Origin of the sequence: Flavobacterium sp. (assembly GCF_036759525.1) — a bacterium.
In the GTDB taxonomy this organism is placed as follows: Bacteria; Bacteroidota; Bacteroidia; order Flavobacteriales; family Flavobacteriaceae; genus Flavobacterium.
This window is the reverse complement of the sequence record NZ_DAIOUN010000021.1, coordinates 1-42,490: the sequence shown is the minus strand read 5'-3', so window position 1 is coordinate 42,490 and position 42,490 is coordinate 1. Positions and strand designations below refer to the sequence as shown.

General features: G+C 37.1%; 37 protein-coding genes, 1 tRNA gene and 1 pseudogene. 20 read left to right on the top strand and 19 right to left on the bottom strand.

Going from position 1 to position 42,490, the window contains the following annotated elements:
• The 3 genes from V7M80_RS11855 to V7M80_RS11845 form a co-directional block, all read left to right on the top strand.
• On the top strand, positions 1-234 hold a 234-nt coding region (locus V7M80_RS11855; RefSeq protein WP_333696404.1), incomplete at its 5' end, for a DUF4136 domain-containing protein.
• A gap of 50 nt (positions 235-284) precedes the next feature.
• Positions 285-2,042, top strand: coding sequence for an aromatic amino acid hydroxylase (locus V7M80_RS11850; protein WP_333696403.1), 1,758 nt, complete (start codon positions 285-287; stop codon positions 2,040-2,042).
• Between the two features lie 70 nt (positions 2,043-2,112).
• Complete coding sequence (locus tag V7M80_RS11845; protein WP_333696402.1) at positions 2,113-2,421, top strand: rhodanese-like domain-containing protein; 309 nt, start codon at positions 2,113-2,115, stop codon at positions 2,419-2,421.
• Here V7M80_RS11845 and V7M80_RS11840 read toward each other — a convergent pair whose 3' ends face one another.
• A complete protein-coding gene (locus V7M80_RS11840; protein WP_333696401.1) occupies positions 2,422-3,372 on the bottom strand; it encodes a GSCFA domain-containing protein in 951 nt (316 codons plus the stop codon).
• A gap of 80 nt (positions 3,373-3,452) precedes the next feature.
• Here V7M80_RS11840 and V7M80_RS11835 point away from each other — a divergent pair, with 80 nt between their 5' ends.
• Positions 3,453-3,824, top strand: coding sequence for a RidA family protein (locus V7M80_RS11835; protein WP_333696399.1), 372 nt, complete (start codon positions 3,453-3,455; stop codon positions 3,822-3,824).
• 122 nt (positions 3,825-3,946) lie between these two features.
• Here V7M80_RS11835 and alaS read toward each other — a convergent pair whose 3' ends face one another.
• Positions 3,947-6,595 carry an alanine--tRNA ligase gene (alaS, locus tag V7M80_RS11830; RefSeq protein WP_333696397.1) on the bottom strand — a complete coding sequence of 883 codons (2,649 nt, stop codon included), beginning with the start codon at positions 6,593-6,595 and terminating at the stop codon, positions 3,947-3,949.
• Positions 6,596-6,753: 158 nt separating this feature from the next.
• Between alaS and V7M80_RS11825 the strand changes: the two genes are divergently transcribed.
• The 5 genes from V7M80_RS11825 (at position 6,754) to V7M80_RS11805 (ending at position 9,944) form a co-directional block, all read left to right on the top strand.
• Positions 6,754-7,734, top strand: a complete 981-nt coding sequence (locus V7M80_RS11825; protein WP_333696395.1) for a M23 family metallopeptidase — start codon at positions 6,754-6,756, stop codon at positions 7,732-7,734.
• Position 7,735: 1 nt separating this feature from the next.
• On the top strand, positions 7,736-8,065 hold the full coding sequence (locus V7M80_RS11820) for a MerR family transcriptional regulator (protein WP_333696393.1): 330 nt from the start codon (positions 7,736-7,738) through the stop codon (positions 8,063-8,065).
• A gap of 63 nt (positions 8,066-8,128) precedes the next feature.
• A complete protein-coding gene (locus V7M80_RS11815; RefSeq protein WP_333696391.1) occupies positions 8,129-8,713 on the top strand; it encodes a LemA family protein in 585 nt (194 codons plus the stop codon).
• A gap of 7 nt (positions 8,714-8,720) precedes the next feature.
• Entirely contained in the window at positions 8,721-9,158 is a 438-nt protein-coding gene (locus V7M80_RS11810) for a TPM domain-containing protein (protein WP_333696389.1), read from the top strand.
• Complete coding sequence (locus V7M80_RS11805; protein WP_333696387.1) at positions 9,159-9,944, top strand: TPM domain-containing protein; 786 nt, start codon at positions 9,159-9,161, stop codon at positions 9,942-9,944. It begins immediately after the preceding gene.
• 39 nt (positions 9,945-9,983) lie between these two features.
• Here V7M80_RS11805 and V7M80_RS11800 read toward each other — a convergent pair whose 3' ends face one another.
• Both V7M80_RS11800 and der read right to left on the bottom strand, forming a co-directional pair.
• A complete protein-coding gene (locus V7M80_RS11800; protein WP_333696386.1) occupies positions 9,984-12,764 on the bottom strand; it encodes an outer membrane beta-barrel protein in 2,781 nt (926 codons plus the stop codon).
• 216 nt (positions 12,765-12,980) lie between these two features.
• The gene (der, locus tag V7M80_RS11795) at positions 12,981-14,291 is read right to left on the bottom strand and encodes a ribosome biogenesis GTPase Der (protein WP_333696385.1); all 1,311 of its coding nucleotides are present in this window, start codon (positions 14,289-14,291) and stop codon (positions 12,981-12,983) included.
• 169 nt (positions 14,292-14,460) lie between these two features.
• Between der and V7M80_RS11790 the strand changes: the two genes are divergently transcribed.
• Positions 14,461-14,958: a hypothetical protein gene (locus V7M80_RS11790; protein ID WP_333696383.1), complete on the top strand. Its 498-nt coding sequence runs from the start codon at positions 14,461-14,463 to the stop codon at positions 14,956-14,958.
• A gap of 56 nt (positions 14,959-15,014) precedes the next feature.
• Here the strand turns inward: V7M80_RS11790 and era are convergent, their stop codons facing one another.
• On the bottom strand, positions 15,015-15,899 hold the full coding sequence (gene era / locus V7M80_RS11785; RefSeq protein ID WP_333696381.1) for a GTPase Era: 885 nt from the start codon (positions 15,897-15,899) through the stop codon (positions 15,015-15,017).
• A gap of 358 nt (positions 15,900-16,257) precedes the next feature.
• Here era and V7M80_RS11780 point away from each other — a divergent pair, with 358 nt between their 5' ends.
• The 10 genes from V7M80_RS11780 (at position 16,258) to V7M80_RS11735 (ending at position 22,699) form a co-directional block, all read left to right on the top strand.
• The gene (locus V7M80_RS11780) at positions 16,258-17,694 is read left to right on the top strand and encodes an NADP-dependent isocitrate dehydrogenase (RefSeq protein ID WP_333696380.1); all 1,437 of its coding nucleotides are present in this window, start codon (positions 16,258-16,260) and stop codon (positions 17,692-17,694) included.
• 381 nt (positions 17,695-18,075) lie between these two features.
• On the top strand, positions 18,076-19,089 hold the full coding sequence (locus V7M80_RS11775) for a hypothetical protein (RefSeq protein WP_333696378.1): 1,014 nt from the start codon (positions 18,076-18,078) through the stop codon (positions 19,087-19,089).
• Positions 19,090-19,099: 10 nt separating this feature from the next.
• A complete protein-coding gene (locus V7M80_RS11770) occupies positions 19,100-19,768 on the top strand; it encodes a DNA alkylation repair protein (RefSeq protein ID WP_333696376.1) in 669 nt (222 codons plus the stop codon).
• 65 nt (positions 19,769-19,833) lie between these two features.
• Complete coding sequence (locus tag V7M80_RS11765; protein ID WP_333696375.1) at positions 19,834-20,244, top strand: hypothetical protein; 411 nt, start codon at positions 19,834-19,836, stop codon at positions 20,242-20,244.
• A gap of 41 nt (positions 20,245-20,285) precedes the next feature.
• The gene (locus V7M80_RS11760; RefSeq protein ID WP_333696374.1) at positions 20,286-20,834 is read left to right on the top strand and encodes a hypothetical protein; all 549 of its coding nucleotides are present in this window, start codon (positions 20,286-20,288) and stop codon (positions 20,832-20,834) included.
• A gap of 260 nt (positions 20,835-21,094) precedes the next feature.
• A tRNA-Met gene (locus V7M80_RS11755) sits at positions 21,095-21,167 on the top strand.
• A gap of 42 nt (positions 21,168-21,209) precedes the next feature.
• Positions 21,210-21,464 carry a GIY-YIG nuclease family protein gene (locus V7M80_RS11750; protein ID WP_333696372.1) on the top strand — a complete coding sequence of 85 codons (255 nt, stop codon included), beginning with the start codon at positions 21,210-21,212 and terminating at the stop codon, positions 21,462-21,464.
• 114 nt (positions 21,465-21,578) lie between these two features.
• On the top strand, positions 21,579-21,821 hold the full coding sequence (locus V7M80_RS11745; protein ID WP_333696371.1) for a GIY-YIG nuclease family protein: 243 nt from the start codon (positions 21,579-21,581) through the stop codon (positions 21,819-21,821).
• Positions 21,822-21,935: 114 nt separating this feature from the next.
• Positions 21,936-22,115 (top strand): GIY-YIG nuclease family protein, encoded by a 180-nt coding sequence (locus V7M80_RS11740; RefSeq protein ID WP_333696370.1) that lies wholly within the window; start codon positions 21,936-21,938, stop codon positions 22,113-22,115.
• Complete coding sequence (locus tag V7M80_RS11735; RefSeq protein ID WP_333696369.1) at positions 22,112-22,699, top strand: site-specific integrase; 588 nt, start codon at positions 22,112-22,114, stop codon at positions 22,697-22,699. The genes V7M80_RS11740 and V7M80_RS11735 overlap by 4 nt, the downstream gene beginning before the upstream one ends.
• A gap of 24 nt (positions 22,700-22,723) precedes the next feature.
• On the opposite strand, the gene V7M80_RS11730 is transcribed toward V7M80_RS11735, so the two are convergent.
• The 14 genes and pseudogenes from V7M80_RS11730 to V7M80_RS11665 all read right to left on the bottom strand — a co-directional run bounded on the left by V7M80_RS11730 (position 22,724) and on the right by V7M80_RS11665 (position 42,351).
• The gene (locus V7M80_RS11730; protein WP_333696367.1) at positions 22,724-23,749 is read right to left on the bottom strand and encodes a PorP/SprF family type IX secretion system membrane protein; all 1,026 of its coding nucleotides are present in this window, start codon (positions 23,747-23,749) and stop codon (positions 22,724-22,726) included.
• Positions 23,750-23,760: 11 nt separating this feature from the next.
• Entirely contained in the window at positions 23,761-32,370 is an 8,610-nt protein-coding gene (locus V7M80_RS11725; protein WP_333696365.1) for a PKD domain-containing protein, read from the bottom strand.
• Between the two features lie 383 nt (positions 32,371-32,753).
• Positions 32,754-33,164 carry a hypothetical protein gene (locus V7M80_RS11720; protein WP_333696363.1) on the bottom strand — a complete coding sequence of 137 codons (411 nt, stop codon included), beginning with the start codon at positions 33,162-33,164 and terminating at the stop codon, positions 32,754-32,756.
• A gap of 53 nt (positions 33,165-33,217) precedes the next feature.
• Positions 33,218-34,015, bottom strand: coding sequence for an endonuclease/exonuclease/phosphatase family protein (locus tag V7M80_RS11715; RefSeq protein WP_333696362.1), 798 nt, complete (start codon positions 34,013-34,015; stop codon positions 33,218-33,220).
• The gene (locus tag V7M80_RS11710) at positions 34,012-34,665 is read right to left on the bottom strand and encodes an ion transporter (RefSeq protein ID WP_333696360.1); all 654 of its coding nucleotides are present in this window, start codon (positions 34,663-34,665) and stop codon (positions 34,012-34,014) included. The genes V7M80_RS11715 and V7M80_RS11710 overlap by 4 nt, the downstream gene beginning before the upstream one ends.
• 121 nt (positions 34,666-34,786) lie before the next feature.
• Entirely contained in the window at positions 34,787-35,329 is a 543-nt protein-coding gene (locus tag V7M80_RS11705; protein WP_333696359.1) for a hypothetical protein, read from the bottom strand.
• Positions 35,330-35,408: 79 nt separating this feature from the next.
• A pseudogene (locus V7M80_RS11700) lies at positions 35,409-35,637 on the bottom strand (DUF6804 family protein).
• 56 nt (positions 35,638-35,693) lie between these two features.
• On the bottom strand, positions 35,694-35,876 hold the full coding sequence (locus V7M80_RS11695; protein ID WP_333696357.1) for a DUF4236 domain-containing protein: 183 nt from the start codon (positions 35,874-35,876) through the stop codon (positions 35,694-35,696).
• 2 nt (positions 35,877-35,878) lie between these two features.
• Positions 35,879-37,633, bottom strand: a complete 1,755-nt coding sequence (locus V7M80_RS11690; RefSeq protein WP_333696355.1) for a DUF4407 domain-containing protein — start codon at positions 37,631-37,633, stop codon at positions 35,879-35,881.
• On the bottom strand, positions 37,602-39,140 hold the full coding sequence (locus tag V7M80_RS11685; RefSeq protein WP_333696353.1) for a serine/threonine-protein kinase: 1,539 nt from the start codon (positions 39,138-39,140) through the stop codon (positions 37,602-37,604). Before V7M80_RS11685 ends, V7M80_RS11690 begins: the two co-directional genes overlap by 32 nt.
• On the bottom strand, positions 39,118-40,029 hold the full coding sequence (locus tag V7M80_RS11680) for a protein phosphatase 2C domain-containing protein (protein WP_333696351.1): 912 nt from the start codon (positions 40,027-40,029) through the stop codon (positions 39,118-39,120). The genes V7M80_RS11685 and V7M80_RS11680 overlap by 23 nt, the downstream gene beginning before the upstream one ends.
• Before the next feature lie 3 nt (positions 40,030-40,032).
• On the bottom strand, positions 40,033-40,695 hold the full coding sequence (locus V7M80_RS11675; protein WP_333696349.1) for a vWA domain-containing protein: 663 nt from the start codon (positions 40,693-40,695) through the stop codon (positions 40,033-40,035).
• 156 nt (positions 40,696-40,851) lie between these two features.
• Entirely contained in the window at positions 40,852-41,910 is a 1,059-nt protein-coding gene (locus V7M80_RS11670; protein WP_333696348.1) for a type I restriction endonuclease, read from the bottom strand.
• Between the two features lie 3 nt (positions 41,911-41,913).
• Positions 41,914-42,351 carry a hypothetical protein gene (locus V7M80_RS11665; protein WP_333696347.1) on the bottom strand — a complete coding sequence of 146 codons (438 nt, stop codon included), beginning with the start codon at positions 42,349-42,351 and terminating at the stop codon, positions 41,914-41,916.
• Positions 42,352-42,490 lie beyond the last annotated feature (139 nt).

The following is a 42,490-nucleotide window of genomic DNA, read 5'->3' as shown; positions in this document are numbered from 1 at the left end:
TGGTACGGTCCCGGATGGGGATGGGGATGGAATCCTTGGATGTGGGGAGGCAACACTTACGTATCCTCATATACCGAAGGAACCCTCTTTATCGACTTTATTGATGCCCGTAAAAAAGAACTCATTTGGCAAGGTGAGGGCGTTGGAATTTTAACCAAAAACACCAAAGACAAAGAAGAACGTATAACCGAGTTTGTAACAAAAATTTTAAATCAGTATCCACCCAAAAAGTAATAGGTTCTTAAAATTAGCTATCTTTGCTACTAAACTATAACGTTTGAAATATGGACGCGTCTTTTGAAAGCAACCCTTTAATTGATAGATTACCCAAACATTTAAAACAATTTATCAAACCTCAAGATTACGAGGATTATACCCCAATTAATCAAGCTGTTTGGCGGTATGTTATGCGTAAAAATGTAAGTTATCTTTCAAAAGTAGCACATGAATCCTATATCGAAGGACTGCAAAAGACCGGATTAGAAGTAGACCAAATTCCAAACATGTATGGAATGAATCGCATTCTAAAAGAAATAGGTTGGGCTGCAGTAGCTGTAGACGGATTTATTCCGCCCAATGCTTTCATGGAATTCCAAGCCTACAATGTACTGGTAATAGCCAGCGACATCAGACAATTGGAACACATTGAATATACTCCGGCACCCGATATAATTCATGAAGGAGCAGGACATGCTCCCATTATTGCCAATCCTGAATATGCTGAATACTTAAGACGATTTGGTGAAATAGGATGTAAAGCTATTTCATCCTACAGAGATTACGAGTTGTATGAAGCTATACGATTACTTTCCATCCTTAAAGAAGCTGAGGATACACCCGCTGAAGAAATTAAAAAAGCCGAAGAGCGAGTTGATTTTCTTCAAAACAATATGGGCGAATTATCCGAAATGTCTCGTATACGAAACCTGCATTGGTGGACTGTAGAATATGGCCTGATTGGCACCCCGGAAAACCCAAAAATTTACGGAGCCGGCTTACTCTCTTCTATTGGTGAAAGTGCCTGGTGTATGACTCAAAATGTCAAAAAAATACCTTATGATATTTCTGCTGCCGATCAAAATTTTGATATAACCAAGCCTCAACCTCAACTCTATGTAACACCCGATTTTGCACATTTGAGTTTGGTATTGGAAGAATTTGCCAATACTATGGCTTTACGAACCGGCGGCCCTAAAGGAGTACAAAAATTGATAGACTCCAAGGCTCTAGGCACTATCGAGCTCAGTACAGGTCTTCAAGTTTCTGGAGTATTTACCAATGTTATTGAACACAATGGCAAATCCATTTACATACAAACTTCAGGACCTACTGCCCTATCCTACCGCAATAAGGAATTAGTTGGTCATGGAACAAATTACCACAAAGAGGGTTTTGGAAGCCCAATTGGCATGCTCAAAGGGATTAATTTGGCCATTGAAGATATGAGTCCAAGAGATTTAAGAGCCTATGATATTTATGAAGGTGAAAAAGTGACTCTGGAATTTGAAGGTGGTATAATAGTTTCTGGTGAAATCATTACCGGTTCCCGAAATTTGCAAGGTGAAATTATCTTAATCAGTTTCAAAAACTGTACAGTTACCCATAACGAAACCTTTTTATTCAAACCCGAGTGGGGTGTTTACGACATGGCTGTGGGTAAAAAAGTGATATCCGCATTTTCAGGCCCGGCAGATGTTTCGAGTTTTGACATGATAAACCATGTACCAAGTTCCAAAACTATAAAAGCAAAAAAATCAAAAGAACGCGAAGAATTAGAGTCCTTGTACTTGGCTGTTAGAAAAATCAGATCTAATGAAAGCTCCGATTTAAGTCTGGAACAAGTATTTGAAATTCTCAAACAAAACCACCCTAATGATTGGTTGTTGAGTGTTGAAATGATTGAATTGACAACCCAAACCAACTCCACTCAATTGCAACAGGAATTAATAGCTTTTTTGGAAAAAGTAAAAACCAACAGACCGGAAGTTGCCCATTTAATCAACGATGGACTGGATTTGATTTTTCAAAAAGAAACGGTTTAATGGGAAGTGTAACCTTTGTTACTTCCAATTATACCTAGCTATCCTATATTTGTAGTCAAATTATAAAAATATGGGAATTTTAGACATTTTAGGATTTGGATCAAAATCTGAAAATTTTAAAGAGCTAATAGCTAAAGGTGCTGTTATTATTGATGTAAGAACAACTGGAGAGTTTCAATCCGGACATATCAAAGGGTCGAAAAATATGCCCCTAGACCAAATTTCTTCCAAAGTGAGCGAAATAAAAAAATGGAACAAACCCATTATTGTATGCTGCAAAAGCGGCATGAGAAGTTCGCAAGCCAGTTCGATTTTAAAAAGCAATGGAATTGAAGTGGTGAATGGTGGTGGATGGGAAAGTTTGGGAAGTAAATTATAATTAAAATTTGAAATTAGATTTTCTGGTTTCAAGTTTTTGAATTTTTTCATTTAAAAGCTTTTTGAACTTTAAATAGCTTTTTGAATTTGGATGAGTGGGTTTGTGTGATAAGCTTTTCTGAATGTTATCAACTTCGTCCATTGTGGATTTACAATCTTCAGAAATAGTTGAAATTACAAACTGAATCCAAATGTAATCAATAGCCGTTTGATTGGGATGCAACATGTCTTCGCCATAAAATCGATAATCACGTAACTCATCCATCATGATTTCGTAGGCAGGGAAATAGGTTGTAGGTAATGAACAAAAGGTGATTGTTTTGTGAATGGCCACAATCAAATGGGCTTTACTCAACGTATTTTCTGTAAAACCATCTTTTACATGACGCACGGGAGATACTGTAAAAATGAAGTTGCTAGTTGGATTTACCGAATGAATCAATGAAACTATATTTTGCAAACTTTCCTCTATTTGACTTATCGAAAGTAGTTCTTTTGTAAACTGCTTTTGAGGTACCTTATGGCAATTGGCAACAATTTCATGGGTTTCGGTATTGCGATACACCCAAGAAGTCCCTAAGGTGATAATACAATGGGTCAAAGTTACAATGTGCTGACGAGTCGATTCTAAAATTGAATTCAAATGACTCAGAAATTCATCTTTATCCGGATTGGATAATTCGGAATGCACATCATAGCAATGCCACAATTCATTATGATAGAAAATATCGTTTTCACTAAACGTTCTGTTTTCAACAGCTCGTCGAATTAACTTTTCTAAAGAAACCGCATTAAAAATAATTCCAAAGGGATTCGTCGTACTTTGGAATTTAAAATAAGCAAATTTATTGCCCATATTTTCCGCAAAGCAAGAACCTAATAACATGATTTTCGAATCGTAATCGATGGGAAAACAGCTTTTTTGAATGGGTATTTTAGTGGTGAATTGCAAATCTATAGGGTTTAAAGTCCAAATTTAAACTACTTTTTACATAAAACGAGTATTTTTACTCAAGATTTAATACCACACAAATGATTGAAAAAGAATACATCGAACCCAATGAAGGTTTTTCTCAAACGGTTGTAGTAAAAACCGGAACTTTTAAAACACTATACATTTCGGGGCAAATTGGATTGGGTGCTGATTTGGAAGCCCAAACTATTACCACTTTTCAAAATTTAGAAAAACAACTCACAAATTGCAATGCAACTTTTAAAGATGTAGTTAAAATGAATACCTACATTGTAAATTTTAATCCAGAAATCGATTTACCTATTTTCAGAAAAGTCAGAAAAGAATTTCTTGGAACTGAAAATTATCCAGCAAGTACTTTAGTTGGAGTGGAAAGTTTAGGAAGAAAAGAATGGCTAATTGAAATTGAAGCTATTGCGGTGGTAGAATAATTTCTCGGAAACTCGCAGAGTCGCAAAGTTTTAAAATAAATAGTATTTTTTTTCAAAAATTCACAGAGTCGCAAAATTTTGAGGTTGTTAATTCTTACTTTGCGACTCTGCGACTTTGCGTGCTATTTCAAATACTCAACCACTTTCTCCAATGCCTCCTTAATTCCATTCACATTTTTCCCTTTTCCAGATGCGAAGAACGGTTGTCCGCCACCATTCCCGTCGATTAGTTTTCCTAATTCTCTGATGACATTACTGGCGTTTAATCCTTTTTCAGCGACTAATTCTTTTGAAATATAACAGTGAATATTTGGAGCATTATTTTCAATTGAAGCTAAGAATACAAAGGCATTTGGTTTATCAGAACCTAATTTATGAGCCAAATTTTTTGTTGCTGAAAAAGGCAAATCTACTTGCATCGCGGCAAATTGAATCCCATTTATTTCTTTAAAAGTATCATCAAAATATTTTGCTATATTAGATAGTTTTTCTTCTAACAATTGCTCTAATTGTTTTTTCAATTTCGCATTATCCTCTTGTAAAGAAGCCACTGATTTTAAAACATCCTGCGGATTTTTCAATACTTCTTTGATTTCCGCCAAAGTATTTTCTTGGTTTTTGTAGAAATCTTTCACCGCATCACCGGTAATCGCTTCAACGCGACGGATTCCAGCTGCTACAGCACCTTCTGAAACAATTTTGAAATGCCAAATATCAGCGGTGTTTTTCACGTGAATGCCACCACATAATTCCTTGCTATCGCCAAATTCAATCATACGAACCGTATCGCCATATTTTTCACCAAACAAAGCCATGGCACCTTGCTCCATTGCTTGTTGGATTGGAATATTTCGGTGTTCTACCAACTGCAATTGCTCTTCAATTCGAGCATTTACATATGCTTCAACCTGACGCAATTCTTCATCCGAAACTTTAGAAAAATGCGAAAAGTCGAAACGCAAGTAATTTGGATTTACTAAGGAACCTTTTTGCTCCACATGGGTTCCTAAAATCGTTCGTAAAGCCAAATGCATCAAATGCGTAGCCGAGTGATTTTTAGAAGTCGAAGTTCTTAAATCGGTGTTGACTTTTGCTAAAAAACTCGCATTCAAATCTGAAGGAAGATTTTTAGCAAAATGAATAATTAAGTTGTTTTCCTTTTTGGTATCTATAATTTCAATAGCTCCCTCTCCTTTGGAGAGGGTTGGGGTGAGGCTTCCTTTATCTCCCACTTGTCCACCACCTTCTGGATAGAACGGCGTAGCATCTAAAACAATTTGGAATAAAACCCCATCTTTTTTAGAATCTACTTTACGAATTCTAGTGATTTTAACGTTGTTTTCCGTTTGGTCATACCCAACGAAAGTTTCCACATTCCCATCAATTAAAACGTTCCAGTCATCAGTCGTTACTTCAGAAGCGGCACGAGAACGGGCTTTTTGTTTTTGCAATTCCGTTTCGAATTCAGTTTCATTAAATGAATAACCTTTTTCTTTTAAAATCAAAGCGGTTAAGTCTTTCGGGAAACCAAACGTATCGTACAATTCGAATACTTTTTCTCCAGAAACCTCTTTTCCAGCTGTTTCTGCTACTACTTTATCTAATAATTGCAATCCCTGATCTAAAGTTCTCAAGAAAGACGCTTCTTCTTCACGAATGACATGGGTAACCAATTGTTGTTGCGATTTAATTTCAGGGAAAAATTCACCCATTTGGTTCGCTAAAACTTCCACTAATTTGTTGATGAAAGGCTCTTTCGTTCCTAAAAATGTAAATCCGTAACGAATCGAACGACGTAAAATTCTACGAATTACATAACCTGCACCAGTATTTGAAGGCAATTGTCCATCTGCAATGGCAAAAGCAACCGCACGAACATGATCTACAATGACACGAATGGCAATATTGGTTTTGTTTTGCTCTTCACTTACATTTTTTACTTCGTTAGAAGTGTATTTTAATCCTGTAATTTCTTCAACTTTCGCGATAAGCGGAGTGAAAACATCCGTATCGTAATTTGAAGTTACATTTTGCATCGCCATACACAAACGCTCAAATCCCATTCCAGTATCTACGTGTTGTGCTGGTAATTTTTCTAACGAACCATCGGCTTTACGGTTAAACTCCATAAATACGTTATTCCAAATTTCCACTACTTGAGGATGATCGGCGTTGACTAAATCTCTTCCTGAAACAGCAGCACGTTCTGCATCGGTTCTTAAATCGATATGAATTTCTGAACAAGGTCCACACGGACCTTGATCGCCCATTTCCCAGAAGTTATCTTTTTTATTCCCTAAAATGATGCGGTCTTCCGAAACGTATTGTTTCCAAATATCAAAGGCTTCTTGGTCAAACGGAACATTCTCTGCCGGATTGCCTTCAAAAACCGAAACATACAAACGGTCTTTGTCTAACTTTAAAACTTCGGTAAGAAACTCCCAAGCCCAAGCCAATGCTTCTTTCTTGAAATAATCACCAAAAGACCAGTTTCCAAGCATTTCAAACATCGTATGATGATACGTATCAAAACCTACATCTTCTAAATCATTGTGTTTTCCTGAAACACGAAGACATTTTTGCGTATCGGCAATTCTTGGACTTTTTGGCGTTCCATTGCCTAAGAAATATTCTTTGAATTGGGCCATCCCTGAGTTGTTGAACATCAAGGTTGGATCGTCTTTTAATACGATAGGTGCAGAGGGAACAATGAGATGATTTTTACTTTTAAAAAAATCCAAATAGGCCTTTCTAATGTCTTGTGATTTCATGTATTTAAATCAACGTTTATATTTTGGTAATTTATTTAGTACAAGCAAACGGAGTAAAACACATCAAAGAAGTTTCAGGTTAATTAGATTAAGAATGAAACATTTCTTAAATTTGTTCGACTCATGAATAGAAGCACAAAAATAGTATAATTTAAGAAATGTCGAAGAAAGTTAAGTATTATTACGATACCGAAAGTTTAGCCTACAAAAAAATTACTCCCAAAAAAGGGAGAAAATTTGGCTACACCCTTTTATTCTTGGTTTCATCAGCCCTTTTTGGATTTTTGTGTTTTGTAATTTTATTAAACACGCCCTATTTTGAGACGCCAAAAGATCGATTACAAGCCCGTGAAATTGACAATTTGAAATTGCGGTATTCCATTTTAAACAAAAAAATGGATCAGTTGGATGAAGTATTGGCTAGTTTGGAAGAACGGGACAACAATTTATATCGGGTTTACTTTAACTCCTCTCCTATTCCAACCGAACAACGCAAAGCCGGTTTTGGTGGAGTTAACAGATACAAAGAATTAGAAGGATATGACAACTCCGAATTGGTTATCAATACAACCAAAAGAGTGGATATTATTTCCAAACAACTTGCCATACAGTCAAAATCTTTGGATGAAATCTTAACTTTGGCAAAAGGGAAAGAAAAACTTTTAGCCGCAATTCCTGCGATACAGCCGGTTAAGAATGAAGACTTAACCCGAATGGCCTCCGGATTTGGATATCGAAATGACCCCTTTACCAAAATACGAAAAATGCATTACGGTATGGATTTTACGGCCAAGACCGGAACTCCGGTTTATGCCACCGGCGACGGGGTTGTTGAAAAAGCCGACAATTCTCTTTCCGGTTACGGAAATCTTATTGTAATCAGGCACGGTTATGGGTACACTACCTATTATGCCCATTTGAGCAAATACAAAGTAAAACCCGGACAAAAAGTAAAACGAGGAGACATTATCGGATTGGTGGGAAGTACCGGGCGTAGCGAAGCTCCGCATTTGCATTACGAAGTTCACAAAGACGGTGAACCCATAAACCCCATTAACTTTTACTACGGAAGTATTTCTGCCGAAGAATACATTGCCATTTCAAAAATTGCTAACCAAGAAAATCAAGCTCTGGATTAATATGCACATCAATTTACCTGAAAAACGCTATTACAGCATAGGAGAACTCGCCAAAGCATTTCAAGTGAATGCATCCCTTATTCGTTTTTGGGATAACGAATTTGACATTCTGAAACCCAAAAAAAATGCCAAAGGAAATCGAATGTTCACCCCCGAAGATGTAAAAAATTTACAATTGATTTATCACTTGGTTAAAGAACGTGGTTTTACACTTGAAGGGGCAAAAATTCATTTGAAAGAAGGCCAGAAAAAAACGTTAGATAAATTTGAAATTATCGCAAAACTAGAGGGAATCAAAGCCCAACTCAAACAAATTAAAGAAGGTTTATAACTTAAATCTTTTCCTTAAATCAGTTACTAATACAATTCAAAACCTTTAAAAAAAGCAAAAATTATGAGAAAATGGTTATTACCCGTCGGAATTATTGTAGGACTTATTTTAATTATAGGGTTCTACGTGGTTGGTATTCAAAACACTGCCATTACCAAAAGTCAAGCCGTAAATAGAAGTTGGGGTGATGTGCAAACCTCATACCAACGCAGAAGCGACTTAATTGGAAATCTTGTAAACACGGTAAAAGGTGCCGCCGATTTTGAAAAAAGCACTTTAGAAGCTGTAATTTCTGCAAGAGCAAGAGCTACTCAAACCACCATAGACCCAACCAATGTAACAGCTGAGCAATTGGCTCAATTTAACCAAGCACAAAGTGGGGTTTCTTCAGCTTTATCTAGACTTTTGGTAACCGTTGAGGCTTATCCGGAATTGAAAGCCAATCAAAATTTCTTAAAATTACAAGACGAATTGGCCAGTACAGAAAACACCATTCAAACAGCTCGAGTTCGTTTTAATGAAACTATAGAGTTATACAACAATTATATTTTGAAATTCCCAAATAGAATGTTCTTGGGAGAATACAAGGAAAAACCCTTTTTTGATGCAGAACCCGGCTCTGAAAAAGCTCCAGAAGTAAAATTCTAATAGAACCATGTCTGAAACAGAAGAATTTTTATCGGCAGCAGAAGAACAAGAAATTGTCAAAGCAATTGCATTGGCAGAAAAAAACACTTCTGGCGAAATTCGGGTTCACATTGAAAATCACTCCGACACCCCTCCTATAGCTCGTGCAAGAGAGGTATTTGACGCTCTGAAAATGTATAAAACCAAAGAACGAAATGGAGTTCTTTTTTATGTTGGCGTTTCAGATCACACTTTTGCTATTATTGGCGATGCCGGAATAGACGATGTGGTTGAATCCGATTTTTGGGAATGTACCAAAGATGTAGTTATCTCTTATTTTAAAAATAAGCAATATAAAGAAGGTTTGGTTCAAGGTATTTTAAGAGCCGGAGAAAAACTCAAAGTGTTTTTTCCATACGATTCAAACGACCGTAACGAACTTTCCAATGAAATATCCAAAAGTTAAATGAAGTTTACACCCAAATACCTCACGCTTTTCTTGCTTCTGCTCCTTCCATTTACAGGTTGGAGCCAATACAAAATTCCGCCCGTTCCGGCATTGCAAACCAGCGTTTACGATTATGCTGATGTATTGAATACTGACGAAGAACAAAGACTCAAGGAAAAATTAATTCGGTATTCAGATACTACAACTACTCAAATAGTTGTAATTACAATTCCCGATCTAAAAGGCGAAAACATTGGACTTCTTGCCCCAAAATGGGGACATGAATGGGGAATTGGCGGAAGTAAATCAAACGACAACGGCGTTATTATTTTAGTTGCCAAAAACGACCGACGCATTCATATCTCGCCCGGTTATGGTGTTGAAGACAAATTAACAGCCGGAATTACGGGCGAACTCATTCGCAATTATATCCTACCCGAATTTAAAGCCGGGAGTTATTATAACGGTTTAGATAAAGGTGTCGATGCTATTTTTGAAGTATTAAAAGGAAAATACAAAGGAAAACCTCAAAAGGGAAAAGGAAGTGCCATACCTCTACTCTTAGTATTTCTTTTCATTTTCATTTTTGTTATCATCGCTTCTCGCGGCAATAAAAACAACCGTAACGGAGGCTCCGGTAGATTTTCCGGACCAGACCTAGCCGATATTATCATCCTAAGCAGTTTAGGCAGAGGAGGTTTTGGTGGTGGTGGTTCTTCCGGTGGCGGTGGTTTTGGTGGCGGCTTTAGTGGTGGTTTTGGCGGTGGTGGCTTTAGTGGCGGCGGTGCCGGCGGAAGCTGGTAAAAAAAAAGGAGCGATTCAAAACATCGCTCCTTTTTTTATCTAGTCCATAAAAAATATTCCGCCTTCTTCCTTTTTCTTTCCGCCAAACTTTTCAAGTTTGTAGGTCAAAGAAAACATAACATACCTGCGAAGAACTGTATTTTCGGTATCGGTTATAGCTGTAGGGGTAATCGTTCTTCTCACTCCTAGGTTTTGATTCAACATATCGTAAACTTTCACTTTGGCCAACAACTTATCTTGAAAGAAATTATAACCTAAACTGGTATTCCACAAGTAAAAATCTTTCTGAAAACCGGAAGCAATATTGGAATTGTAAGTATACCCAAAATCGTTACCAAAAACTAAATTTTTAGGCCAATAACTGGTGAATTCCATTTTAAAATTGTGGGTAAAATTATTGGCATTTTCAATCACATAATTGGTAAAATCGGTGGTATTAAATGAATAGCGATATGAAGGAGCTACGGTTACCAAACCTTCGATACTCCAACTAAAATTTACTTTGGGCTCCATTCTCCAAGATTTAGCCTCAAACAATTCGGCATTGGTCAATCCTTGTGAAAAAGTGTAACCGCCATCTATTCCGGCAGAAAATCGAAAAGTTCGCTTTTCCTTTTTATAAGACTTACTAAAGTTAAACCCCAAATAGGACGAAATATTCCGATCTACGTTTTCATAAGTTGTTGTCGCTTTAAAATTTTCGTCATAAACTGTAGAGGCTACAATGTTATCGGTATTAAATGTAATACCCGAATATAAAAAATACCCCGATCGGCTTGCCCAATCGTAATTGTTAAAACTCAAGTAGCTCCCGTGTGATCGGGTGGGTTTTAAATTGGCATTTCCTAAAAGTGTATTAAGCGGATTAGACAAATTCTCTACGGGTAAAATTTGATTGGCCTCGGGTAAATTTACCGAATAATTGTATTGTCCGTAAATTGACTTGGTTTTAGAAAGGGTATAATTCAAATTACTCGTAACTTTTGGAAAAACATAATTGCGGTTTAGTTGTGTGGTTACACTCAAATAATCGGAAGTATTTCTAAAAGCCACAAATTCGGGCCCCACATTAAATCGAGCTCTAAAATTTTTCTTCTGTAAATTCAAGCCTGCCGATGGGAAATACGAGAGCCTTTTGGAAAAAATTTCATTAGACAAAGGAGCGTTAAAGTCGGAATACGAATTACTAACCTCGTCAAAATCGAATGTGGCCAGTTTGGTATTGGAATCTCTGTATTTGATTTCAGAAGTTAAACTCAATTTAAGTGAATCTGTAATGGGTTCTCCAAAACGAATTTCTGCACGAGCCGAATTGTAGCGTTGGGTAGTGATTTGATTTTGATTTCGAATATCATCCGGCAAAGTGCCTTGAAAAAAAGTTCCGGAGGAAATGGTTGAAACATCATCGTTTTGCGTATGCGAGTGGTCAAACGAAAACGTCATGGCTCTTCCTTTCTTCTTAAAAGAACGGTAGTAATAAATGGCATTTTCAAAATTGCGGTTTTCATTTTCGGTAAACGAAGTTGAATTGCTTTCATTCAATAAATTTTGCATTTCATCAACCGTTGTTTGATCTGATACTGCTCTATTTTTGGTTTTGGATAATGAAAATTTAGGGGTAAATGAAATGGTAGATAGAGAGTCTATTTTGATTTCAAAATCCAATCCTACATTATGAGCGTTACTCAATCGGGATGACGTAGATTCCGATTCGGTAAAAGTAGTACCGGTAGGCAATAGATTGGTTCTTTCGGTACGATTCACATTGTCGGTTTCGGCATTGTTAAAATAGTAATTGCTACTAAAATCGACTTTCTCTTTCCATTTATCTACATAGTTTATTCCAATCAAATTGGAAGCTGTAATTCCGGTACCGCCACCAAAACTCATTCCGTTAATACCAAAAGTACCGTTATCGTTGTAATAAACCGAAGTGTTCCGACCGCCACCCATATTGTCAAAAATCTCATTCATGGAAAAACCAACCGAATTGATATTATTGGAAGAAGCCAAAACGCTCAATTTTTGTTCTCCTTTGAAAGAATTGAGCAATAAACTCGATTCATACCGTTCGTCTGAACCGTAACCGCCCATAACTTTCCCAAAAAACCCTTTGTTTTTATCTTCTTGAATGGTAAGATTTATCGTTTTATTTTCAGAAGTAGCAGAGTCTCCCGAAAGTTCTTCTTCTTTTGTTTTGGTATCTACAACTTGAATTTTTTCTATGATTTCGGCCGGGAGATTTTGAGTAGCAATTTTACCGTCTTTACCAAAGAACGGTTTCCCGTTAACCAATATTTGATTGACTTCTTTTCCGTTTACGGTAATCTTTCCTTCGGGTGTAATTTCTACACCGGGCAGTTGTTTCAATAACTTTTCTACATTGGCATCGGGACCTACTTTAAAAGAAGCCGCATCAAACTCCAACGTATCGTTTTTAATTCGAATGGGAGGAGCTTCGGCTTTAAGAACCACCTCATCCAAATTGGTATCCAATTCCTTCAACAGCAACAATCCCAAATCAATATCGGAAGTAATCGATGAAAATTCACGTGTCAGATTTTGATAACCTAAAAAGGATACCTTCAGAAAAAAAGGTTGTGTGCTTTTTCGGGTTTTAAATTCAAACGTTCCGTTTTTGGAGGAAATGGTGTAATCTATAACGGTTGAATCTTTTTGCGATGTGATGTAAACAGTAGCCGATTCGAGTGGATTCTTTTGATTTTCGTCGGCAATTTTCCCTTTTATGGTAAAGGTATTTTGAGCCATTGCAACCGAAATAAAAATCAAAAAGAAGAGTGAAAAATAAATTTTGTTCATGAAAGTGTTTTTGTCTGTGAGAAAATTCTATAACAGCGAATTAACACTTTTCGTATGTAAAGTTAAAATTTCTTACCTAAAGTTTAACAGTTCCATTTTTAAATTCCGATTTTAAAATTGACACAGAAGAAAAATCACTACTGTTTTCCAATGAGTTAGCCTCGCAATTTCGGCTCTCTTCAAACGGTAGTGATTTTACTTTTTTTTTGACAAAAATTATTTCTCTCGAATGTAAATATCAATAGGAACTCCGGAAAAATCCCATTGTTCTCTGATTTTGTTTTCCAAAAATCGTTTGTAGGGATCTTTTACATATTGCGGTAAATTGGCAAAGAAAACAAATTGCGGTGTGGGCGTAGGCAATTGCATGCAATATTTTATTTTGACATACTTTCCTTTTAAAGCCGGCGGCGGAAAAGCTTCTATCAATTTCAACATGTATTCATTGAATTTTGAAGTGGAAATGCGTTGTTTTCTATTTTCAAAAACTCGAACGGTTTCTTCCAAAGCCTTAAGCAATCTTTGTTTGGTTAAAGCCGAAACAAATAGAATTTTTACATCTGTAAACGGTTCAATTTCCTTTCGTATTTTGGCTTCGTAATTGCGAGTAGACATCGTATCTTTTTCGACCAAATCCCACTTGTTTACCAGAATAATAATTCCTTTTCGGTTTTTGGCTGCCAACCAAAAAATACTTTGATCTTGACCCTCAAATCCGCGAGTGGCATCAATCATTAAAATACAAACATCGGCGTGTTCAATGGCTCGCACCGAACGCATTACCGAATAAAATTCTAAATCTTCTTTTACCTTGGCTTTTCTGCGGATTCCGGCTGTGTCAACCAAATTGAATTCAAAACCAAAACGGTTGTATTTGGTATCTATAGCATCTCTCGTGGTACCGGCTATATCGGTTACAATATAGCGGTCCTCACCTATTAATGCATTAATAAAACTCGATTTTCCGGCATTGGGTCTTCCCACCACGGCAAAACGCGGCAATTCTATTTCTTCTTGCGTAGGTTCGGGTTTATTGGGAAATACTTCTACCAGTTTATCCAATAATTCCCCGGTTCCACTTCCTGAAGTTCCCGAAATGGTGTAATAGTCGCCTAAACCCAAATTGTAAAACTCATAGGCATCCTTCTCACGCATGGCATTATCTACTTTGTTTACAACTACCAAAACCGGTTTTGTAATTTTACGCAGCAATTTGGCTACTTCATCATCCATTGGGGTAATGCCTTCCTCAACATCTACTACAAACATAATAACATCGGCTTCATCAATGGCCAATTCTACTTGTTTGCGAATCTCGCCTTCAAAAATATCATCCGATCCTTTGATGTACCCACCGGTATCAATTACCGAAAATTCCTTTCCGTTCCACTCACTTTTTCCGTAATTTCGATCGCGGGTAACGCCACTTACCGAATCTACAATCGCCTCTCTTCTTTTGATTAAACGATTAAAAAGGGTAGATTTCCCAACATTTGGCCTTCCCACAATTGCAACAATAGTACTCATAATTCGTTTTTCTAACTTGGGTGCAAAGGTAGTTTTTTTATTTGAACTTTAGCTTTTCTGTTTTGAAGAGCAAACAAGGACTTTGCGTACCGAAAAATAAAGGGCTTTTTTTACGTTTTCGTTTATATTTTGTAACTTAGTGTTTTGTAACCTTAGCTCCAATCTGAAGATGGATTTAGACAACCAATTGCCTTTACGATATCGGTTTGATAAAGTAGTGCGTGTTCCGTATGATACACTTTTGGCTCGATGCGAATCGTTAAAAACAACTGTAGAACCGGATTATAAAATCAAAATTTCTGGCCATCATATTTGGTTGCACATTGGCTTGTTATCCCGAGAAAAACATTCGCCCCACTTGCATTTGGAATTAGAAAAAATGGAAGACGGCAACACCTTTGTTCGGGGCTTGTTTGGTCCCGATCCGGTATTGTGGACCCTTTTCATGTTTTTACATTTTATTGTGGCCGGAATTTTTATCATTTTCAGCATGATTGCTTTTTCCAAATGGTCGTTAAATCAACCGTTTCAATTTGACCTAGTAGTCATGTTTGCCATGGTCAATGCTTGGTTTTTGTTGTATTTTATTGCCCGACTCAACCGGAAAAAAGGGTTACAACAAGCACGGGAATTGGAAGCCTTGATGGAGCGTATTTTGGAAGAATAAATACCCTTTGTTAGGAGCAACCCTTACTATTTGATTCGAGTAAATCGATTGTACTGTTACTTGGTGTTGTATCCCAAACGACGAAGTTGAAAACTGTTGCTACGCCAATCTTTACTTACTTTTACAAACAATTCTAAATGTATTTGTTTGCCGAAGAATTTTTCCAAATCGGCTCGGGCTTGCATGCCCACTTTCTTCAAAGCAGCCCCTTTGTGCCCAATAAGAATCCCTTTTTGCGTTTCCCGTTCTACCATGATTAAAGAACGAATGCGAATGATGGTATCGTCTTCCAGAAATTCTTCGGTTTCTACCTCTACAGCATACGGAATTTCTTTATCGTAATTCAATAAAATCTTTTCCCGAATGTTTTCGTTTACAAAAAAACGCTCGGGTTTGTCGGTAAGTGTGTCTTTCGGATAATAGGGCGGACATTCCGGTAAGAGTTCTATAATACGATCGAATACTTCTTTAACATTGAAATTTTGCAAAGCTGATAGGGGAAAAATCTCGGCATTGGGTACTTTTTCTTTCCACAACGCGACTTGTTCTTCCAATTGTTCTTGATTGGATTGGTCTATTTTGTTTAACAACAATAAAACCGGAATTTCACTGTGTATAATGCGTTTGAAAAAAGCTTCGTCTTTGAGTTCCTTCTCGCCTATCTCAACCATATAAAGCAATACATCGGCATCTTCAAAAGCCGATTTTACAAATTGCATCATCGATTCTTGCATTTCGTAGGCGGGCTTTATAATACCCGGCGTATCCGAAACCACCACTTGAAAATCGTCCCCATTAACAATACCCAATATCCGATGCCGGGTTGTTTGAGCCTTGGAGGTGATTATGGATAACTTTTCTCCAATGAAAGCATTCATGAGTGTTGATTTCCCCACGTTTGGATTTCCAATGATATTTACAAAACCGGCTTTATGCGACATAATCTTTCTTTTGGGTACAAAGGTAACTTTTCTTTTGATTGGTATCTCAAATTTAAAAAACAGTTTGCAAAATACCCCACTATAAACCCCACGTAAAGCACTTCCCAATCCAAACTAACAAGAACAGAATACCCCGGAACACAAGCTACTCTTTAGCCCTTTATCCGAAAAAAATAAAGAAGTTGTAAAATGAAAAAAGACAACCCTAAAGGCATGCTACCTAAACTCAAAAGGGAATCCCTCTAAATAGAATGCTTATCAAAACATAAACATTATTTATGTATTTAATAAAATATATAAATAAAAATATATGAAAACTAATACTGAAATTTGTACCACTAATTGAAACACAAATCAAATGACACGAATTACAGTTGCCAAAGGTGATGGGATAGGTCCGGAAATCATGGATGCTACCCTTGCCATTCTACAAGCTGCAGGAGCTGCACTAGAAATTGATGAGATTGAAGTAGGTGAAAAAGTTTACCTCTCCGGTAATCCCGCCGGAATTAGTCCGGAGTCGTGGGATGTAATCCGACGCAACAAAATCTTTTTGAAAGCTCCTATAACAACGCCGCAAGGAGGAGGTTACAAAAGTTTGAATGTAACCACTCGTAAATTTTTGGGATTGTATGCCAATGTAAGACCTTGCAAGAGTTTACACCCTTTTGTAGCCACCAAACACCCCGAAATGGATTTGGTAATCGTTCGCGAAAATGAGGAAGATTTGTATGCCGGTATTGAACACCAACAAACAGATGAAGTAGTGCAATGTTTGAAACTCATTAGCCGACCCGGATGTGAGAAAATCATTCGCTATGCGTTTGAATATGCCAAACAACAAAACCGCAAAAAGGTAACTTGTTTTACCAAAGACAATATTATGAAACAAACGGACGGTTTGTTTCATCAAGTATTCAATGAAATTGCATTGGAATATCCGGAAATAGAAAACGAACATTGGATAATAGATATCGGGGCCGCTAAAATGGCCGACACGCCTGAGGCATTTGATGTGATAGTTATGCCCAATTTGTATGGCGACATCTTGAGTGATGTGGGAGCTCAAATTGCCGGTTCGGTAGGTTTAGCCGGTTCGGCCAATATAGGGGAAGAATGTTCTATGTTTGAAGCTATACACGGTTCGGCACCCCGAAGAGCGGGACAAAACTTGGCCAATCCCTCGGGCTTGCTACAAGGTGCTGTAATGATGCTCAACCACATTGGCCAATCGGCAGTAGCCGAAAAAATTCAAAATGCGTGGTTAAAAACCTTGGAAGACGGCATTCATACCTATGACATTTTTAAAGAAGGAAGTAGCGTAGAAAAAGTAGGCACCCGCGAATTTGCAGAAGCTGTAATAGCCCGATTGGGTTCTAAACCCGCTTTACTCAAACCTGTAGATTATGCCGAACGCCCTCCGCTCAATTTACCCAAATATACCCGCAAAGCCCCCCAACCTAAAGAGCTATTAGGTGTAGATGTTTTTGTACACTGGCGTGGCGAACATGCAGAAGACTTAGCCCAAAGGCTTCAACTTCTGGAACAAAACGGTGTTTCCTTACAAATGATAACCAATCGCGGTATAAAAGTTTGGCCCGAAGGATTCAAAGAGACCTTTTGTACCGACCATTGGCGTTGCCGATTTCACGCACCATCCGGTACCGTATTGAACCCCGCTGTTATCCCCCAACTACTTGAAAAAGCACTAGCCTTGGAATTGGAAGTAGTCAAAACAGAAAATTTATATGCCTTTAACGGCAAACCGGCCTTTTCTTTGGGACAAGGGCAATAACTAAAGTCCGTGTGCCCTAAAGAGCACCAAAAAATTTGTTTAGGTTGTAGTTAGGGAATTCCGGTGGCTTGGATTTCATTTGCAAATCTGAGACCATCGGAATTTTAATTTCCAAAGAGCAAAGGCTACATATACTACTATAGGGTATTGGGATACAAGGAGACACTTTCCCCAAAAACTTTTACTCCCACTATCCTCCCACTATCCTCCCACTATCCTCCCTTTATCCTCCCTTAGGCTTGGCTCAAATTTACCCCTACTTTACACTAGTTATATCTTTCATTATGAGATTACAATAAACTTATAGGAAAGAAATTCCAAACCGAATAACTTTGAAATTAGGTGAAAATTAGTACATTTGAATTTGCCTAACCTTATTTTATGAAAGCCTTATTACTATTCTGTCTATTAACTATTAGCTCTTCGGCTTGGACTCAAGCCTCTTTTGCCAAAGGTTCCTATCAACTGCTCGACGGGACTTCAAAAGACGGCTACATTGAATCCAAAGATTGGTCAAAACCTTTTACCACCATTCGTTTTAAAATAGATGTAAACGCCAACCCTGTTACAATTCCGGTAGAACAATTGAAAGCCTTGTTGGTTTCGCCCCATATCCGATTTACCCGCAAAGAGGTTTGGTACCAACCCGAATTTAGCAATGGCAGTACAGGTTTGAACTACACCCAAAAAAAAACAGTCTTCTTACGGGAAATCGGTATCGGAACGGTGAGTCTCTACACCTACTTTGCCGGAAATGAGGAACGTTTTGTGTATCAAATGGATTCCAAAAAATGCATGGAATGGGTTCCACCTTCCGAAGGCAAATTCAGCACCACTTCTATCGATTTTAAAACTCAAATACAAAGGGAATGGAACCCTTCTCGTTACAAACCGGAAGATTTGATGAAACTGCAATACCACTGGGACGCATTGGTAGATTTTGTTCGAAATTACAACTATCCACGAGTAGAAAATTCGAATATTTCAATCGCTTCCGAAGAAATAGCCGTACGGGTTGACGACTCTTTTGAGGAAGCCGACAACACCAATATTCCGTATGCCGTAGTAGAACAACCTCCCGTTTTTCCGGGTTGTGAATCGGAAAAAGGCGAACCCGGACTTCAAACTTGTTTTAGTGAACAACTAAATTTGTTTTTCAAAACCCATTTTAAATGCCCCAAAAGTGTGGCAAATACTGAAGTAAAGAAAATTTTCGTTACGTTTACCATAGCTTCAGACGGACGTGTAACCTATCAGTTATTGCGAAATAGCAATCCGGAATTGGCCGCAGAATTGCAACGTATTTTTGCCAAACTCCCCCAACTGAAACCCGGAATGATGCGAAAAAAACCGGTTTCGGTGGTTTATACCCAGGCTTTTACATTAACCCCTTAATGAAAATCTAATGACTTGTGCCGCACTATTGACCGAAATGGAGTCCTTGGGCTCAGAACAAATGAGACGCTACAACAGCAAACACGGAGCCGGAAGTCATCAATATGGTTTGAAACTGGGCAGCATTCGGGAATTGGCCAAAAAAACAGGTAAAAATACAGCATTGGCCAACGAACTTTGGGCAACCCAAAACATTGACGCTCGTTTGTTAGCTTGTTTGATTGTGGTTCCTACCGACTGGGACGCTTCTCGCTTGGATGCTTTAGTTCATAGTATTGATTATGTTCAAATTGCCGATTGGTTTAGTGCCTATGTTTTGAAAGACCACCCGGATTGTGAAAAGCTTCGGCAGCAATGGATGGTTTCGTCACACAAATGGGCCGCTCGATTGGGCTGGGCTTTAACCGCAGGATTGGTTTCTAAAACCCAAGACCGTGAATTTTTGGATACTTTGATGCATCGAATAGCGAACGAAATGCCCACAGCAGAACCTGAGGTTCAGTGGACACAAAATACGGTTTTGGCCATGATAGGAATTCACCATCCCAATTACCGAGAGTCGGCACTGGCTTTGGGTGAACAGCTGGGCCTGTTTCGGGATTATCCCACCTCCAAAGGTTGTGTGTCTCCTTTTGCTCCCATTTGGATAACCGAAATGGTGAAAAGGCAAAAAAAGTAACCCGCTTCTTGGTAATTGAGTCAAAAAGTGTACCTTTAACTTCCTAACCTTTAAACCTTTAACGTATGCCTCCCATTCTTCGTCTTATTTTGGCCATTATTGCCGGAATTTTCATTGGTAGCTCTGTAAATATGGGCCTTATCATGTTAAGCGGTTCTGTAATTCCTCCACCGGAGGGTATCGATGTATCCACAGCCGAAGGTCTCAAACAAGCCCTTCCCCTGTTTGAACCCAAACACTTTATATTTCCGTTTTTGGCACATGCTTTGGGAACCTTGTGTGGAGCTTTGGTTGCCGCCTTATTATGTCCGAAAGCTGCCGGAAAAGGGGCTTTCATTGTGGGATTGTTTTTCTTTTTAGGAGGCATAGCCAATGTCTTTCTATTCTCGGCACCCACTTGGTTTATCGCCACCGATTTGATTTTGGCCTATTTCCCGATGGCCTATTTAGGGTACAAATGGGCTCCCAAAAAATAAATGTTTAATTTTTAACTTCATTCGATATAAAATTTATCTCTATGCCCGAAACTACGATTCCTAAAATGTCTTGGAAAGGCCGATTGATTTTTGCCCTAGTAAGCGGATTGTTTTTTACACTTTTGTTGTGCATCCTGGATCTTTTTAGTCCCTCGTCTTTTTACAGTTGGCCCGCTTTGATTTTTCAAGGCGTTACCTTTGCTTTGCTTATGGGATTGGGTATGCCTTATTTTTTCTCACGTATGGGAAATCGCTTTTTGCAAGTAACCCCACCCGAATTTACAACCGATGAATTGCTACGGTATGAAGGTCCGGCCAATTGCTTTCGCGGAAAAGAAGCGGTAGGAGGTCGATTGTACCTCACCTCTACCCGCCTTGTTTTTGTTTCCCATAAATGGAATTTACAAACCGGTAAAACGGCCCTTCTGTTGAAGCATATTACTGCAGTAGCTCCTCGTAAAACGATGGGACTGATTTCAAACGGATTGGCTGTAACCACCACAGAAGGCACTGCCTTTCATTTTGTAGTCAATGAGCCCACCTTATGGATACAGGAAATAGAAACCGCAAAAGCTAAAGCTATGACCTAATGCCGACTAGAGTGGCTGAACAGGAGAAAAACACATTTTTTAAAAAAAAGTCTTGCCTTTCTAAATATTCGTTGTATATTTGCACCCGAAACACCGCGGGATAGAGCAGTAGGCAATTCGTTGGGTTCATATCCGCCACGGCGGACACAGGTTCTTAAAAGATTTAAAAAATATATCGCGGGATAGAGCAGTAGGCAGCTCGTCGGGCTCATATCCGCCACGGCGGACACAGGTTCTTAAAAGGTTTAAAAAAAATATATCGCGGGATAGAGCAGTAGGCAGCTCGTCGGGCTCATAACCCGAAGGTCACAGGTTCGAGTCCTGTTCCCGCTACTAAGAAGCTTCACAGTTATGTGAAGCTTTTTTTATACAATTATGGAAGAATTTGTGGTTTATATTTTATTCTCAAAGAATTTCAATAAGACCTATGTGGGGTATACATCCCATTTAATAGAACGATTCAAATCACACAATCATTTAGGAAAAAAAGGATACACCTTAAAATATAGACCTTGGGAAGTAATTCATGTTGAATTTTTCACCACAAAAGCAGAGGCTTTACAAAGAGAACAATTTTTTAAAACCGGAATTGGAAGAGAGCATATTAAAGAAATTATCTCTAATTTATAAGTTCATGGGCTCATATCCGCCACGGCGGACAAAGGTTCGAGTCTCCGACTCGGCGGACTACTAAGAAGCTTCACAGTTATGTGAAGCTTTTTTTATACAATTAGGGAAGAATTTGTGGTTTATATTTTATTCTCAAAGAATTTCAATAAGACCTATGTGGGGTATACATCCCATTTAATAGAACGATTCAAATCACACAATCATTTAGGAAAAAAAGGATACACCTTAAAATATAGACCTTGGGAAGTAATTCATGTTGAATTTTTCACCACAAAAGCAGAGGCTTTACAAAGAGAACAATTTTTTAAAACCGGAATTGGAAGAGAGCATATTAAAGAAATTATCTCTAATTTATAAGTTCATGGGCTCATATCCGCCACGGCGGACAAAGGTTCGAGTCTCCGACTCGGCGGACTACTAAGAAGCTTCACAGTTATGTGAAGCTTTTTTTATACAATTAGGGAAGAATTTGTGGTTTATATTTTATTCTCAAAGAATTTCAATAAGACCTATGTGGGGTATACCTCCCATTTAATAGAACGATTCAAATCACACAATCATTTAAGCAAAAAAGGATACACCTTAATATTCAGACCTTGTAGGACAATGAAATCATCAGAGAAAATTTTGTTCGTAAAATCAATGTGTTGAAGTCAACACCCGAGCGAAACAAAACCTATTCCAATACTTTGCAACAGGAAATTTTTGAGTACATGGAAACCCATGATCCACATTTACTACTCTATGTTAAATTCCTTTGTTATTCTTTCTTACGTCCAATTGAAATTGGAAGGCTCAAAGTGGGTGATGTTGATGTGGTTAACCGAATCATCACCTTTAAAGCCAAGAATAGTCCGGTGAAAACCAAAATTATTCCTGATATTCTTTTCAAGGAATTACCTGATTTAAGCAAGATGGACAAAAACTTGGATTTATTCACTCCCGACACCATTGGAGGCGTTTGGGATACCGAGGAAACCCATAAACGAGACTATTTTTCTAAACGTTTTAAAAAAGTAAAAGAGCATTTTAATTTGGATAAAAATTATGGGCTCTATAGTTTCCGTCACACGTTTATTACCAAACTCTACAATGACTTTATAAAAACGATGACGCAAAACGAAGCCAAAAGTAAACTCATGCTCATTAGTGGTCATAAAACCATGGATGCTCTCGATAAATATTTACGAGACATTGATGCGATGTTGCCAGAGGATTATTCGGGGAGTTTGTAGAGCAATAAATCCTAAACGTATTTATCAGGCACGAACCAAACCACCGCCTCCTCTACGAAACTTTACTTTGTAGTTATTGCATCGGCTGCAATCTCTACCAAATTGCCATATCAATGAAAACTCATGTATCCCTTGGTTTCTTCTAAACTTTGTTGTATTGATATCATAAGAATATCCAAATATAAATTCGCTGAATTTTACGGACATTACGGGGTTCACAGAAGTTAAAAAATGACCATCGGAAGATTTACGCTCAGGATTTGTGGCAAACAAAACGCCTAAACCAAAAACTTCAGTTTCAAAAACCCCTCCAACATCTAATCTATTATACTCTGATTGTCTCATGTAATTTGCTGTGAGAAGCAAATTAGACCCTTCTGGAATTAAACTTGAAGGAGAATTATCAAATTCTACATAATATCCACCATGCACAGATAAAAACATATTCAACGGAACATTCCCATTCTCCCGAAAAGAAATATCCGGTCTGTTTAAATGTCTGATTGCAACACCTAACCAAGCATCTTCCGAATCAAATAGAAAACCAGCCGAAGCGTCAAAAAAATTAATTTTGTTAAAATTATCCATAACACCAGGGTCAATACTCCCAGGACTGATAGCACCGGTATTGATATTAATTTGGTCTTCCAGAATTAAATTATTAAAATTAAAATCTTTTCTGCCAAAACCAGCCTCTACACCCAATCTCAATCTCCACTCGTAATTCAACTCTACGATATAGGAGAAAGTACCGCTCACTTTAAAATAATTGTATTTTGTAAAAACTTCATTATGATTAAGTACGGTTAAACCAAGCCCTATCTCATCAGTTACCAAATTATTTGCATAGGCAAATTGTGTATCAATTTTTGTATTCCCATTAGGCCATTGTCGCCTATGCATTACTCCGGCACTCCATGCATTAGAAATCCCGGTAAAAGCAGGATTCAAAGTTTCGGGCACTAAATAATATTGAGTAAAAATTGGATCTTGAGCTTTGACTTGAAAGCAACAAAAGAATAATATAACGAAAGTTAATCTCAACTGCATAGGTGTATTTTTTATTTAATAAGAACAAACGTTTGATTTTGTTGAAAAATCCTTCCGTAAAAAGTTTCAGCTGTTACAACAGCATAATAATTTCCATTTTCCGCATGAATCCCTTTGATTTTACCATCCCAACCAACAAGTGAATCTCCTGTTTCAGAATAAATCACAGAACCCCAAGAATCGTAAACATCCATTTTAACACTCTTTAAAAACCTGGTAACCGGACGAAACGTATCATTTAAACTATCGTTATTAGGGGTAAAAGCAGACGGGATAACCAACAAATAGCCTTTTTCAACTAATAGAGATATCGTTAAAACATAGGTGCAACCAAAAGGATAAGTAACAGTCATAGTTACAATATATTCGCGTTCCAACTCATAGGTGTGTACCGGATTGAGTTCATTGGAAAAAGTACCATCCCCAAAATCCCAAACTACATTTAAATAGTCACCTGTAACATTTCCATAGAATTGAATAGGGTCATTTACGGAGTAAATTCCATAGGTCAAATACCCAAAAGATTCTGTGGTAATATTAGGATTACCTATAACCGGTGTTTCAACATTTACATTGTAATTAATACTACAACCCAAAGCATCTGTTACTGTTAAAATTACCATTCCATTGTTAGTGGTCTGCATAGTTTGATTATTAACCCCACTAACCGTTCCACTTGACCACTGATATGTGTAAGGAGGAAGCCCTCCTGAAGCTTGTGCATTGAAATATTGAATTACTTCTCGAGTTTCACAATCTGCATCAGTTTGAGTTGTAACCGAAACAACTAAAGGATTTGGTCTAATTAGAGTAAATTGACCACTAATTGTACATCCATTTGCATCTACAACAGTAACAGCATAATTTCCGGCAACTACTCCGGTTAAATCTTCAGTTGTTACTCCGTTTGACCACTGATACATAAAAGGAGGTGTACCACCCGATACTATCAAATTTATAGCTCCACTAGCAGCATTTAAACAATCTAAAGGCTGCGTCAAAACTGAAGATACAACTAAAGGCTGTGGTTCAATTATAGTAAATGAACGTATAATAAAACAAGGAGTACCATCGGCTATAGTAGCCGTGTACGTTCCCGGGGGTAAATTATTCCTAATTAATCCTGCTGTACTACCATCGCTCCATTGAAGGGTAACGGGTGCTATCCCTCCTGTTAAATTCAAATTAATACTTCCGTTATTTGCCCCAAAACAAGATATCTGATTTACAATAGGATTTATAGTAAAAACCGGAGCTTCGGGTATATTGATGGTTACTATACGAACACAACCCAAAGCATCTGTAACCGTTATAACATAATCCCCGGCAGACAAATTATTCTGATTTAAAGAAGTAGCTAAATTATTCCAAGTAAATTGAAACGGTGGGACCCCTCCGGTTAAAGTCACAGACAATGAAGCATCATTAGCACCATAACAACTTATTGGAGTAGTAGTATAGCTTATTATAATTTCAGGAGATTGAGTTAAGACAACCGTCAAAGAAGTCTCACATCCATTATCATCCAACACCACAAGTTGATAGGTACCTGCAAAAAGGTTTTGAATATTTTGGGAACTACTTGTAAATCCATTAGGTCCATTCCAAGAAAAAGTATAATCCCCCGAAATAGTTCCACCAAATGCTTGCACTGTTACTGCACCTGTTGCATCACCAAAACATTCGATATTTACCTGATTCAATAAAGATACCTCTAATAGAGGGGGTTCCGAAATTTTGAAGGTCATTAAAGCCGGATTACAGTTATTCGCATCAGTAACAGTCACTTCATATGTGCCGGGAGCCAAATTGGACAGATTTTGCTCATTGGAGTAAAAAAGATTGTTTTGGGTCCAAGTAAAACTATACGGAATGGTTCCACCGGTTACCTCTATTTCAAGTATTCCATTATTCAAACCAAAACAAGTAATATCGGTTTGTTGGGCGTTTGAAATTACAATCGGGTCGGGTTCCGTTATTTCAAAATTCGCAGTATAAGGACAATCACCTGTATCCTCTATTAGTAATGTATAGATACCGGGAGCCAAATTGGTTATTGAAGGAGTTGAGGCGGCAAAACCATTTGGCCCAGTCCATGTAATAGTATAAGGAGGAATACCCCCTACAATATTTGTAAGTATAGAACCATTATTAATTTGAAAACAGGAACTGTTCGCAACCACGACATTAGGACTTATGGCAGGATTTACGGTTACAACAACCTGAAATACGTCTCCTACACAGTCCCCTGAAGTTGGCGTAACCTCATAAATTACAACAGCTGGATTGGTTGTTGTGTTGATTAAATATTGACCTATGCTGGATTGCTCATTGGAATTAGCTGTAGCTCCGGTCACTGCATTAGGTGGTGTTATAGAAACGACAGTCCAAGTGTATAAAGTCCCACTAGGTATGATATTTGGAAGCTGATTTTGCGGTGTAACTTCAAATGAATTATCGCTGCATATGGTTATTGATTCATTATTTACAACTGGAACTTGATTTATAGTAATAGTAACCACATCAGTTACAACCGTAGAACAATTTCCAACCAAAGAAGGAAAGTTAATTACGGCATAATAGAAAAATACGCCTTGTTGATTTGTAGGAGGTGTAAAATCTACAAATGATGCTCCCAACACGGGTGTTCCACCTGAATTTGAATTAGTTGTATTCAAAAACCATTGAATATTTGGAGTTCCAACACCGTTAATCACTGAGAAGGTTAAGGCTTGAGACACATCACCCAAACAATAAATATTTGAGTTCGGTTGAATGGAAACTTCAGGTGCCAAATTGACTGTTACCCTAGAAATTTCACTGAAAACACTACATCCGGAATCTTCAGTTTGAGTTATTAAACTGTAATAATAAAAAGTCCCGGCTACATCGCTTGGTGGTATAAACTCACTTGAATTAGCTCCAAAAATTGGTGTCCCTGAACCTATACTATTTGATGTAGACACAAACCATTGATAATTAAAACTACCACTAATCCCTCCAGAAACTACAACACTGAGTGGCTGAGCAGAAGTGTTTTGGCACAAGGTCTGATTTGGTAAAGGCTGTTGCTGAACCACTGGGTCAGGTATAACATTTACTTCTGCTAAGGAACTTACAAGGGTTCCACACCCCACTCCATCAAAACTAATTTCTACGTAAAAATAATAAGAACCAACAGTTGTAAAAACTGACGGGGTAAAACTTGGATTTGTAGCCCCAACAATGGCAGTACCTCCGGTGTAAGATGGCACACTGTTACTAAACCATTGATATGTAGCATTTCCGGTCCCTCCTGAAAAAGAAACGACAAAATTAGGCACAACACCCCCTTCACAAACGGTTTGAAGTGTAACAGGCTGAACATCTATCTCGGGAAGTGGTACAATTGTAATTACGGCAGTACTGGAAGTTATTGAGGTACATCCACCGGATGAAAAAGTAATAACAACATAATATTCGCCAGATATTAGATTTGATGGGGTATAAGTAGCTGAATTTGCACCCGGAATAGGACCTGCCGAATCAAACCACTGATAGGAAGCGGTTCCAGTACCATTGGTGAAAGAAACCTGAAGTGGAGCTAATGTCCCTCCTTCGCAAACTTCATTTGATTGGGGTTGACCTGTAAAGGTTGGAGCCGGAACTACTTGAACTTGCGACGTAGTACTAGTCACCGAACATCCCGATGCTCCTTGTGTAGCAATAACATAATAATACAACGTTCCTACAGTAGTTGTGGGTGGTGTATAAGAACTGGATGTAGCTCCCGTGATAGCTGTACCAGAGGTGGTATTGTTACTTGTATTACTAAACCACTGGTAATTTATTGCACCTAATCCGCCACTAACTGTAACTTCCAAAGGAGTAGCCGACGACCCTTGACACTGAGTCTGAGATGCTAAAGGCTGAGCACCAATTACCGGATCAGGAACCACCTCAACTGTTGCTACCTGACTCACTACCGAACCACATCCGCTTCCGGTTAAAGTGATTTGAACGTAATAATAAAAAGTCCCGGAAGTATTGAAAACCGGTGGAGTATAATTACTAGAAGTTGCCCCTGCTATAGCTGTACCGCCACTATTGGAAGGCGAAGTATTGGTAAACCATTGGTAAGTTGGCGTACCCAATCCTCCTGTATAACTTACTGAAAGTGCAGGTATAACACCTCCAATGCAAATACTTTGAGTATTCGTGGGTTGGGTGCCTATCTCGGGAAGTGGAGTTACTGTTACTGTTGATGTAGCTGAAGTTGTACTGGTACAACCCCCACTGCTAAAAGAAATCACCACATAATAATAAAGAGTACCCTCTACGGATGAAGGCGGAGTAAAACTATTGGTGGTAGCTCCTCCTATAGCTGTTCCACCGGTATTTGAATTGTTTGTTTGGCTAAACCACTGATAGGTTGGTGTGCCAATACCATTGACAGTCGCAACCGTTAAAGTTGTAGTAGCACCGCCAAGACATATTGTTTGTGTTGCCAAAGGTTGTGAAGATACGGTTGGAGCCGGAACTACTTGAACTTGCGACGTAGTACTAGTCACCGAACATCCCGATGCTCCTTGTGTAGCAATAACATAATAATACAACGTTCCTACAGTAGTTGTGGGTGGTGTATAAGAACTGGATGTAGCTCCCGTGATAGCTGTACCAGAGGTGGTATTGTTACTTGTATTACTAAACCACTGGTAATTTATTGCACCTAATCCGCCACTAACTGTAACTTCCAAAGGAGTAGCCGACGACCCTTGACACTGAGTCTGAGATGCTAAAGGCTGAGCACCAATTACCGGATCAGGAACCACCTCAACTGTTGCTACCTGACTCACTACCGAACCACATCCGCTTCCGGTTAAAGTGATTTGAACGTAATAATAAAAAGTCCCGGAAGTATTGAAAACCGGTGGAGTATAATTACTAGAAGTTGCCCCTGCTATAGCTGTACCGCCACTATTGGAAGGCGAAGTATTGGTAAACCATTGGTAAGTTGGCGTACCCAATCCTCCTGTATAACTTACTGAAAGTGCAGGTATAACACCTCCAATGCAAATACTTTGAGTATTCGTGGGTTGGGTGCCTATCTCGGGAAGTGGAGTTACTGTTACTGTTGATGTAGCTGAAGTTGTACTGGTACAACCCCCACTGCTAAAAGAAATCACCACATAATAATAAAGAGTACCCTCTACGGATGAAGGCGGAGTAAAACTATTGGTGGTAGCTCCTCCTATAGCTGTTCCACCGGTATTTGAATTGTTTGTTTGGCTAAACCACTGATAGGTTGGTGTGCCAATACCATTGACAGTCGCAACCGTTAAAGTTGTAGTAGCACCGCCAAGACATATTGTTTGTGTTGCCAAAGGTTGTGAAGATACGGTTGGAGCCGGAACTACTTGAACTTGCGACGTAGTACTAGTCACCGAACATCCCGATGCTCCTTGTGTAGCAATAACATAATAATACAACGTTCCTACAGTAGTTGTGGGTGGTGTATAAGAACTGGATGTAGCTCCCGTGATAGCTGTACCAGAGGTGGTATTGTTACTTGTATTACTAAACCACTGGTAATTTATTGCACCTAATCCGCCACTAACTGTAACTTCCAAAGGAGTAGCCGACGACCCTTGACACTGAGTCTGAGATGCTAAAGGCTGAGCACCAATTACCGGATCAGGAACCACCTCAACTGTTGCTACCTGACTCACTACCGAACCACATCCGCTTCCGGTTAAAGTGATTTGAACGTAATAATAAAAAGTCCCGGAAGTATTGAAAACCGGTGGAGTATAATTACTAGAAGTTGCCCCTGCTATAGCTGTACCGCCACTATTGGAAGGCGAAGTATTGGTAAACCATTGGTAAGTTGGCGTACCCAATCCTCCTGTATAACTTACTGAAAGTGCAGGTATAACACCTCCAATGCAAATACTTTGAATATTCGTGGGTTGGGTTGTAATTGTTGGTAAAGGTGCAACGGTTACAGAACCGGTATTTGAAATTAGAGAGTTACATCCGGTACTTGGTAGGGTTACAACAACATAATAATAAATAGTTCCAACGGTTGTAGTTGGAGGTGTATATGTAGCAGTTGTAGCTCCTGATATCAAAGCTCCTCCCGTATTAGAATTACTTGAATTGGAAAACCATTGATAACTTACGCCAGGTGTTGTAGGACTGATCACTACAGTCATGGGTGTTGGATTACCCCCAAGACAAACTGTACTTGAAGCAGGCTGGGTCGTGATGTTTGGGGCTGGGTTAACCACAACGGTATAAGTAAAGGGATTCCCTTGACAACCATTTAATGTTGGCGTTACTACATAAAGTACTTGTCCGGGTGATGATCCCGTTGTAATAATAGTTTGGGCCGGAATAGTATTACTAGTCCCTGAAGCTGTAAAACCGGTAATACCGACAGTTCCAGTTGCAGTCCAGGTAAAAGTTGTACCCGGCTGATTTGCAGTTATAACGACAGGAGTTGTGGTTAAGCCAGAACATATCGTTTGACTTGAAATTGTATTGATTATTTCGGGGATAGGTGAAATGGTAAAGGTTTGTGAAGCCACATTTGATGCACCACAACTATTTGAAACCGTCAATGAAACGGTATAATTTCCGGGAGTTGCATATTGAATTGTTCCCGGATTAGCACTGTTGCTACTACTTGGAGTTCCTCCCGGAAAAGACCAATTGTAGGTCAATGCAGTACCTGTGGGTGCACATCCATTTACCGTTGCGTTGGGAGAAATATTCACTGCACCACACGCATTTGAGATAGAAGCAAGAGAAACGGTAGGCGGACTCAATACATTTATGGTTCTTGTAGTTGTTGCCGAGCCACAACTATTGGTTGTGGTTAAAGTAAGGGTATACGTACCGGGTTGGGTAAAGTTAAATGAAGGATTCGCTGAAGAGGCATTAGTACCACCGGTAAAGGAAAAGCCAGAAGTTGTTCCGCAATTCGCAGCAACATAAGAAACTTGCCAATTATAGGTTGGTGGAGAACACGTTGTACTTAAATTAGTAGTATTAGTTGTCGACACTGAAAAAGGGGCACAACCTGTATCATTCGTAACGGTGAATTGAGGTGTAAGAGGTGATTCAATACAAATTTGTTTTGATCTACTTGTAATACCACAAAAGTTTTGTGAGGTTAAAGTAACTGTATAAGTTCCTGGATTTGAAAATACATGAGAAATATTTTGTGGCGATGATAATTGACCTGTGGTAACTGTTGGTGAACCATCACCAAAATTCCATGTATAAATAGCATTTTGATTACAATTTTGACTAAACCCACCAATTGTAGTGTTTGTAAACAATACACTTGTATTAACACAAGCTATAGGAGGCGAAGTAAAATCGGCTTCTGGTCTTTTTATAACTGATATATTTCCAAGTGTAAAAGGAGTTGTTCCACAAGCATTGGTTACATTTAAAGAAACGGTAAAACTTTGATTTGGACAACTACTATTGTTATATATGTGTGGTATAGGATAATTTAATGAACTTGATGGATTTGATGAGTTATAAAAAGGTGATGCAATTAATTGATTTTGGGTCAAAACTAGATTTGGAGTTCCATCACCATAATCTATAGTGTAGGTTGTATCCAATGAATTTGTTCCCCAATTAGATAATGAAAATTGTAAACTTGGTGTAGGAGCACATAAATTTTGGGTTGATCCAGGGCTATTAAGGCCTCCTAATGGATTTGATATGTTTTTTATTGTATAAGATTTGGTACTAATACATCCATTACTTCCAGTTGCTGTCATAGTCATAGTGTATACACCAACCTGATTGTAAATATGTGATATTGGAAAAGTAATATTATTTTGCACATTTCCATCTCCCCAATTGACTGAATATGAACTAATACAAGTTGATGTAGAAGCATTGCCAACTGTAATACTGTAAATCGAATTTGAGGAAGCATTGGAACAATTACTAAAAGGATCAAAAGGGCTATTTACATCTGTAAAATTTATATCTGGCTTTTGTATAACTGAAACTGAATTAGTCCTTGTAACAGTACAACCACCACCAGTTACCGTAAGTGTTACATTAAAAGTACTAGTACCGCAGCCTAATGCTTGAAAAGAATGGGTAGGATTCTGTTGCGTTGAAGATGGGGAACCATCACCAAAATCCCAAGAGTATGTATAATTACCACTTCCAGTAACATTGGAGGTGAACTGAATTTGTGTGCCTGAACAAGTATTATTATTGCTAAAGCTAAAATTAACAATGGGTGGTGAAGTAACTACAACCGTTTGACTAACATTTACGGTTGTTGGATTATTTGGTGGCTGAGAATCAGAAACACTTACTAAATTATAAATAAATGTTCCTGCGTTGTTACTATTTATGTTCAAAGTTGTGCTATTTCCTGTACTTATTAGAGGTGTTTGAAGAACCCCATTAATAGTATAATTAAACGTATAGGGAGCCGTACCCCCACTCCCTGTGAAAGTCAAGGTAACGTTTCCAGAATTTTGACAAACTGTAGTTCCACCTGTAAGCGTTGCTGATAAATTCAAGGGATCAAATTTAGCAAAGGCCGTTCCTATGTGACTCATCAAAAGGAGCACCAATAGAGGTAAATATCTTTTCATTTTTTCGTATTTAGTTGAATGATTTTCAAGGACTAACCTAAAATCAAGGTCTCAAAAATAAGTTAAATTTTAACACTTTATTTACATTTTTTATTAATTTGTTACTACAAATTATAATATTTGATTAAATCTCTTTTATAGGGTAGATTATTCCTCCCATCTACAAAGTGTCAACCCCATTTCCTTAGCTTCTTTCAGAGTTACTTTTTTCACTTCTTTTTTGCAAGCCCCCAATCCCCTACAGAACTCTTTTTTATGGTATTTGGTCGCATTTTTACTGTAGCATATATATACTTCACTCCCGCTTTGGGGATGGATCAAAAAGGGTATTATTACTAGTAAAACGAACTTCTTCATTGGGCTATAGGGTTTGGATTAGTATGTTATTGAGTAACCAAATTGTATTCGTTCCCATCCTCATCTTGGGCAAGTAACTTACCATAACCTACCCATTCAACAATTACCGAAAAAGAAACTCCTTTTGAATCGGTTAACTTGCCATTTCCATATTTATTTTTAATGGTAATAGTACCTCGTACTTCATTTCCATCAAGATCTTGACCCATAACATCATAATTGTAAGTGTAGTGACCGGGCTTTCCAACACGGTATTCGTAATCGGTAGAAGTATCTTCTTTATAGCTAGGTTCAGCTTTCGGATTCTTTAAAACCGTTGAAGGTTCATAATACTTTTGAACTTCAAAATCTTGATTTGGAGTTGGATTATCTTCTCTATTTTTACAAGCAATTGATAAGCTGTAAATGACAATCCAAAAGAGTATTGTTTTTTTCATTCCCGTGTTGTATTTAGTTGATGGTTTTGATTTTAAAGAGATTTATCTCCTATTTAATGGATTTGAAATTGAATCCATATAGGAACATGATCCGACACTTTTCGGGCATCATTCCAATTTTGAAAAAATTCATAAAAAGGTATAATACCCTTTTGTTGTAGTGTAACAGATGAGGTGGGATAATAAATATTATCAAAAGCAGAGGCCAAACAATCGTTTTGAATGCATTGGGTTCTGAGCGTTGTTTTTTGGTTCTCAAAAGCAGAGGCATAGCCCATCTTTTTCAATGGATTGAATACGGTATGAGTTTCGGGACAATTGAAATCACCTACAAACAATAAAGTTAGGTTGGGGTAGTGTTCCGGTAAAAATTTGAAGTATTTGATTTCGGTTTCGGGTTGTCTTTTTTGGGTAATGGCGTGAAAATTGACTACTGTAAATGGTTTGTTTTGGTAGTGAAAAGTGGCATAAAACGGTTCGCGGTCAATTTCTAAATGGTACTTCTTCTCAAGCCAGGGTTTACCAATCAATTGCACCACATGGGTTTTCCACAAAAAAGCATAGCGTTCCGCTTTATAAGCACTACTGGTAGTGGGGTCACTAACAGCATATGTCCACTTGGTACCCGTTTTGGTAAGTTCAGCAGCCAATTTGGCTACAGCTTGGGCTCCACTGGGATTCACCACAATTTCCTGCAAAGCCACTATATCATAGTCTTTAAGTATTGAAGCTATAAATACTACAGATTGGTCGGTCTTACTACTGCCAAAGTTTTGAAGATTCCAAGAAACAAGTGTGGGTTGGGCGAAAAATAGAAACGGAAGAAAAAATACCAGCAGCAATAATTTCATATTGTATTTTTTTTATCAGTTAGAAACCAACTCGAAGCAAAAGCAGTAAAAGTTCCAAAAAGCCCAACACCGCCTGTCATCAAAACTACAGCAATAAATCTCCCTTCAGTTGTAATAGGAAATTTATCGCCGTAACCTACTGTTGTAATAGTAACATAAGCCCACCACAAAGCATCTTCGGCAGTTTTGATATTACTTTCAGGATCTTTTTCTACTTGTAAAATGGCTATAGCAGAAAACAAAACCAATAAAATAGCAAGTATTGAAACCGAAGTAAATGTACCCTGAGCTCTGTTTCTAAAAACATGTGAAACAATTTGCTTGGTAGAACGAAATGCACGTAGTATCCTAAATATTCTAATTAATCTTAATACTCTGCCAGCTCTTAAAAAATCAACCGCTGGAATACTGGACAATAAATCAATCCATCCCCATTTCATAAAATGCAATTTGTTTTTTGCTCTATTTAATCGAATAACAAAATCCAATAAGAAAACGATGCAAATCGCATTGTCAATATGATTTAGCAACCGAGAAGTTTCCTCAGGAAGTTTCCATAAAGTATCAATTAATAAAGCCCCTAATACATATATTGATAAAACAAATAGGAGAATATTGAGAAAGGTAAGCTTTTCTTGGGTTTCGTTCATTTGTGACTAATATTTTTAAACTTCTTGTGAAGGGTTTTATACATGTTCTTCACTTGCTGAAAAACACTTTAACTCTTTTAGTACGGATTTTCTTTAGCTTAAATTTTTAGTGTAAAAAGTATTATTTATCTTTTTTCTCCTGATTATTATTCCTGTTTAAAATATCCGCAATAATAATCGCAGGTGATTCATTTTCATTAATTAGTCTTTGAAATGCTTCATATATATCTCTCGCCGTATCATAATGTCTTATTATTTGACTATAAATTTCATTTCTATATAAAAGAGGCAGTAATAAATTTACTTTGTGATGATACTCTATATAATGATTATTAACATTCACAATTACTACTCCATCACTTAATACATTATTAAAGTGAGTTGCTAGAATAAAGAAATCAGTAGTTAAATCTAAAGGGTAATTCTCAAGGATTTTAACACTGCAATGGAAACTATATTTACCTACTATATAGTGGAAAACAACTGGAGTCTCTTTACTAATCTCAAAAACAGTCTCAATATATTTATCATTTTCATACACACCAGATCTCCATCCACAATCTGCATGGAGTTTTTTTATATCTTTCCAAATAACTTCTTCCTGTTTTTCATAATTAAGTAACAATCGATAAATTCGTATCAGATATATTTTAATCTTGTTCATGTGTTCTAAATATTTTGTAGTGTAATATAAAAATGAGATTTCTTGTTAATTGATAAATTTCTTTGAAAACTTAACCAAATTATGATATAGTTTTTTTTATGGACAGCAACAGCCCCACTCCCACTATCACATCCACGATATTCCAAATTGTTCTCCCTAAAGCTATTTTAAGAAAGGGTTGGAATTAATGCCAACATTAAAAACACAAACACTTCATTGGATTTCCCCTGTTGATGTACTTGCCATCCTAACCATAAAAAGCCCCCCATCACTGCAAATCGTACAAACTGGTAGTAGCCATAAGGCATATCTGCAAGACAAATAAAGAAAAGAATTGCTAAAACTATTTTAATTATTCTTTCCATTAACGGTAATATTTAATGTAATACAATCCTGTTCCAGGTATGCCAAAACTCCAATATTTTCTCCCATCTGGACTTACACCAAAACGAAAACCTAAAAATCCAACGCTTGTTCCTAAACCCTTTTTAGAAACAGTTGTACTGAATGGTCCAAAGTTCTTTGATTTACGCCAACGCCAAGCCATAGTTAAACTTTCTTTAATTCAATAATTTCGTTCGTTCCTTTTTCTTTGAGTTTAAGGCTGTCAGAAGTTAGTTCTGTAATGAGATATTCAATGGCAATGTCTGGAAGTTCAATTTTAATTTCGTCCTTAGCTGTCGAAACAAAGTTCCATTTTCCTTTTGTCAATTGTTCATTTTCGAAATATAAAAGTTCATTGTCCGAAACAGATCCATTTCTAAAGCAATATTCAATTTTGTCTGCTGCACCTATTTGTTTCCAAAAATTATCTTCAAGCTTCGGAGCAACTATTTTGTTACTTTGGTTAATTGGTTGCGAATTTGATTTTGCAAGTTCATCTTGATACCATTTGTCGATTGCGATTTTTGCTAGGTGTTCTTGTTTTTGGGCTAAATCGTCAAGAATTTTTTGATTATTGCGTAATTCGTGTTCAAGACGCTGCTTTTCAACTTTCATAAATGTATCTCCTTCTAATTTTGCTGTTTCTCTTGCTTTTTCAAGAAGTTCATTAATTTTAGAATTCCACCTGGAAATATGCTCTTTTTCATTTATGTAATGTTCATATTCAACTCTATCAAGAATTTCATCGTAAGGGCCACGTTTACTTAATAGTTTAACCAAAATTGGTGCGGTTTCAATTACAATGAAAAGAAGCATAATCATCCAACTTGTCCAAGCCATAGTTGAGTTTGAGGCTGTTAAGTTCCCCATAGCTTCAAGTTGAGTAATAAAATTGTTTGTATAACTTTTTTCTTTAATCTTCACACTCTCGTCAAACTGAATTTTTGCGATACTGTCAGCTTGTGCTTTAGTTTGTCTTGACTGTTCAATCTCTGCTTGTTTTTCATTCACTTTTTGAGCCATTAGTGCTTTATAGTCATTTCTGGCTTTCTGAATTTCAGCATCTAAATCTTCCACTCTCTTTTGTTTAACCTTAATTTCATTTTGAAGTATATTTCTACTGTATGAAAGGTCGTTGATAGTTTTTTTAGCTTCAGAATTTAATCCTATTGGAAAAGTTCCTGTGCTGTCTGTTTTATAAACAATGTTATCTGGGTTGTTTCTTGTTTTCGTAATTTGTGAATTGTAATCCGAAATTTTAGGATTGTTTGATTTAGAAACATTATTATACTCTTGGAAGGCAAAATTTCTATCTCCCAACAATTTTTTGAAATCATCATTTGTCGGGTCTCCTTGCCTTAAACTATCAAGTGTTCCAAGTTCGTTGTTTTGACTTGTAATTGTGTTTTCGAGTTTTGTTAAGTCATTCAGTTTGTCAATGGATAGTTTTTCATCTTCTAGTTTTTTTCTCTTGTCTTCTAATATTTGTTGTTCAATTCGACTCTCGAAAATTCTAACTTCTAATGGCTTGGCTATAACAATAGAAATGATAATTGCAAGTATGAAACGAGGTGTAGCTTGCAATAACTCTTTTTGAATGTTACCTTCTTTTCTAATGCTGGATACAATAAAGCGGTCGAGATTTAAGATTACGAAACCCCAAGTAATTCCAAAAATTAAGGCATATGTAATTGCATTGGCTTCACCCCGAAAAATTGTATATAATGCATATCCGCCTGATAGGGAAGCCAACAAACCTGTGAAAAAGATAGTTGCTCCAATCCCTGAATATTTATTCCATTCGGTTCGACATTGAAAAAGAATATTTTTGTCTGCACCTGAGCAGAGAATGAAAAACTGTTGAATCCAACTTGGTTTTTCCATTTTGCTATCTTGATATTTTTCTTCTAATTGCTTCATATGCTCTTGAAATGTTAAAGATTGAAGTTAGCTCCATATGCGAAGCCTTAATTGTTTTTAAATCAACTGAAGGTTCTGTAAATTTTAGTTTCTCAGAATAAATGCTGTTTAAATTTATTGAAACGTCAATTTGTGGTGAACTTACTTTTATTGGACTTAGGTTTATTCTACTATGAAAATCAGGCATAGGAACTTTAAGGCTTTCTAAAACTGGAGTTGGAAAAACTCTTATTTCAATTTCATCAGCCGCTTGTCCAAAATAGCCAATTGCACTTATTTTATATCTCGTATCTGTTTGAGGTTTGATTCTTAAACTTCCTGAATTTGAGATTTGACCAATTCCATTATCAATTGTAATTGAATGAGCATTTTCCACTTCCCAAGTCAATTCAACGTCCATACTATTAATTACTGCGGACTTATCACTTTTAAATACTTTTATTTTTGGTGGTTCTTGTATTGCTTGCAATGCAACTTTCCAATCCGAGTAGGAGGTTCGAGCTACTGGATTTTTATAACCAAAGTTTATGGTATGCGATAATTTGTCCTTTACAATTTTAGGTATAACCGAGTTAACCCAAGGTAAATATTGGTCATAAATAACTTCGTTTGCTTTTTGAAAATAGGGGACGGTTTTATTTATAAATGGCCATTGATTCTGTGGAGTAAAATATTGCTTTGCAATTCGTGGAGAAAGCTCTGTTAGGTAGAAAAGTGGGTGAAAAGTTGTCATTAAATAGTGAACTCCAATAGCTACTGACCACCTGTCCGAATAAATGTCAACATTTATTTTTTCTCCCTTCTGTATTGTAGATTGCTGTTCCCATATTTCAGGAGCAACCCAATCATTCGCAGCACCCCAACAAGTTGGTTCATCATCTGCATTTTCGGTTATTACACCGCTGTCATAGTCAATTACCGCAATTTCAGCTGAATTTAGGTTTATAAATAAAGCACCTGGTTTTAAATCTGCGTGGATAAAATGAAATTCTTCTAATACTTTAAAAGCAGAAACCAATTGAAAAGCAATTAACATTTTCCTTTCAATCGGGAACTTTTGATATTGACTTAGCAGGTTTGCATCTTGCAAAAAATGTTCAAAATCTGTAAATCCTAAACTCACTAAGTTGTCGGAAACAAACCCTATTACAGTTTTACCATTCAGATTTCCATGAAAACTGAATTGAGGAAGCCCCTTAAATGCAGGAAATAATTCAATCAAAGTCTTTCCTTGTTGCGAAAGAAACTTTTGATTTTCCTTGTCAACTTTTTTCTGAAGCCTTTGGGTGGTCTTAAAATTATGTTCTGCTGAACCTTTTGAGTTATCAATGAATAGCTTAATCACTTGTTTTGTTAATGGTGAAATCCCATTTATTGAAATACAATGATAAACTTCACCAAAACCACCAACAGCAAAAGGCTTGTCTTCAATCTCAATAGTATTAATGAGACTGAATTCCGACCTTAAGCCGCTAGATAAACCACTATTGATTTGGATTTTCTTCATTATCTTTTAAAGGTTCGGATTTCTTTTCAAACTCTATTTGGTGATAATCAATTGTTCGTTCAGAAATAATTGCTCCAATCGTTGTGTCATCGTGCATAATTAATTTCTCTTTTAACTCTTCTAGAAATTGATTGAGTGTGAATTCTAAATCTTCATTTTTGGCATCACGAGGGTTAGCACTCAAAAAATTTGATAAGTGATTATATAAGATTGGAAGAGTTTCTTCACCTTTAATCCAAAGAGTATTATTAGCGTCTTTCCCAATTGGCACAGCATCATTACTAAATACACCATCGGTAGTTGCGATAAGGATTTCTCCCGGGGAGAATTGATTTTTACTTAATATCAAAACAGTAGGCCTATGTTGAGTATCAGAAACAGACAAGTATCTATATAAGGCAGCTTTGCCTTCTTGCTCAATACTATGTGGGTTTAACAAATTGATTGAATTCCAAGGCAAATAAAAATTCTTGCCAAACTTATTAAAACGTCCGTCAATCTGCCAAACTGAACCATTACCTGCATATGCAATTTGATATGTCTCACCACAATCAATAACACAAATTAAAGTTGTTCCTAAGGATTGGCTTTTGTCAATACTACTAAAGTCAAATTCATCAGTATTTTTTGCATACTCTATTAATGCTAATTTGACATCCTTGAAATGTTTTTCAAAATTCAATTCATTGATATCAATCAAGCTTTCAAGTATGTCCTTAAGTTTAATTGAACAAAATTTTGCTGCAATTTCTGATTTGAAATGAGAACCTATACCGTCAGCTACTACAACACCTGAAATTCCAATAGTTGAATTTTCGAGTGTTACGCAATAGTCTTGATTTGTGCTACTCTTGTTTGTGTTTGTAGCACAGGCGATTAGTTTTCCCATTTGTTACTCAATTTTGATACCTGCTGATTGACTAATTGACCGTTCAAAAAATGCTCTTAATGCTTCACCATCATATACAGTAGTGTAATAAGTGGCTGGGTCAGTGCTAACTTCTTTTAGCACCTTTTGGGCATCAGTATCAATCTCTCCAACTGTTCCGAAATATGCGGAAGCCATTAAAATTTTAGGATTGGATTTCAAATTGCTAGCAACTGCAACAGTTGTTTCAGGCTGGAAACACATTCCATCTGACATTAAAAGTATAAGAACTTTATGAGGCACTCCGTCAGGAGGGGCGTTGTTCAAAAAGTTTTCTGCCATCTTTTTAGCTTCATTCAATGCTTCAAAAATTTGCGTTCCGCCACCCTTGCCTATTGTCGGGTCGTAGTTTTCATTCATTAAGACATTAAAGTCAAATGGAGTTTGAGGTAGTGAAACTGTTGCAGTTTCATCAAATTTTATGCAAGCAAAGGAGAAATTCTGTTTTACTCGGCTTACGTTGATTCGATTGAATAACTCCATTACGGCAGCATTTACTTCTCTTGCTTTGGTTGAGTTCATTGCTGCTTTTTCGGTCATTGAACCGCTTCCGTCTAAAACCAAAATTCCCAACTGGTGGAAGTATCTAGGAATTACGGGTGTTCCTACTGGTGCGTTTGTGTCCATATTTATTGAATTTTAAGTGAATTTACTGTTTTATGTGCGTTGGCAAAAAATGGCTCTTTTGGTTTTGCGAAGGGTTGGTTTGTGAGTTATTGTTTTAATTTTAACATTTAAAGTTCATAAAAATAAATAAAATATAATAAAATTATACAGATTTATTTACTCTCCCTCATAAACCCCCACCGTCTCCAACAACTCCTTTTCAAACAAATAAATATCATCAATACGCTCAAGGGGGTGTTTGGCTTCTTTTTTGTTGTCGTGAAACAAACTGATGTATTTTTTGTTCCCATTGAGGTGTAAGCGACATAAAGGTTTACGGTTATTATCGTCCAGTAGAATTCCAAAATAGGATTGGGTGTCACGGTGAACGATGCGTTCTACAGGCAATTTTCTTCTTAAAATAGCAACAACAATCCTGTAAGCATCCATTTCTTCATCAGTTGTAACTACTTTATTTTCATCTTCAACAAGCACTTCAATTTGTTCTTCTTTTTGCTTTTGGGCTTCTTTGTTGAGAGCAGCATTTAATCTGTCGTTGATTTTTTCACTAATAAATTGATTAAAACCTTTTTGAACCAATTCTTTAAACTCCTCCATTACTTTTTCAGTAAGTCTGCCGGAATAGACTTTGTTGGCAAAGAGTTTTACAAATTCAACTGAAGGGTTTTGTAATTCGTTGTCAATCTGCTTTTTAATTTCTTTGGTATATTTGAGCGAACTGGCGTTACTTACAATCTTATTGACATCAAATGCCGATTTGTGAAACTTGGCAATTTCATTAACTACATTGTCTTTTAAATTGGTTATATCAAATTCTAAAAACGGCTTTTCATCCATTTTGTTTTTTTCTTCCAAATCAGTGTAAAATTGATAGTTTACGCCATTGGTCAACAATGCAAATCGGGTTTTGGTTACGTGAAAATAGCGAAACAATTGTGAGCCATGAATGGAAAGATTTTCTTTCCAATTTTTACATTCTACAATTAAAATTGGATCCCCATTCTGAAAAATGGCATAATCTACTTTCTCTCCTTTTTTTAAACCTAAATCAGCAGTAAATTCAGGAACTACCTCAGTTGGGTTAAAAGAGTCATATCCTAAAATATTGACAAAGGGTAGAATAAAAGCATGCTTCGTTGATTCCTCAGTTTCGATTTTATCCTTAAGCAAATTGATTTTATCTGCCAAAGATTTGAGTTGGGCTTGTAATTCCATGGTTTATTTCATTTTTTCTAAAAGTGAAGATTGATTTGTTTCAACTGGACGAATGACTGCAGGTCTAATTTCAATTAATTTCAAATCTTTTTCTTCAATTGTTCTGAAATTTTTGTAGTAAGCCAACCAACCCGTAACGGTTAATTCAGTTTTGCCATTTTTGGTTTTAGCGTCAAATTTAGGTTCTACCAATAAATCGGCATTGTTTTCAATTAATAACACCCTAATGATTTCGTTTTTTGCATTACTAAGTGACTCCATATTTTTAATCACCATAGTTTTGGAGGATTTTTCTTTTGCAATTTCTAAATCGGCTATGACGGGTTTGTGTATTACACCCACTCCAGAAATTTCTATAGATTTTGAAGTCCCCGAATTAATCGTTTTACATGAGATCATCAAAACTGTTGCTGTAAAAGCAATAATAATTTTTGTTTTCATTGTATTGATTTTAAGGTTTTAAACAAACTTACTTTAAAACCTTACTCTCATTTTACGGATTCCCGTAATCGCTCAACATTTACTTAATTTCCGCAAACTCAATAGATTTTCTGATTTGATCTATGATTTTTTCGCAAGT

Coding starts and splice junctions, on each gene's coding strand:
- V7M80_RS11850 (WP_333696403.1), top strand. CDS start 285: ATGGACGCGTCTTTTGAAAGCAACCCTTTAATTGATAGATTACCCAAA.
- V7M80_RS11845 (WP_333696402.1), top strand. CDS start 2,113: ATGGGAATTTTAGACATTTTAGGATTTGGATCAAAATCTGAAAATTTT.
- V7M80_RS11835 (WP_333696399.1), top strand. CDS start 3,453: ATGATTGAAAAAGAATACATCGAACCCAATGAAGGTTTTTCTCAAACG.
- alaS (WP_333696397.1), bottom strand. CDS start 6,595: ATGAAATCACAAGACATTAGAAAGGCCTATTTGGATTTTTTTAAAAGT.
- V7M80_RS11825 (WP_333696395.1), top strand. CDS start 6,754: ATGTCGAAGAAAGTTAAGTATTATTACGATACCGAAAGTTTAGCCTAC.
- V7M80_RS11820 (WP_333696393.1), top strand. CDS start 7,736: ATGCACATCAATTTACCTGAAAAACGCTATTACAGCATAGGAGAACTC.
- V7M80_RS11815 (WP_333696391.1), top strand. CDS start 8,129: ATGAGAAAATGGTTATTACCCGTCGGAATTATTGTAGGACTTATTTTA.
- V7M80_RS11810 (WP_333696389.1), top strand. CDS start 8,721: ATGTCTGAAACAGAAGAATTTTTATCGGCAGCAGAAGAACAAGAAATT.
- V7M80_RS11805 (WP_333696387.1), top strand. CDS start 9,159: ATGAAGTTTACACCCAAATACCTCACGCTTTTCTTGCTTCTGCTCCTT.
- V7M80_RS11800 (WP_333696386.1), bottom strand. CDS start 12,764: ATGAACAAAATTTATTTTTCACTCTTCTTTTTGATTTTTATTTCGGTT.
- der (WP_333696385.1), bottom strand. CDS start 14,291: ATGAGTACTATTGTTGCAATTGTGGGAAGGCCAAATGTTGGGAAATCT.
- V7M80_RS11790 (WP_333696383.1), top strand. CDS start 14,461: ATGGATTTAGACAACCAATTGCCTTTACGATATCGGTTTGATAAAGTA.
- era (WP_333696381.1), bottom strand. CDS start 15,899: ATGTCGCATAAAGCCGGTTTTGTAAATATCATTGGAAATCCAAACGTG.
- V7M80_RS11780 (WP_333696380.1), top strand. CDS start 16,258: ATGACACGAATTACAGTTGCCAAAGGTGATGGGATAGGTCCGGAAATC.
- V7M80_RS11775 (WP_333696378.1), top strand. CDS start 18,076: ATGAAAGCCTTATTACTATTCTGTCTATTAACTATTAGCTCTTCGGCT.
- V7M80_RS11770 (WP_333696376.1), top strand. CDS start 19,100: ATGACTTGTGCCGCACTATTGACCGAAATGGAGTCCTTGGGCTCAGAA.
- V7M80_RS11765 (WP_333696375.1), top strand. CDS start 19,834: ATGCCTCCCATTCTTCGTCTTATTTTGGCCATTATTGCCGGAATTTTC.
- V7M80_RS11760 (WP_333696374.1), top strand. CDS start 20,286: ATGCCCGAAACTACGATTCCTAAAATGTCTTGGAAAGGCCGATTGATT.
- V7M80_RS11750 (WP_333696372.1), top strand. CDS start 21,210: ATGGAAGAATTTGTGGTTTATATTTTATTCTCAAAGAATTTCAATAAG.
- V7M80_RS11730 (WP_333696367.1), bottom strand. CDS start 23,749: ATGCAGTTGAGATTAACTTTCGTTATATTATTCTTTTGTTGCTTTCAA.
- V7M80_RS11725 (WP_333696365.1), bottom strand. CDS start 32,370: ATGAAAAGATATTTACCTCTATTGGTGCTCCTTTTGATGAGTCACATA.
- V7M80_RS11720 (WP_333696363.1), bottom strand. CDS start 33,164: ATGAAAAAAACAATACTCTTTTGGATTGTCATTTACAGCTTATCAATT.
- V7M80_RS11715 (WP_333696362.1), bottom strand. CDS start 34,015: ATGAAATTATTGCTGCTGGTATTTTTTCTTCCGTTTCTATTTTTCGCC.
- V7M80_RS11710 (WP_333696360.1), bottom strand. CDS start 34,665: ATGAACGAAACCCAAGAAAAGCTTACCTTTCTCAATATTCTCCTATTT.
- V7M80_RS11705 (WP_333696359.1), bottom strand. CDS start 35,329: ATGAACAAGATTAAAATATATCTGATACGAATTTATCGATTGTTACTT.
- V7M80_RS11695 (WP_333696357.1), bottom strand. CDS start 35,876: ATGGCTTGGCGTTGGCGTAAATCAAAGAACTTTGGACCATTCAGTACA.
- V7M80_RS11690 (WP_333696355.1), bottom strand. CDS start 37,633: ATGAAGCAATTAGAAGAAAAATATCAAGATAGCAAAATGGAAAAACCA.
- V7M80_RS11685 (WP_333696353.1), bottom strand. CDS start 39,140: ATGAAGAAAATCCAAATCAATAGTGGTTTATCTAGCGGCTTAAGGTCG.
- V7M80_RS11680 (WP_333696351.1), bottom strand. CDS start 40,029: ATGGGAAAACTAATCGCCTGTGCTACAAACACAAACAAGAGTAGCACA.
- V7M80_RS11675 (WP_333696349.1), bottom strand. CDS start 40,695: ATGGACACAAACGCACCAGTAGGAACACCCGTAATTCCTAGATACTTC.
- V7M80_RS11670 (WP_333696348.1), bottom strand. CDS start 41,910: ATGGAATTACAAGCCCAACTCAAATCTTTGGCAGATAAAATCAATTTG.
- V7M80_RS11665 (WP_333696347.1), bottom strand. CDS start 42,351: ATGAAAACAAAAATTATTATTGCTTTTACAGCAACAGTTTTGATGATC.